53 protein-coding genes and 1 pseudogene (2 of these 54 only partly in view) are annotated in these 57,671 nt (G+C 70.1%); 8 read left to right on the top strand and 46 right to left on the bottom strand.

Annotation, left to right across the window (positions count from 1 at the left end; translation table 11 throughout):
• From H516_RS20050 to H516_RS0113010, 5 genes are all read right to left on the bottom strand, one after another.
• Nucleotides 1-747 carry the 5' portion of a ComEC/Rec2 family competence protein gene (locus H516_RS20050; RefSeq protein ID WP_022890155.1) on the bottom strand. 1,677 nt of this gene lie to the left of the window's left edge, so only the first 747 of its 2,424 coding nucleotides appear in the window; its start codon is at nt 745-747; the stop codon falls past the left edge of the window.
• Nucleotides 748-1,437, bottom strand: coding sequence for a ComEA family DNA-binding protein (locus H516_RS0113025; RefSeq protein WP_022890154.1), 690 nt, complete (start codon nt 1,435-1,437; stop codon nt 748-750). It abuts the gene before it with no gap.
• A gap of 110 nt (nt 1,438-1,547) precedes the next feature.
• Nucleotides 1,548-4,121, bottom strand: a complete 2,574-nt coding sequence (gene leuS / locus H516_RS0113020) for a leucine--tRNA ligase (RefSeq protein ID WP_022890153.1) — start codon at nt 4,119-4,121, stop codon at nt 1,548-1,550.
• Nucleotides 4,122-4,210: 89 nt separating this feature from the next.
• Nucleotides 4,211-5,674: an aminodeoxychorismate synthase component I gene (gene pabB / locus H516_RS0113015; RefSeq protein WP_022890152.1), complete on the bottom strand. Its 1,464-nt coding sequence runs from the start codon at nt 5,672-5,674 to the stop codon at nt 4,211-4,213.
• A 110-nt stretch (nt 5,675-5,784) separates the two neighbouring features.
• Entirely contained in the window at nt 5,785-6,138 is a 354-nt protein-coding gene (locus tag H516_RS0113010) for a nuclear transport factor 2 family protein (RefSeq protein ID WP_022890151.1), read from the bottom strand.
• Between the two features lie 132 nt (nt 6,139-6,270).
• On the opposite strand from H516_RS0113010, the gene H516_RS0113005 reads away from it, so the two are divergent.
• The gene (locus H516_RS0113005; protein WP_022890150.1) at nt 6,271-7,071 is read left to right on the top strand and encodes a helix-turn-helix domain-containing protein; all 801 of its coding nucleotides are present in this window, start codon (nt 6,271-6,273) and stop codon (nt 7,069-7,071) included.
• Between the two features lie 131 nt (nt 7,072-7,202).
• On the opposite strand, the gene H516_RS0113000 is transcribed toward H516_RS0113005, so the two are convergent.
• The 6 genes from H516_RS0113000 to H516_RS0112975 all read right to left on the bottom strand — a co-directional run bounded on the left by H516_RS0113000 (nt 7,203) and on the right by H516_RS0112975 (nt 13,797).
• Entirely contained in the window at nt 7,203-7,529 is a 327-nt protein-coding gene (locus tag H516_RS0113000; RefSeq protein ID WP_022890149.1) for a DHCW motif cupin fold protein, read from the bottom strand.
• Between the two features lie 166 nt (nt 7,530-7,695).
• Complete coding sequence (locus H516_RS0112995) at nt 7,696-7,899, bottom strand: hypothetical protein (RefSeq protein WP_026378749.1); 204 nt, start codon at nt 7,897-7,899, stop codon at nt 7,696-7,698.
• Nucleotides 7,900-7,961: 62 nt separating this feature from the next.
• Complete coding sequence (gene cydC, locus H516_RS0112990) at nt 7,962-9,623, bottom strand: thiol reductant ABC exporter subunit CydC (protein WP_245561813.1); 1,662 nt, start codon at nt 9,621-9,623, stop codon at nt 7,962-7,964.
• A 37-nt stretch (nt 9,624-9,660) separates the two neighbouring features.
• Nucleotides 9,661-11,355, bottom strand: coding sequence for a thiol reductant ABC exporter subunit CydD (cydD, locus tag H516_RS22740; RefSeq protein ID WP_026378747.1), 1,695 nt, complete (start codon nt 11,353-11,355; stop codon nt 9,661-9,663).
• A gap of 10 nt (nt 11,356-11,365) precedes the next feature.
• On the bottom strand, nt 11,366-12,370 hold the full coding sequence (gene cydB, locus H516_RS0112980) for a cytochrome d ubiquinol oxidase subunit II (protein ID WP_022890147.1): 1,005 nt from the start codon (nt 12,368-12,370) through the stop codon (nt 11,366-11,368).
• A gap of 14 nt (nt 12,371-12,384) precedes the next feature.
• The gene (locus H516_RS0112975) at nt 12,385-13,797 is read right to left on the bottom strand and encodes a cytochrome ubiquinol oxidase subunit I (RefSeq protein ID WP_022890146.1); all 1,413 of its coding nucleotides are present in this window, start codon (nt 13,795-13,797) and stop codon (nt 12,385-12,387) included.
• 89 nt (nt 13,798-13,886) lie between these two features.
• Between H516_RS0112975 and H516_RS0112970 the strand changes: the two genes are divergently transcribed.
• From H516_RS0112970 to H516_RS20045, 3 genes and pseudogenes are all read left to right on the top strand, one after another.
• Nucleotides 13,887-14,261 (top strand): BlaI/MecI/CopY family transcriptional regulator, encoded by a 375-nt coding sequence (locus H516_RS0112970; protein WP_022890145.1) that lies wholly within the window; start codon nt 13,887-13,889, stop codon nt 14,259-14,261.
• A gap of 2 nt (nt 14,262-14,263) precedes the next feature.
• Nucleotides 14,264-15,205 carry a M56 family metallopeptidase gene (locus tag H516_RS0112965; protein WP_022890144.1) on the top strand — a complete coding sequence of 314 codons (942 nt, stop codon included), beginning with the start codon at nt 14,264-14,266 and terminating at the stop codon, nt 15,203-15,205.
• 35 nt (nt 15,206-15,240) lie between these two features.
• Nucleotides 15,241-15,924: pseudogene (locus H516_RS20045) on the top strand (DedA family protein); the annotation flags it as partial.
• Between the two features lie 136 nt (nt 15,925-16,060).
• Here H516_RS20045 and H516_RS0112955 read toward each other — a convergent pair.
• The 5 genes from H516_RS0112955 to H516_RS20035 all read right to left on the bottom strand — a co-directional run bounded on the left by H516_RS0112955 (nt 16,061) and on the right by H516_RS20035 (nt 19,976).
• Nucleotides 16,061-16,987, bottom strand: a complete 927-nt coding sequence (locus tag H516_RS0112955; protein WP_022890142.1) for an ABC transporter substrate-binding protein — start codon at nt 16,985-16,987, stop codon at nt 16,061-16,063.
• Nucleotides 16,984-17,727, bottom strand: coding sequence for an ABC transporter permease (locus H516_RS20040; RefSeq protein WP_022890141.1), 744 nt, complete (start codon nt 17,725-17,727; stop codon nt 16,984-16,986). Before H516_RS20040 ends, H516_RS0112955 begins: the two co-directional genes overlap by 4 nt.
• A complete protein-coding gene (locus H516_RS0112945) occupies nt 17,724-18,401 on the bottom strand; it encodes an ABC transporter permease (RefSeq protein ID WP_022890140.1) in 678 nt (225 codons plus the stop codon). Before H516_RS0112945 ends, H516_RS20040 begins: the two co-directional genes overlap by 4 nt.
• On the bottom strand, nt 18,398-19,210 hold the full coding sequence (locus H516_RS0112940) for an ABC transporter ATP-binding protein (protein WP_022890139.1): 813 nt from the start codon (nt 19,208-19,210) through the stop codon (nt 18,398-18,400). Before H516_RS0112940 ends, H516_RS0112945 begins: the two co-directional genes overlap by 4 nt.
• Before the next feature lie 103 nt (nt 19,211-19,313).
• Nucleotides 19,314-19,976, bottom strand: coding sequence for a TetR/AcrR family transcriptional regulator (locus H516_RS20035; protein ID WP_022890138.1), 663 nt, complete (start codon nt 19,974-19,976; stop codon nt 19,314-19,316).
• A 105-nt stretch (nt 19,977-20,081) separates the two neighbouring features.
• Here H516_RS20035 and H516_RS0112930 point away from each other — a divergent pair, with 105 nt between their 5' ends.
• Entirely contained in the window at nt 20,082-21,140 is a 1,059-nt protein-coding gene (locus tag H516_RS0112930; RefSeq protein ID WP_022890137.1) for an App1 family protein phosphatidate phosphatase, read from the top strand.
• A 10-nt stretch (nt 21,141-21,150) separates the two neighbouring features.
• Here the strand turns inward: H516_RS0112930 and H516_RS0112925 are convergent, their stop codons facing one another.
• The 26 genes from H516_RS0112925 to H516_RS0112805 all read right to left on the bottom strand — a co-directional run bounded on the left by H516_RS0112925 (nt 21,151) and on the right by H516_RS0112805 (nt 49,545).
• Nucleotides 21,151-22,206, bottom strand: coding sequence for a quinone-dependent dihydroorotate dehydrogenase (locus H516_RS0112925; protein ID WP_022890136.1), 1,056 nt, complete (start codon nt 22,204-22,206; stop codon nt 21,151-21,153).
• Between the two features lie 37 nt (nt 22,207-22,243).
• A complete protein-coding gene (nrdR, locus tag H516_RS0112920; protein ID WP_022890135.1) occupies nt 22,244-22,717 on the bottom strand; it encodes a transcriptional regulator NrdR in 474 nt (157 codons plus the stop codon).
• A gap of 54 nt (nt 22,718-22,771) precedes the next feature.
• A complete protein-coding gene (locus tag H516_RS0112915) occupies nt 22,772-23,080 on the bottom strand; it encodes a hypothetical protein (RefSeq protein ID WP_157432255.1) in 309 nt (102 codons plus the stop codon).
• A gap of 222 nt (nt 23,081-23,302) precedes the next feature.
• Nucleotides 23,303-24,079: a zinc metalloprotease gene (locus tag H516_RS22200; RefSeq protein WP_157432254.1), complete on the bottom strand. Its 777-nt coding sequence runs from the start codon at nt 24,077-24,079 to the stop codon at nt 23,303-23,305.
• Between the two features lie 70 nt (nt 24,080-24,149).
• Nucleotides 24,150-25,457, bottom strand: coding sequence for a histidinol dehydrogenase (hisD, locus tag H516_RS0112910; protein WP_022890133.1), 1,308 nt, complete (start codon nt 25,455-25,457; stop codon nt 24,150-24,152).
• A 47-nt stretch (nt 25,458-25,504) separates the two neighbouring features.
• Nucleotides 25,505-29,026 (bottom strand): DNA polymerase III subunit alpha, encoded by a 3,522-nt coding sequence (gene dnaE, locus H516_RS0112905; RefSeq protein ID WP_022890132.1) that lies wholly within the window; start codon nt 29,024-29,026, stop codon nt 25,505-25,507.
• Nucleotides 29,027-29,129: 103 nt separating this feature from the next.
• The gene (locus H516_RS0112900; RefSeq protein WP_022890131.1) at nt 29,130-30,050 is read right to left on the bottom strand and encodes an RluA family pseudouridine synthase; all 921 of its coding nucleotides are present in this window, start codon (nt 30,048-30,050) and stop codon (nt 29,130-29,132) included.
• Nucleotides 30,050-30,673, bottom strand: coding sequence for a signal peptidase II (lspA, locus tag H516_RS20030; protein WP_022890130.1), 624 nt, complete (start codon nt 30,671-30,673; stop codon nt 30,050-30,052). The genes H516_RS0112900 and lspA overlap by 1 nt, the downstream gene beginning before the upstream one ends.
• Complete coding sequence (locus H516_RS20025; RefSeq protein ID WP_022890129.1) at nt 30,663-31,334, bottom strand: DivIVA domain-containing protein; 672 nt, start codon at nt 31,332-31,334, stop codon at nt 30,663-30,665. The genes lspA and H516_RS20025 overlap by 11 nt, the downstream gene beginning before the upstream one ends.
• A gap of 117 nt (nt 31,335-31,451) precedes the next feature.
• On the bottom strand, nt 31,452-31,766 hold the full coding sequence (locus tag H516_RS0112885; RefSeq protein WP_022890128.1) for a YggT family protein: 315 nt from the start codon (nt 31,764-31,766) through the stop codon (nt 31,452-31,454).
• Nucleotides 31,767-31,772: 6 nt separating this feature from the next.
• Nucleotides 31,773-32,261 carry a cell division protein SepF gene (locus tag H516_RS0112880; RefSeq protein WP_022890127.1) on the bottom strand — a complete coding sequence of 163 codons (489 nt, stop codon included), beginning with the start codon at nt 32,259-32,261 and terminating at the stop codon, nt 31,773-31,775.
• 33 nt (nt 32,262-32,294) lie between these two features.
• Nucleotides 32,295-32,966 (bottom strand): YggS family pyridoxal phosphate-dependent enzyme, encoded by a 672-nt coding sequence (locus tag H516_RS0112875; protein ID WP_022890126.1) that lies wholly within the window; start codon nt 32,964-32,966, stop codon nt 32,295-32,297.
• Complete coding sequence (gene ftsZ / locus H516_RS0112870; RefSeq protein ID WP_022890125.1) at nt 32,963-34,177, bottom strand: cell division protein FtsZ; 1,215 nt, start codon at nt 34,175-34,177, stop codon at nt 32,963-32,965. Before ftsZ ends, H516_RS0112875 begins: the two co-directional genes overlap by 4 nt.
• A 181-nt stretch (nt 34,178-34,358) precedes the next feature.
• Nucleotides 34,359-35,291, bottom strand: coding sequence for a cell division protein FtsQ/DivIB (locus tag H516_RS20020; RefSeq protein ID WP_022890124.1), 933 nt, complete (start codon nt 35,289-35,291; stop codon nt 34,359-34,361).
• A gap of 148 nt (nt 35,292-35,439) precedes the next feature.
• A complete protein-coding gene (murC, locus tag H516_RS0112860; RefSeq protein ID WP_022890123.1) occupies nt 35,440-36,840 on the bottom strand; it encodes a UDP-N-acetylmuramate--L-alanine ligase in 1,401 nt (466 codons plus the stop codon).
• 108 nt (nt 36,841-36,948) lie between these two features.
• The gene (murG, locus tag H516_RS0112855) at nt 36,949-38,040 is read right to left on the bottom strand and encodes an undecaprenyldiphospho-muramoylpentapeptide beta-N-acetylglucosaminyltransferase (protein ID WP_022890122.1); all 1,092 of its coding nucleotides are present in this window, start codon (nt 38,038-38,040) and stop codon (nt 36,949-36,951) included.
• Nucleotides 38,037-39,296 (bottom strand): putative lipid II flippase FtsW, encoded by a 1,260-nt coding sequence (gene ftsW / locus H516_RS20015; protein ID WP_022890121.1) that lies wholly within the window; start codon nt 39,294-39,296, stop codon nt 38,037-38,039. The genes murG and ftsW overlap by 4 nt, the downstream gene beginning before the upstream one ends.
• Nucleotides 39,256-40,812, bottom strand: coding sequence for a UDP-N-acetylmuramoyl-L-alanine--D-glutamate ligase (gene murD, locus H516_RS0112845; protein ID WP_425393480.1), 1,557 nt, complete (start codon nt 40,810-40,812; stop codon nt 39,256-39,258). Before murD ends, ftsW begins: the two co-directional genes overlap by 41 nt.
• Nucleotides 40,797-41,894, bottom strand: coding sequence for a phospho-N-acetylmuramoyl-pentapeptide-transferase (gene mraY, locus H516_RS0112840; protein WP_022890119.1), 1,098 nt, complete (start codon nt 41,892-41,894; stop codon nt 40,797-40,799). The genes murD and mraY overlap by 16 nt, the downstream gene beginning before the upstream one ends.
• A 73-nt stretch (nt 41,895-41,967) precedes the next feature.
• Nucleotides 41,968-43,380 carry a UDP-N-acetylmuramoyl-tripeptide--D-alanyl-D-alanine ligase gene (locus H516_RS0112835; RefSeq protein ID WP_022890118.1) on the bottom strand — a complete coding sequence of 471 codons (1,413 nt, stop codon included), beginning with the start codon at nt 43,378-43,380 and terminating at the stop codon, nt 41,968-41,970.
• On the bottom strand, nt 43,377-44,924 hold the full coding sequence (locus tag H516_RS0112830) for a Mur ligase family protein (protein WP_022890117.1): 1,548 nt from the start codon (nt 44,922-44,924) through the stop codon (nt 43,377-43,379). The genes H516_RS0112835 and H516_RS0112830 overlap by 4 nt, the downstream gene beginning before the upstream one ends.
• A gap of 13 nt (nt 44,925-44,937) precedes the next feature.
• Nucleotides 44,938-46,755, bottom strand: a complete 1,818-nt coding sequence (locus H516_RS0112825; protein WP_022890116.1) for a peptidoglycan D,D-transpeptidase FtsI family protein — start codon at nt 46,753-46,755, stop codon at nt 44,938-44,940.
• A 27-nt stretch (nt 46,756-46,782) separates the two neighbouring features.
• Entirely contained in the window at nt 46,783-47,376 is a 594-nt protein-coding gene (ftsL, locus tag H516_RS20010) for a cell division protein FtsL (RefSeq protein ID WP_022890115.1), read from the bottom strand.
• Nucleotides 47,373-48,326, bottom strand: coding sequence for a 16S rRNA (cytosine(1402)-N(4))-methyltransferase RsmH (gene rsmH, locus H516_RS0112815; protein ID WP_022890114.1), 954 nt, complete (start codon nt 48,324-48,326; stop codon nt 47,373-47,375). The genes ftsL and rsmH overlap by 4 nt, the downstream gene beginning before the upstream one ends.
• Nucleotides 48,327-48,430: 104 nt before the next feature.
• Nucleotides 48,431-48,862: a division/cell wall cluster transcriptional repressor MraZ gene (gene mraZ, locus H516_RS0112810; RefSeq protein ID WP_026378744.1), complete on the bottom strand. Its 432-nt coding sequence runs from the start codon at nt 48,860-48,862 to the stop codon at nt 48,431-48,433.
• Nucleotides 48,863-49,161: 299 nt separating this feature from the next.
• Complete coding sequence (locus tag H516_RS0112805; RefSeq protein WP_022890112.1) at nt 49,162-49,545, bottom strand: DUF3040 domain-containing protein; 384 nt, start codon at nt 49,543-49,545, stop codon at nt 49,162-49,164.
• Between the two features lie 74 nt (nt 49,546-49,619).
• Here H516_RS0112805 and H516_RS0112800 point away from each other — a divergent pair, with 74 nt between their 5' ends.
• Nucleotides 49,620-50,732, top strand: a complete 1,113-nt coding sequence (locus tag H516_RS0112800; protein WP_022890111.1) for a polyprenyl synthetase family protein — start codon at nt 49,620-49,622, stop codon at nt 50,730-50,732.
• Between the two features lie 55 nt (nt 50,733-50,787).
• On the opposite strand, the gene H516_RS0112795 is transcribed toward H516_RS0112800, so the two are convergent.
• Complete coding sequence (locus H516_RS0112795) at nt 50,788-51,072, bottom strand: Rv2175c family DNA-binding protein (RefSeq protein WP_211217096.1); 285 nt, start codon at nt 51,070-51,072, stop codon at nt 50,788-50,790.
• Nucleotides 51,073-51,321: 249 nt separating this feature from the next.
• Here H516_RS0112795 and H516_RS0112790 point away from each other — a divergent pair, with 249 nt between their 5' ends.
• Complete coding sequence (locus H516_RS0112790; RefSeq protein ID WP_022890109.1) at nt 51,322-52,557, top strand: muramidase family protein; 1,236 nt, start codon at nt 51,322-51,324, stop codon at nt 52,555-52,557.
• An 82-nt stretch (nt 52,558-52,639) separates the two neighbouring features.
• The gene (gene pknB / locus H516_RS0112785; RefSeq protein WP_022890108.1) at nt 52,640-54,580 is read left to right on the top strand and encodes a Stk1 family PASTA domain-containing Ser/Thr kinase; all 1,941 of its coding nucleotides are present in this window, start codon (nt 52,640-52,642) and stop codon (nt 54,578-54,580) included.
• Nucleotides 54,581-54,739: 159 nt separating this feature from the next.
• On the opposite strand, the gene H516_RS0112780 is transcribed toward pknB, so the two are convergent.
• The 3 genes from H516_RS0112780 to H516_RS0112770 all read right to left on the bottom strand — a co-directional run.
• The gene (locus H516_RS0112780; RefSeq protein WP_022890107.1) at nt 54,740-56,068 is read right to left on the bottom strand and encodes a class II 3-deoxy-7-phosphoheptulonate synthase; all 1,329 of its coding nucleotides are present in this window, start codon (nt 56,066-56,068) and stop codon (nt 54,740-54,742) included.
• A 122-nt stretch (nt 56,069-56,190) separates the two neighbouring features.
• On the bottom strand, nt 56,191-56,880 hold the full coding sequence (locus H516_RS0112775) for a lysophospholipid acyltransferase family protein (protein WP_022890106.1): 690 nt from the start codon (nt 56,878-56,880) through the stop codon (nt 56,191-56,193).
• Nucleotides 56,881-56,929: 49 nt separating this feature from the next.
• Nucleotides 56,930-57,671, bottom strand: the 3' portion of a protein-coding gene (locus H516_RS0112770) for an ROK family glucokinase (protein WP_022890105.1). The gene runs 209 nt beyond the window's last position; the window shows 742 of its 951 coding nt (coding positions 210-951); its start codon lies off the right edge, out of view; its stop codon occupies nt 56,930-56,932.

Here is a 57,671-nt window from a genome sequence, read left to right as displayed (position 1 = left end):
GAGCCCGGGCACGAGGGCGCCGCCGTCGCCGCCGAGTCGCGTGGCTGCGTCGGCGAAGCCGGTACGCAGGCCGGCGCTCCAGGCGAGCCAGGCGGGAGGCGCGGTGATCTCGACGTCGGACAGTGCACTGAGTCGGTAGGCGGAGGCCTCGACCGAGGGTTCGGGCGACGCGCGAGCCGTGAACGCGAGCAGCGCGCCGAGCTGAAGTGACGCAGGCACCGCCTCGACGGCCCCGCTGACCGGCACGGGTGCGACCGCAGCTCCGTCGACGCGCACGAGCCGCCCCTCGATCCGCATCGACGAGCGCACCGGGCCGGTCGTCGCGCCGGCGCCGTCGTCCTCCGTTGCGGGCGTCGCCGACCACGCCGGCGACACCGAGACCATCGCGCGCGGCACCGATGTGAGCTCGACGACCACCTCGACGGTCGATCGGGTCTCTGCGGCCGGCGCGATCGGCGAGGCATTCCTGGCGGCCGAGGCGAACCCGGCCGAACTCGCGACGAGCGCCGCCGAGGCGGCGGCGATCGAGGCAGTGGCGGCCACGGAGCGGAGGAGTGCTGCCCGCCGATGCAGGTTGCCGCGCCGGTGCCCGTGCGCGAGCAGCGCGGTGAGCAGCAGAATCACCGCGAGTCCCCAGAGCCCCGCGGCGACGGTCCACGGCGAAATGCCGGCGTCGGGTGCGGCCACCGCCACCCACGCCGCCGCCCAGGCGGCGACTGCGGGCGCGACCAGCCTCGCGTCACGCATTCAGGGAGCCACCAGCTCGGCGAGGCCCGAGTACACGGCGTCGCCGATGCCCGCGACATCGAGCAATTGCTCGGTGCTCGTGAACGGCCCGTTGGCCTCGCGCCAATCGATGATGCGCTGCGCGAGCGCCGGGCCGATGCGCGGCAGGGTATCGAGTTCGGCCACGTCGGCCGTGTTGAGATGCACCTTGCCGTCGGAAGGGGCGTTCCCGGCCGGGCCGGTACCTGCGGCCGGCGCCGCTCCGACGACGGGCACGACGAGTTGCTCGCCGTCGGCGACCGTGCGCGCGAGGTTCACGCCGGCGGGATCGGCCTCGGCCGTCAGCCCGCCGGCGGCGGCGATCGCGTCGACCACCCTGGCGCCCTCGCCGAGCTCGACGAGCCCGGGTTCGGCGACGGCACCGAGCACGTGGACGAGCACCGCCGGCGATGATGCGCCCGCATCGACCGCCGAGCCCGAGCCCGAGCCCGACCCCGAGCCACCGGCTCCACCGTCACCGGAGGAACCCGAGAACGACACGCTGGGCTGCGCTCCCCCACCCGAGCTCGCGAAGGACAGCATCGCGGCGACGGCGACCGCGGCGATGAACAGCGCGATGGCCGCACCGACACCCAATCGCACGCGCGCGGACGCCCGCCGTGCCGAAGGGTCGAGCGCAGCGAGCGGATCAGACGGGTCGGAGGGCGTCATCCCCGCAATCTATGAGCGCTCGGGCTGGGGCGAACCCTCCGAGGCGGGAGGGATCGGAACATCCCGGTGTCGACTCGACTGTCGAGGAGAGGTCACCCCGACCGCACGGCTCAGCCGCGCGTCGCGATGTTCACGAGACGAGGCGCACGCACGATCACGTTCACGATCTCTCGGTCGCCGACCGAACGCGTGACCGCCTCGGAGGCGCGTGCGAGCTGCTCGAGCTCGTCGCCCGAGATCTTCGGCGAGACCTGAAGGCGGTCACGCACTTTGCCGTCGACCTGCACGACCGCCGTCACCTGCTCCTCGATGAGGAGCGCGGGGTCGGCTTTGCGCCACGGCACGAGCGCGATCGTCGGCTCGTAACCCAGACGCTGCCACATGTCTTCGGCGGTGTACGGTGCGAACAGGTCGAGCAGCATCGCCGTCACCTCGGCCGCTTCGCGCACGGCCGCATCGGATGCCCCCGGCCCCGAGTCGATCGCCTTGCGGGTCGCATTCACCAGCTCCATGAGGCGCGCCACGATGACGTTGAACTTGTACGCCTCGGCGAGCCCCGGGGCATCCGCGAGCAGTCGGTGGGTGATGCGTCGGAGCGCCCGGTCACCGGTCGACCAGTCGACGTCGGGCGAGGAGGCCACTTCGCCGGCGATGCGCCAGGCGCGCGCGAGGAACTTCGCCGAGCCGACGGGCGACAGGTCGGCCCAGTCGATGTCGTCTTCAGGCGGGCCTGCGAAGGCGAGCGTCACGCGGAGCGCGTCGGTGCCGTGCGCGGCGAGCTCGGAGGCGAACTCGACGAGGTTGCCCTTCGACTTCGACATCTTCGAGCCGTCCATGAGCACCATGCCCTGGTTCAGCAGCGAGGTGAACGGCTCGGTGAAGCCGAGGTAGCCGAGGTCGAACAGCACCTTCGTGATGAAGCGCGAGTAGAGCAGGTGCAGGATCGCGTGCTCGACGCCACCGACGTACTGGTCGACGGGCGCCCACTTCTCAGCCTCGGACGGATCGAACGCCTGGCTGTCGTCGTTCGCGTTCAGGTACCGCAGGTAGTACCACGAGCTGTCGACGAAGGTGTCCATCGTGTCGGAGTCGCGCTTGGCCGCGCCGCCGCAGTTCGGGCAGGCGACGTTCACCCAGGCCCCGGCGCCGCCGAGCGGGCTCGTGCCCTTCGGGGTGAGGTCGAGACCGGCCGCATCGGGCAGGCGCACCGGCAGCTCGCTCTCGGGCACCGGAACCTCGCCGCAGTCGGCGCAGTGGATGATCGGGATCGGCGTGCCCCAGAATCGCTGCCGCGAGATCAGCCAGTCGCGCAGTCGGTAGTTCTTCGCGGCGTGGCCGGTGCCGCGCTCGTCGAGGATCTCGATCGCGCGACGGATCGCGTTCGACTTCGAGAGTCCGTCGAGCGGGCCCGAGTTGATGAGCCGGCCCTCGCCGGTCAGGGCGACGCCAGTGCCGGCCGGATCGAGCGCCGGCACGTCTTCGGGCAGGTACGGCACACCGTTCTCGTCGACCGGGATGACCGGGATGACCCCCGTGACGGGCGCGTTCGTGTCGACGACGACACGCACCGGCAGATTGAAGGCCCGCGCGAAGTCGAGGTCGCGCTGGTCGTGCGCGGGCACGGCCATGATCGCACCGTGACCGTAGTCGGCCAGCACGTAGTCGCTCGCCCAGATCGGCAGCCGCTCGCCGTTCAGCGGGTTGATGGCATAGCGCTCGAGGAAGACGCCCGTCTTCGGGCGGTCGGTCGCGAGACGCTCGATGTCGGTCTCGGCGCGCACCGAGTCGAGGTAGTCCTGGAAGTGCATGCGCACCTCGGCGGAGGCGCCGCCCGCGAGTTCGGCCGCGAGGTCGGAGTCGACCGCGACGACCATGAAGGTCGCGCCGTAGAGCGTGTCGGGGCGGGTCGTGAACACCGGCACCCGGCCCTCACGGCCTTCGATCTCGAACTCGACGTCGGCGCCGGCCGAGCGGCCGATCCAGTTGCGCTGCATCGAGACGACCTTCGAGGGCCACGTGCCCTCGAGCTGGTTGAGGTCGTCGAGCAGCCGGTCGGCGTAGTCGGTGACGCGGAAGTACCACTGCGTCAGCGCCTTCTTCGTCACGACGGCACCGCAGCGCTCGCAATGCCCGTCGACGACCTGCTCGTTCGCGAGCACGGTCTGGTCGTTGGGGCACCAGTTGACCTGACCCGCCTTGCGATAGGCGATGCCCTTCTCGTAGAGCTTCAGGAACAGCCACTGGTTCCACTTGTAGTACTCGGGGTCGGAGGTGTGCAGCTCGCGAGACCAGTCGAAGCTCGGCGCGTACTGGCGGAATGAGGCCTTCTGCTGCGCGATGTTCGCGTAGGTCCACTCGCGGGGGTCTGCGCCGCGCTTGATCGCCGCGTTCTCGGCGGGCAGGCCGAACGAGTCCCAGCCGATCGGGTGCAGGACGTCGAAGCCCTGATGGCGCCAGTAGCGCGCCGCGATGTCGCCGAAGCCGAACGCCTCGGCGTGGCCCATGTGCAGGTCGCCCGAGGGGTACGGGAACATGTCGAGGACGTACTTGCGGGGCCGCGTGTCGCCCGACGCCCCGGCGCGGAACGGCTGGAGCTCGTCCCACACGGGAAGCCACTTCGCCTGGATCGCGGCGAAGTCGTACGCGCCGGGTTCGGCGTGTGCAGGGTCGTGATCGTGTGCCACGTGACTCTCAATCGTGTGTCGCTCGGCGGGCTCCGCCGCGGGGTCTGCAGGGCGCGCCGGAGCACGGCGCACTCGGGTATCCAGCCTAGTCACTCGGCGGGGGTGGATGCCGCGTCGAGCACCGCGAGGAGGGCACGGGCCTTCACGCGGGTCTCCTCGATCTCCTCCGACGCCACCGAGAGCGCCGTGATGCCGCCGCCCGTGCCGATGCTCGCACCCGACGGGGTGAGCACGATCGATCGGATCACCATGGCGAGATCGGCGCCGCCGTCGACGCCGAGGTAGCCGAACGCGCCCGAGTAGACCCCTCGCGGCCCCTGCTCGAGCCCGTGCAGGATCGCCATCGCGCTGTGCTTCGGAGCCCCCGTCATCGAGCCGGCCGGGAAGGCGGCGCGCACGACGTCGAGCACGGAGAGCGGCGGCGCGATCCGGGCGTGCACGGTCGAGACGAGTTGGTGCACGTGCGCGTACTCCTCGACCTCGAGGAGTCCGTCGACGCCGACGCTGCCGAGCTCGGCGACGCGGCCGAGGTCGTTGCGCATGAGGTCGACGATCATGAGGTTCTCGGCGCGCTCCTTGTGGCTCGCGAGGAGCTCGGCCCGGAGGGCCGCGTCACGGAACGGATCGGCATCGCGCGGGCGCGTTCCCTTCATCGGCTTGGTCGACACCCGCCCCGACGGTTCGACGAGCAGGAACTGCTCGGGCGAGGCGCTGAGCAGCGCGAACTCGCCGAACCGCAGGTAACCGCCGTGGTGACTCGGGCTCGACGTGCGGAGCGCGAGATAGGTCTCGGCCGGGTCGGGGTGCACGTCGACATCGACCCGGTTCGTGAGGCAGAGCTGGTAGGCGTCGCCGCGCACGATCGCCGCCTGGCACTCCTCGATGAGTTCGGCGTAGCGCGCGGCATCGTGACGCCAGCGTGCGACGGGGGCTCGGGTGGGCGCTGCGGTCGGGCGGTGCGGATGGCTCGTGGTCGCCGGGTCACCGTCGCCATCGACACGACCGCCCAGCGTCTGCGCCTCATCGTCGGCCCACGCCTCGCCGTCGTCGGAGTCGAGCCAGACCAGCCGCAGTTCGCGTGCGGCGTGGTCGAAGACGAGCACCCGGTCGAGGAACAGGAACGCCGCGTCGGGCGTCTCGGCGTTCGCGACCGGCACGCGGTCGGCCGCCGCGCCGAGTTCGTAGCCGAACCAGCCGAACCAGCCGAGCGGGCCCGCGGCCCGCTCCGCTGGTGCGAGGGCGACCACGGGCAGCGCGAGCGCCTCGGCGAGCAGCTCGAACATCGAGCCCTCGCGCACCGTCGCGGTCGGGGCATCCGCGACGGGACGCACCGCTTCGACCCGGCCCGTGCCGGGCCTTGCATCTTCGTTCGCCGCGAGGACCGCGGTGACGAACTCGCTCCTCGGGTGCGCCCGTCCGAGCACGCTCATGCCGTTCGCGGCGTCGCCTCCGTCGAGCCAGACGACGTACTCGGCATCGGCGTATCGAGTCCGGAACACCTCGGCCGGGTCGCGCCAGAACCCCAGCGCACGAGACCGGATTCGACGGGGCATCCCCCAAGCCTAGGCGGGGTGCCATGCGACCGATCGACTCGGACCGCGAACCCCGGCACGCGAGAACATCTGCACGATTCCGACATCGATCGGCTCGACCGCGGCGCTCCCTATCCCGGGACCCGGTCGAGGAAGCCGAGCACGTGCTCGATGCGTCCGGCATCGTCGATCGTGACGACGTCGAATCCGATGACCACAGGCTCAGCATCGGCAGCCCCGAGACCCCACTGGAATCGGACTTGCCGGTGATGTGCGTCGGCTTCGCCGACGACCGAGAACACGAACCCGGGGAATTGTTCGCGCACGGCCGCGATCGTGGCCCCGATCGCTTCGAGGCCGGCGGCTTCGGTGAGGGGGTCGATGTACGCAGCGGATTCCGACCAGTGCTCGCGGAGCAATTGCGAGCGGATGGCATCATCTGGAGCGTTCCAGGTGGCGAGATAGCGTTCACGAACAGTGTTCATCAGACGTCCTTCCGGTGCGTTCCGCGACTTCGTGCCGCGGCGTCGAGCCCATCGTCCGCGTTCGCACGGTGGCACGTCGATTACCTCGGAGGTCATGGGCGTGATGCATGAGCGTCGCTAGAGTCGGGAGACATGACTGCCATGCATGCCGCCGACATCGGAAGCCTGCTTCGCGGGTGGCGGGAACGGCGTCGACTCAGCCAGCTCGACCTGGCGTCGCTGGCAGAGGTCTCCACGCGGCACCTCAGCTTCGTCGAGACGGGGAGATCCAACCCCACCCGCGAGATGATCCAGCGGCTTGCGAACCACCTCGACGTGCCGCTACGGGAACGGAATCACCTGCTGCTCTCCGCGGGCTTCGCCCCGCAGCATCCTGAACGCGCCCTCGACGCACCCGAACTCCTCGCGGTGAGCGCGGCGCTCGGTCGGATCCTCGACGCGCACCATCCACACCCTGCCCTCCTGCTCGACCGGTGGTGGGACATCGTCGATCGCAACGCGGCCACCGACATTCTGCTCGAGGGGTGTTCCGGCGACCTGCTCGATCCCCCGGTCAATGCCGTGCGGCTCTCGCTGCACCCCGAAGGACTCGCTCCCCGTATCCGCAACCTCGGCCAATGGCGCACACACCTGATCGGCCAGGTCACAGCTCGAGCCCAGCGCACGGGCGACCCGCGCCTCCGCTCGCTCGCCGACGAAGTGAACGCGTACCCGGCCGAAGCGCCCGGCGCGCCCGGAGCGCCCGGAGCAGGCGATGTCGTGGTCCCTCTCATCCTCTCAACGCAACTCGGCGACCTGAGCTTCTTCAGCATCTCGTCCGCCGTCGAGTCGGCGCTCGACGTGACGGTCGACGAACTTCGTATCGAGGCCTTCTACCCGGCCGACGAGGCGACCGCCCGTCACCTCGAACAGGGGCGCACTCGGACGACGTGACGAGCGTCGGACCAGCTGGCGGGAGTCAACGCCGGTCGTCATCTCAACGGCATCCACGAGGAAGCCCAGTGACCGCCCATCGGACCGGGCGAAGCCTCATCTGATCGTTTGCGGCGAACGAGGTCGCTCGATCAATCGACGATGAACAGCGTTGCGCCGGTGGTCGAGGACGACCGGTGCGCTTCTTGGTCGGTGGCGACCTCGTAGCTCTGTCCGGCTCGCAGCATGAGCACGCGACCGTCATTCAACTCGGTCCGCAATTCGCCCTTCAGGACGAGCAGCACGTGCCCGCGCGAGCACCAGTGATCAGCGACATAGCCGGGTGTGTACTCCACGACCCGCAGGCGCAGCGCGCCGATGGACTTCGTCCGCCAGCGAGCTTCTCCGGATTCGCCCGGGTGGACTACGGGCTCGATTGCACACCAGTCCGTTGTGGAGAACGAATGCCCGGCTGCCACGACGTCCGACTGCTCGTTCGCGATGGCCCGCTCCTCGACTGTTCGGTGGCTCGTGGCGATCCTATACCGCAGCCGAGCTGTTGGTCGGGGTTCTGCCGAACCGCAGGATGCTCCGCTCGTGCGGCGTCACCGCCGTGATCGCCGACGGGGTGTGCCCGGGCCCGTGCTACGCAAGCAGCGTCGACACGACGAGCAGAACCGGTATCGAGCCCAACGTGGTGATGAATATGGCGTCGCGAGCCGGAATGACCGATTGGTTGTACCGCTGTGCGTAGTTCAGCACGTTCTGTGCGACCGGCAACGCCGCCATGACGACGACAGCCTCGCCCGCGTGCTGGCCCCGATGCCGTGCCTCGCGGAATACGCGCACGAAACGTGCAAGAAGCGGTTCGGAGTACAGCGATACGGGATGGTCGCCCGCGCGAGGCGCGATCAGGGCGCAACAGTGCAGGCCCGCCCATCAGCGATCGTCACGACCCGATCGACGAGCGATGGGTCGACCGGCACGTGCGAGATGAGCACGACCGTGCGGCCCTCGCCCGCGACTGCTCCGAGGAGATCGCGCAGCAGTGCGTCGGCCCGGGCGCGGTCGACGTTCGCCGTCGGCTCGTCGAGCACCAGCACCGGGAATCGCGCGAGCATCGCCCGGGCGAGCGCGAGGCGCTGCGCCTGTCCGCCCGAGACGAGCGAGCCGCGCTCGCCGACGCGAGCGCCGAGCCCTCCGCGCTCGAGCACCCAATCGCGCAGGCCCACCCGCTCGAGTACCGCGAGCAGCTCCTCGTCGCTCGCGGTATCACGGGCGAAGACGAGGTTCTGGCGCACATCCTCATCGAAGAGCCACGGCCGCTGCTCGACCAGGCCGACGAGACGTCGCACCTCGCCGGGGTCGAGATCGGAGGCCTCGACTCCCCCGATGCGGTACGAACCGCGCGCCTCGAGGAAGCGCACGAGCACATGCGCGAGGGTCGACTTGCCCGCACCCGACTCCCCGCGCACGAGCACCCGCTCGCCGGGCGCCAGCTCGAGATCGAGGCCCGAGAGGGCGGGTGCGGTGGCTCCGGGCCAGCTCGCCGTGACGCCCCGCAGCGAGATCGCGGGGGTCGGCTCCGCTGCCGGAGCCGTCGCCGGGGTAGCCGGTGCCACCGGGATCTCGGGCTGCACCCGCCCGGGCACGGCGTTCGCGACCCGCCCGGCACTCACCCGGCCGAGCCGCCACGCGCTCGCCGCGGGAGGGATCGCGGCGGCCACCTCGGCGATCGCGAGCGGCACGAGGCAGAGCACCGCGAACGTGGGCCCGTCGATGCGCCCCGAGGCGAGGAGCGGCTCGGCGGTGACGACCGCGAGGGCGACCGCGATACCGCCGATCGCCGACATGATCGCGGCGGCGGCTCCCGCGGCGGACGCGCTCGCCCGCGTCAGCCGAGCCAGGCGCGCACCGAGCGCGTCGATGCGCGCCCGCCCGGCCGCCGCCCCATCGAAGGCGACGAGGACCTCGAGCGACTGGACCTGATCGACGACCGCCGCCTGCAATTCGCCGCGCAACGGTGCGAGCCGCGACTCGGCCCGGGCGGCGACCGCATGCTGCACGAGCACCGTCGCGCCGACGCCGAGCACGAGGCATCCGATCAGAGCGAACGCCGAGGCGGGCGCGAGCAGTGCGACCCCGACGACGGCACCGAGCAGCACGACGAGCGCGCTCACCACGGGCTGCACGGCCCGCAGGGGCACGTTCTGCAGTTCGTCGACGTCGCCGACGAATCGCGCCAGCAGCTCGCCGCGGCGGAGTGCCGCGATGCCGTCTGGAGCGACGGGGAGCATCCGTTCGAAGATGCCGCTGCGGATCGCGGCGAGTTGTCGGAACGCGGCATCGTGGCCGCTCAGCCGCTCGAGATAGCGGAACACCGCGCGGCCGAGCGCGAAGGCCCGCACCCCGACGATCGCGAGCGAGAGGTAGAGCACGGGCGGCTGCTCGGCGGCGCGGGCGATGAGCCACGCCGAACAGGCGAGGAGAGCGACGGCCGAACCGCCCGAGACGACCCCGAACAGCACCGAGGGCAGCAACCGCCCGAACCGCGGGATGCTCGTGCGGAGCACCGAACGGGTGTCTGACCCGCTCTGCGGAATGCGACGCTCAGACACGCGCCGCCGCCGGTTCGATGACCCCGTCTGCGGCCGCCACGAGCGCCGGACGGTGGGTCGCGACGAGCACCGTGACTCCCCCGTCGCAGAGTGCACGCAGGTGTTCGACGAGGGCCTGCTCGCGGCCCGCGTCCTGCGCAGAGGTGGGCTCGTCGAGAAGGAGGAGCGGCAGACGCCGCGCGAGGAGCCGGTGCACGGCGCGCGCGATGGCGACGCGCTGCGCCTGCCCGCCCGACAGGCCCGAGCCGCCCGGGCCGAGCACGAGGCCGGCGGCGACCTCGACCCCGGCGACCGCGAACGCGCGCTCGAGCAGAGCCGGATCGGCCGTCTCGTCACCCAGCCGCACGTTCTCGGCGACGCTGCCCGCGAGGAGCACCGGCGACTGGCCGGCCCACGCGACGAGTTCTCGACCCCGGTTGCCGAGCGAGCGGCCGTCCCACGAGACCTCCCCCGCCGCGATCGGCGCGAAGCCGAGAAGCGCGGCGAAGAGCGTCGACTTGCCGCTGCCGCTCGGGCCGATGACGGCGACGAGCGACCCCGGCGCGACGACGGCATCGAGATCTTCGATCACCGGGCGGTCGCCGCGGCGCACCGCGAGGCCCGCGACGACGAGACCGGTGCGCGGCGAGTCGATCGTGGCATCCTCGCGCTCGAGAACCGTGCCGAGCCGGCGTGCCGACGCGAGCGGTGCGAGGTGGGCGCTCGACCCGGGCTGAACCGTGGCGTCGTCGCCCATCTCCGTTTCATCGAGCAGCGCGAAGGCGTCATCGGCCGCCGTCACGCCGGCGGCCGAAGCGTGGAACGCCGCACCGACGTTGCGCAGCGGCAGGAACACCTCGGGCGCGAGCACGAGCACGAAGAGTCCGGGTGCGAGCGACATGTCGCCCGACACGAGCCGCAGGCCGATCGACACGGCCACGAGCGCGACCGACAGGCTCGCGGCGAACTCGAGTGCGAACCCCGAGAGGAAGGTGATGCGGAGGACCTTCATGGTGTGCCGACGGTACCCGTCGGTCACCTCGCGGATGCGCCGCGCCTGCCGCTCGGCGCGGCCGTACAGCACGAGCGTCGAGAGCCCGCCGACGACCTCGAGGAAGCCCCGTGACAGAGCCGAGAGGCTCTCCCACTGGCGCCGTTGCACCGCGTCGGTCGCCATGCCGATGAGCGCCATGAACACCGGGACGAGCGGGAGCACGATCACGAGCACGAGCCCCGAGAGCGGGTCGGCGATCCAGGCCGCGGCGATGCACGCGGGCGTCGCGACGACCGTGAGCACGAGCTGCGGCAGGTACCGGCCGAAGTAGTCGTCGAGTGCGTCGAGTCCGGGGCCGAGCAGGGTCGCGATGCGCGCCGAGGAGAAGCCGGCGATGCCGCCCGGGTGGCGCTCGAGTGCCGCGAGCAACTCGCCCCGGAGTTCGCGCTTGACGCGCTGCGCGCCCGTCGCACCGACGAGCTCCCATGCCCAGGCCGCGAGCGCCCGCACGCACGCGGCCCCGACGAGCACGGCGAGGGCCGGCCACAGCCCGTCCATCGGCATGCCGTCGATGAGGCCGACGACGAGGGTCGCGATCGACCACGCCACGGCGATGATCGCCGCCGCCTGTACGACGGCCAGCGCACCGCCCGCGAGGAGGAAGCCGCGGGCGGCGCGCGAGCGGCGCACCAGCCGGGGATCGAGGGGTTTCACGCGAGCCGGCTCAGTGCGTCGCGGCGTCGATGGTCGCCCGGCTCACGCGCTTGCGGAAGATCCAGTAGGTCCATCCCTGGTACGCGAGGATGAGCGGCAGGAAGATCAGCGCGACCCAGCTCATGAACGTGAGCGTGTACGTCGACGACGAGGCGTTCTCGATCGTGAGGCTGTTCGCCGGGTCGTTCGAGGCGGGCATCACGTCGGGGAACAGGGCGGCGAACAGCGCGAACACCGCCGCGGCGATCGTCGCAGCCATCAGCGTGAACGCGATCCCCTCCGCGCCGCGAAGGTTGGCGAGCCAGCCGCCGATGAGGGCGACCGCGGCGACCGCAGCGAGGATCCAGAACCAGAACGTGCCGAAGGCGAGCCCCGTCCACGCGAGGAACGACGCAGCGACGACGATCGTCACGAGCCCGGAGCGCGCCGCCAGCCGGCGTGCCCGCTCGCGCAGTTCGCCCTCCGTCTTCAACGACACGAAGACGACGCCGTGCGTGAAGAAGAGGAGGAGCGTCGTGAGTCCGCCGAGCAGCGCGTACGGGTTCAGCAGGTCGAACAGCGTGCCCGTGTAGTTGTGGTCGGCGTCGAGCGGGACGCCCTGCACGATGTTCGCGAAGGCGACGCCCCAGAGCAGCGCCGGCACTGCCGAGCCGATCACGATCATCAGGTCGAAGCGGCCCTTCCACTGCGACTCGGGGCGCTGGTGGCGGTACTCGAACGACACCCCGCGCGCGATGAGCGCCAGCAGGATGAGCAGCAGCGCGAGGTAGAAGCCCGAGAAGAGCGTCGCGTACCACTCGGGGAACGCCGCGAAGAGCGCGGCCCCGGCGACGATCACCCAGGTCTCGTTGAGGTCCCAGACCGGGCCGATGGTATTGATGAGCACGCGGCGGTCGGTGTCGTCCTTGCCGAGGAACGGCAACGACATGCCGACGCCGAAGTCGAAACCGTCGAGTACGAAGTAGCCGACGAAGAGGAACGCGACGATCCAGAACCAGAGCGTGGGGAGATCCACTTGTCCTCCTCCTTTCAGTAGACCGTCGTGGCGGGTTCGATGCGGCCCGACTCGGGGTCGGGCTCGCCGAGCTCGGGCGGGCCCTTCTTGATGGCTCGCAGGAGCAGCCGCACCTCGACCACCGCGAGTGCACCGTAGACGAGCGTGAAGGCGATGAGGGAGATGAGCACGTCGAGCCCGGTCACGTTCGGCGAGACGGCCGATTCGGTCGGCAACAGGCTGAACACGATCCAGGGTTGGCGCCCCATCTCGGTGAACACCCAGCCGACGCTCATGGCGGCGAGCGAGAGCGGGAAGCTCCAGATCGCGACCTTCCAGATCCAGCGCTGCTTCGGCATGCGCCCCTTGCGGGTGACCCAGAGGCCGACGACCGCGACGAGCACGTGGAGCATGCCGAGCCCGATCATCCAGCGGAAGGCCCAGTAGGTGACCCAGATGATCGGCGCGTAGTCGCCCGGGCCGTAGAGCTCGGTGTACTGCGCCTGCAAGTCGTTGATGCCCTCGACGCAGCCGTCGAAGGAGTGCGTCGAGAGGAACGAGAGCAGGTACGGCACCCGGATCGAGAAGAGTTCGCTCGACCCGTCGGGAGTGCCGAGCGTGAAGAGCGAGAACGAGGCGTCGGCGCCGCAGACCGTGTCGTAGGTCGCCTCGGCGGCCGCCATCTTCATCGGCTGCGTGGCCACCATGGCGAGGCTGAGCTGGTCGCCGAAGAGCGTCGTGAGGATGCCGGCGCCGACCATCGTCCAGAGGCCGAACTTCAGCGCGGGCCGCATCGTGTCGAGGTGCTGGTTGCGTGAGAGGTGCCAGGCGGCGGCCGAGATGATGAGGCCCGCGGTGACCATGAAGCTCGCAGCGATCGTGTGCGGGAACGCCGCGAGGACGACCGGATTCGTGAGCAGCGCGCCGATGTCGACGAGCTCGGCGCGACCCTTCTCGGCGTTCATCTCGTAGCCGACGGGATTCTGCATGAAGGCGTTCGCCGCGAGGATGAAGTACGCCGAGACGATCGTGCCGATGGCGGTGCACCAGATGGTCGCGAGATGGATGCCGCGCGGGAGCTTGTCCCAGCCGAAGATCCAGAGGCCGATGAACGTCGCCTCGAAGAAGAAGGCCAGCAGGCCCTCGAGGGCGAGCGGCGCGCCGAAGACGTCGCCCACGAAACGCGAGTACTCCGACCAGTTCATGCCGAACTGGAACTCCTGCACGATGCCGGTGACGACGCCCATGGCGAAGTTGATGAGGAAGAGGTTGCCGAAGAAGCGGGTGATCTTCAGGTACTCGACCTTGTCGGTGCGGAACCAGGCGGTCTGGAACACCGCGACGGTCGTCGCGAGTCCGATCGTGATCGGGACGAACAGGAAGTGGTAGACGGTTGTCAGGCCGAACTGCCAACGAGCGAGCAGCAGCGGGTCGAGCAACTCATTCACACGGATGCCCCTTTCACACGGGAAGAACGTCCGAGCGCGTTCTTCTACGAAGCGTAGAACAAATCGTGGATCGGCGGTAGTCTGGTGGCATGGCGAGTCTCGGAGATCTCGAGCGCTCCGTGATGGAGGTGCTCTGGTCGAGCGACGCCGCGCTCTCGGCCAACGAATTGCGCGACGCGCTCGCGATGCGCGACGGCGAGAGCGGGCGCACGGTCGCGACGACGACGGTGCTGACCGTGCTCTCCCGTCTCGAGCGCAAGGGCTTCGTGAGCCGCACGCGCGAGCACCGGCCGCACCGCTACCAGGCGCTGCTCTCCCGCGAAGAGCACACCGCCGAACTCATGCACGAGGTGCTCGACCGTTCGAGCGACCGCGACGCCGCGCTGGCCCGATTCGTGGGCACCGTGAGCGACGGCGAGGCGGCGACCCTCAGGCGCCTTCTCGACGAGCTCGTCCGACGCTGACCGTGGTCACCGTCGCCGTGGGACTCGGCGCGCTCGCGCTCGCGCTCGCGTGGCCGATCCCACTGCTCCTCTCGCGAGCGGCATGGCCCGCGCGCTCCCCCGCCGCGGCGCTCGCGCTCTGGCAGGCGATCGCCGTCGCCGGCGGCTTCTCGATGATCGGCTGCCTGCTGGTGTTCGGCGCCTCGCCGGCGGGATCGCTGCTCGGCGCCTGGCAGGCGCTCGTGCCGGCGCTGTTCACCGGACCGATCCCGCCCGAGTTCGGCATCGTGCACCTCGCCGCGATCACCCTGGCGGCAGGCCTCACCGCGCACCTCGCCCTGAACCTCGCGCTCACGGCCGTCCGCGCCGAGCGCGAGCGACGCCGCCAGCACCAGCTCGTCGCCCTCCTCGGCGACCCGATGCCGGGGCAGCCGCACACCCGCGTGCTCGCCCACCCCGCACCGCTCGCGTACTGCGTGCCCGGCCTCCGCACCGCGACGGTGCTCACCGACGGGCTCATCGATGCGCTCTCGCCCGACGAGCTCGTCGCCGTCATCGCCCACGAACGAGCCCATCTCGACCAATTGCACCACCTCGTGCTGCTCGCGTTCCGCGCCTGGCACAGTGCGCTGCCGTGGTTCCCGATCGCGAACCGCGCCGAGCGCTCGGTGATCCTCCTCGCCGAGATGCTCGCCGACGACCGCGCGCGTCGCACCGCCGGCGACGACGCCCTCCGCGGGGCACTCCTCGTCGTCGGCGGGGGCGGCCCCGGCGGCTACGGCGACGACACCGTGATCGCCGACGCCGACATGCTCGCGGCACGGCTCGATCGGCTCGGCGTCGTACCCGCGTCATCCTCGTCGTCGGCGACGCCTCGCCCGCTGGTGCTCGTCACCTCCCTCCTCCTCGTCCTCGCGCCCATCGCGGCCTGTACCGTGGTACTGGCGGATCATCCCGTGGGGTGACGCGACCGCGCCCCGCCCCCGGTTACGCTCGAACGATGAACGAGATCCTCGACTGGATCCTCAGCACCGTGCAGGCGGTCGACCCGGTCACCCGCACGCTGCTCGCCGGCCTCGGCATCATGCTCGAGACGAGCGTGCTCATCGGGCTCGTCGTGCCGGGCGACACCATCGTGCTCGTCGCCGCGACCGCCGTCGACGGCGTCGGCGAGTACCTCGCGCTCGCGTTCACCGTCATCGCCGGCGCGCTGATCGGCGAGAGCATCGGGTTCGCGCTCGGACGCTGGTTCGGCCCGCACATCCTGCACTCCCGACTCGGCCGGAGACTCGGCGAGGAGAACTGGCATCGCGCGCAGCGCTACCTCGACCGTCGCGGCGGACCCGCGATCTTCATCTCGCGCTTCCTGCCCGTGCTGCACTCGCTCATCCCGCTCACCGTCGGCATGAGCACCATGCGATACCGCAAGTTCATCGCCTGGACGGCGCCCGCCTGCGTCATCTGGGCCTTCGCCTACGTCTCGGTCGGCTGGGCCGCCGCGGGCAGCTACCGCGAGCTCAGCCGCGAGCTGCACTGGGCGGGCTACATGTTCGTCGCAGTGATCGCGTTGTTCCTCGTCGTGGTGTGGGGCGCCAAGAAGCTCATCGTGCGCTCCGAGGCCAAGCACATGGAGGCCGCAGAGGCCGCCGACGACTCGGGTGCGCTCGACACCGCCCCGAGCACGCCGGCGGACTTCACGCGCACCGCGGCGTCCGCCCCGTCTGGCCTCGCCTCCGATCTGCGAAACGACGCGGGGTCGGACGCCGAGGCACCCGACCCCGCCGAACGCGGCGCCGACCGTTAGCCGGCCGCGGCGTCGATCAGAACAGCCCCTGCTCGGAGAGCCAGTCGCTCGCGATCTGCTCGGCCGACTGCTGCTCGTCGACACTGAGGGCGTTGAGCGCGACGAGGTCTGCGGCGGTGAGCGCGGCACTCACGGTGTTGAGCACCTCGGCCGCCTCGTCGTCGACCTTCTCACTGACCACCGGCACCACGTTCGACGCGAGGAAGAGACCCTCGGGGTCGTCGAGGGTCACGAGATCGCTCGTCGAGATCGCCGGGTTCGCGCTGTAGATGTTCACCAGCTGCACCGCGCCGTCTTGGAGTGCCTTGATGGTGAGCGGACCGCCGCTGTCCTCGATCGGCGTGAACGCGACCTCGACGCCGTAGACCGACTTCAGGCCCTCGGGTCCATACGGCCGCGTCGCGAGCTCGGAGTTGCCGCCGAGCGTCAGCGAGGTCTCGACCTTCGCGAGATCGGCGAGGCTCGTCACGCCGTTCGTCTCCGAGAACTCCTTCGTGACGTTGTACGAGTCCTGGTCGGTGGCCTCGGACTGATCGAGGACGCGGAGGCCGTCGGGCAGGGCGCCCTCGAGCTCCGCATAGACGTCGTCGGCGGTCGTCGCGCTCGTGCCGGGCACGTAGAACTGGAGGAGGTTGCCGGTGTACTCGGGGAAGACGTCGATCGCGCCGCTCTCGAGTTCGGGCATGTAGACCTCGCGCTGCCCGATGCGTGGCTGGAGCTCCACCGTGAAGCCGTTCGCCTCGAGCGCCTGGGCGTAGATCTCCGCGATGATCTCGTTCGAGTAGTAGTCCTGCGAGCCGACGACGAGGGTCTCGCCGCCGCCGTCGGTCTCGCCCGATCCGTTGTCGAGCGGGTCGCCCGATGCGCACCCTGCCAGGGCCACTGTCGCCCCGACCACGACCGCCGCCAGCGCGACGAGTCGGCCTTTTCCTGCTGTGATCATTGCCTGTTCCCTTCATGGATGGGTCGCCCCACGGCCGTTCGCGGCCGGGCCGGCCGCGAACGGAGTTCACGAGTTCGGGTCGCCCGCACGCCGGCGGGCACGACGAGGCGCTGCGCGAGGGCGAATGCGCCGTCGACGAGGAGCGCGAGCAGGATCACGAGGATCGAACCGCCGAGCATCTCGCCGTAGTCACGGGTCTTGAGCCCTTGGAAGATCGGCCGCCCGAGGCCGACGTCGGCCACGTAGGCGGCGAGGGTCGCCGTCGCGATGATCTGCAGCGCCGCCGAGCGCACGCCCCCGACGATGATCGGCAACCCGAGCGGCAACTCGACGCCGCCGACGATCTCGCGCTCGCGCATGCCCATCGCACGCGCCGCGTCGATCGTGCGTCGATCGACCGCCTCGAAGCCCGCATACGCCCCGGCGAGCAGCGGCGGCACCGCGAGTATGACCAGCGAGATCACCGGCGCCGCGAGCCCGATGCCGAGCCAGAGCCCGAAGAGCGTCAGCACCCCGAGCGTCGGCAGTGCGCGCAGCCCGCCCGAGACCATGACGACGAGCTGCTTGCCCCGACCGGTGTGGCCGATCACCGCGCCGGCGGGCAGCGCGATCGCCGAGGCGATGGCGAGGACCACGAGCGAGAGGAGCAGATGCTGGCCGATGCGCACGGGGATGCTGCCCGCTCCCTGCCAGTTGGCCGGGTCGAGGATCCAGGCGATGCCGCCGGCGACGAGGTTCACGGCCGCGCCCCCTCGACGGCCGACCCGGCCCGACGGCCCGGCCCGAGTCTCGTCCAGGGCATGAGCAGCCTGCCCGCCAGCACGGCGAGCTGGTCGAGCAGGAGGGCGAGCACGATCGTCGCGACGATGCCGGTGGCGATCTCGGCCTGGATGCCGCGCTGGAACCCGTCGGTGAACAGGCTGCCGAGGCTCGGCACGCCGATCACGGCGCCGATCGTCGCGAGGCTGACCGTGCTCACGATCACCACCCGGAGCCCCGAGAGCAGCACCGGCCCCGCGAGCGGGAGCTCGACGGCCCGGAAGCGGCCGAACCCCGAGTAGCCGACGGCGGTCGCCGACTGGCGCACGTCGCGGTCGATCGCATCGAAGGCGTCAGCGGCGGTGCGCACGATCACGGCGATGCCGTAGAGGGTCAACGCGACCACGAGGTTCACGGGCGAGCGCACCCCGAGCCCCGTGAAGACCGGGAGTGCGATGAGCAGCGCGAGCGAAGGGATCGCGTAGAGCAGCCCGCAGAGCGTGAGCAGCACACCCCGCGACCACCGGTAGCGGTGCGCGAGCCAACCGATCGGAACCGAGACCACGAAACTCAGTATGATCGCGGGCACCGACAATGCCAGGTGCACGAGACTCAGCTCGCCGACCAGGTCGAGATTCGACCAGAGCCAGGTCACGAGGCGAGCACTCCCGCCGCGCGCCCGTCGTCGTCGACGACGAGCTGTCGGCCGTCGACCTCCCTGAGATGCAGCAGGCGTTTGCCCCGATCGGCGCCGACGAAGTCGGCGACGAAGTCGTCGGCCGGGTTCGCGAGGATCTCGGCGGGCGAGGCGGCCTGCGAGATCCGACCGCCTTGCTGCATGATGACGACCTGGTCGCCGAGGAGGAACGCCTCGTCGATGTCATGGGTGACGAAGACGACCGTCTTGCCCAGTTCGCCCTGGAGCCGCAGCAGTTCCTGCTGCAACTCCGAGCGGACGATCGGGTCGACCGCGCCGAACGGCTCGTCCATCAGCAGGATGTTCGGGTCGACCGCGAGACCGCGCGCGACGCCGACCCGCTGCTGCTGTCCGCCCGAGAGCTGACTCGGGTACTTGCCGGCCAGCGAACGGTCGAGCCCGACGGTGTCGAGGAGTTCCAGTGCCGCGGCGTGCGCCTCCCGCTTGCGGACGCCGCGGAGCATCGGGACGGTGGCCACGTTGTCGATCACCTTGCGGTGCGGCAGGAGCCCCGAGTTCTGCATCACGTAGCCGATGCTCCGCCGGAGCGCGACGGGTTCGAGCGTCGAGACATCCGTGCCGTCGATGAGCACCTGGCCATCGGTCGCGTCGACCATGCGGTTGATCATGCGCAGAAGGGTCGTCTTGCCGGAGCCCGAGGAGCCGACGAGGACCGTCGTCTTGCGCGGCGGGATCACGATGTCGACCCCCGACACCGCGAGGGTGCCGTCGGGGAATCGCTTGGAGACGCCGCGGAATTCGATCATGCTGGCTTCATCCCGTCGTCGGCGTTCGCTCGATGTGCAGGTTCCAGCCAAACACCGATCGCGCCTCAGGGCAACGGCAGGGCGCCGCGCGTCGCGAGCCGGCTCAGGCGGCGCTGGTGGCGGCCACCACCGCGCCGAGGTGCTCTGCGAGGTAGTCGTGCACGAGGCGCTTCGCCTCCGCGAGGTAGCGCTCATCGCCTTCGCCGCTGCGCTCGAAGGCGCGGCTGATGAGGGCGTCGCCGATCTCCATCGCCACACCAAGGCGGAACCGCAGTTCGTCCTGGTCGGCGCCGGCGCCGAACTCGGCCTCGATGAGTCGCGCCATGCGATGGGCGAACTCGGGCTCGATGTCGCCCTCGGCGAGTTCGCGCTGCGCCGCGTGCACGACCGTGAAGCCCGGCTCGTCGCGGTACATCGTCGCGCAGACCTCGAGTGCGACGTCGAGCACCGTCCACCAGGACTCGAGCTCGACCCGCTCCATCTCGTCGGCGACGCGCTCGCGGTAACGGCGGACCGACCGCTCGCGGAGCGCGTACAGCACGGCGACACGGTCGGGGAAGTAGCGGTACACCGTGCCGATCGACGCTCCGGCCCGCTCGGCGACCATCTGCGTCGTCAGCCGCTCGAAACCCGACTCGTCGACGATCTCGGCGGCGGCGTCGAGCAGCGCGTCGAGGCGCTGGCTGGAGCGACGCTGCGTCGGCTCGGTGCGTACCGAGCGCCTCCGGCTCGGATCGGCCCCGAGGATCAGGTCGATGTTCGGCACGGAACCTCCTCAGTTGCTCGGACCACTCTACCGGGCGTCGAACAACCCGCCGTACCGCTCGCGGCCGTTTCGCGACCCGGGCCGCTCGCATGACAGACTGAGTGGATGCCGGCGAGCTCCCCCACCCCGGCCGGATCTCGAGAGCGCCAGGTCCGGCATCGTGCCGCGCGCATCGAGGACTGGATCCACGACATCCGCTCCCGCTGGGCCCGTCGTCGCGGACACATCCCGACGGTGGTCCCCTACACCGGGTACGGCTCGACCGAGTGGGTCCGCGTGTTCTGCCGAGTGCTGCTCCACAGGCCGATCACCCCCGACCACGGCTCGAAGCGGCGCCGCCGTCGCGGCGACCAGGGCATTCGCGGCTGGCGCAGCTTCACCAGCGTGCCCGTCGGCGACATGCCCGTGGTCATCGAGATCGGCGGCGAACGCATCGAAGTGCTCGCCGATCGGGGCGGCGTGGTGGACACGACGGTGCCGGTGTCGCTCGAGCCGGGCTGGCACCGCGCGACGCTCAGCACCGAGGGGGCGAACCCCGTCGAGGCGCCCATCCGCATCGTCGGCCCCGACGTCGAGTTCGGCATCATCTCCGACGTCGACGACACGGTCATGGTGACCGCACTCCCCCGCCCGCTCGTCGCGGCCTGGAACACCTTCGTGCTCGACGAGCACGCCCGCATCCCGACCCCGGGCATGGCCGTGCTCTTCGAGCGCCTCGCGCGTTCGCACCCGGGCTCGCCCGTGATCTATCTCTCGACCGGCGCCTGGAACGTCGCGCCGACCCTGACGCGTTTCCTCTCGCGAAACCTCTACCCGGCCGGCCCGCTGCTCCTCACCGACTGGGGCCCCACGCACGACCGCTGGTTCCGGAGCGGCCGCGATCACAAGCACGAGAACCTGCGGCGCCTCGCCGAGGAATTCCCGAACGTGCGGTGGCTCCTCATCGGCGACGACGGGCAGCACGACGAGGAGCTCTACGCGCAGTTCGCCGCCGAGCACCCCGACCGCGTCGAGGCGGTCGCGATCAGACGCCTCTCGACCGGCGAGGCGGTGCTCGCGGGTGGTCGCACGAAGGCGGAGGAGCACGGCACCGAGGTTCCGTGGGTCTCCGCGAGCGACGGGTCGACGATCGCCGACCGGCTCGCCGAGGTCGGCGTCGTCTGAGCGGCCCCGACTACTTCGCTGCGACCGCCGCGGCACGAGTACGCCGGAACGCGGCGAGCCCGCGGTTGACCTGCCGCGCCCACAGCGGGCCGAGGTAGATGAACGCCGAGTAGCCCTGCACGAGCGTCGCCCCTGCGTCGAGACGGTCTTGCACGTCGGCCGCCGTCTCGACGCCGCCGACGGAGATCACGCAGAGCTCGGCGGGCACATGCCGCCGCACGAGCTTCAGCACCTCGAACGAGCGCTCGGCGAGCGGCGCGCCCGAGAGGCCTCCTGCGCCGATCGCTTCGACGGCGGATGCCTCGGTGCGAAGCCCGTCGCGCGAGATGGTCGTGTTCGTGGCGATGAGTCCGTCGAGACCGAGGCGCACCACCAGCTCGCAGATGCGCACGATCTCGGCGTCGTCGAGGTCGGGCGCGATCTTCACGAGCAGCGGGGTCGTGCCGCTCGCGGCGCGCACGGCCGCGAGCAGCGGCGCGAGCGCATCGAGCTCTTGCAGGCCGCGCAGGCCCGGCGTGTTCGGCGAGCTGACGTTGACCACGAGGTAGTCGGCGTACGGCGCGAGCAGCTTCGCACTGCGCTCGTAGTCGCCGACCGCGTCTTCGACGGCGGTGACCCGGCTCTTGCCGATGTTGACGCCGAGCACCGGTCGATGCGTGCGACGCGACAGCCGTGAGAGGCGTCCCGCCGCGGCATCCGCGCCGCCGTTGTTGAAGCCCATGCGGTTGATGAGCGCGCGATCCTTCACGAGGCGGAACAGGCGCGGGCGCTCGTTGCCCGGCTGCGCGATCGCCGTGATCGTGCCGACCTCGACATGACCGAAGCCGAGGTTGCCGAGGCCGAGCACCGCGAAACCGTCTTTGTCGAATCCGGCCGCGACGCCGAACGGCGAGGGGAATCTCAGTCCCAGCGCATCGACCGCGAGCGAGGGATCGGGCGCGGTGAAGCGCTCGACCAGCCGGCCGACGCCGAACGTCGGAAGCGCCGTGATCACCCGGAATGCGAGGTGGTGCGCGTCTTCGGGGTCGAGCTTGGAGAGGAACGCGGAGAAGAGGAGTCGATACATGCCGGATTCAGGGTACCGGTCGCGGCACCCCGTTGCGTCACTCGACCGGCCTGGCCGGCAGTCGACCGTGCTCCGCGCGGAGCAGCTCGATCGCCGATTCGAAGTCGTCGAGCGAGTCGAACGCCTGGTAGACGCTCGCGAAGCGCAGGTACGCGACCTCGTCGAGCTCGCGCAGCGGCGGAAGGATCGCGAGGCCGATGTCGTTCGCCTCGATCTGCGAGGCTCCCGTCGAACGGATGGTCTCCTCGACCTTCTGCGCGAGCACCGCGAGATCGGAATCGGTGACCGGGCGGCCCTGGCACGCCTTCTTCACGCCGAGCACGACCTTCTCGCGACTGAACGGCTCGACGACACCCGAGCGCTTCATGACGACGAGGCTCGCCGTCTCGGTCGTCGAGAACCGGCGCCCGCACTCGGGGCACTGCCTGCGACGGCGGATCGACAGCCCGTCGTCGCTCGTGCGGGAGTCGATGACGCGCGAATCGGGGTGACGGCAGAAGGGACAGTACATGGTGTCCCCAGCCTACCGGCGCGCGAGCGGCTCACTCCGCGGCGAAGCGCGCCGTCATTCCCCGGTCGTCGGCTCGCTATCGCACAGTCCGAGCGCGGGGTCGGTGTCGAAGAAGGTCAAATTCGTGACGACCCAACCGCCCGCGAACTTCTCCGTCGTCACGCGACCGAGCGTCACCCCGCTCGCGCTCACCGCCTCGGTTTCAAGATACCGATCCGCATATACCTCCGCGGCTTGTGCCTTCTCCGCGGCCGCGACGTCGTCGAGGGCGGACTCGAGCAACTCGACCTGAGCACCGGCGGGCACGCTTCCGGGAGGCGTTGCGACCTTCTGGGCGCTCTGCCCCCGGTTCCACTCGGCCATCGAACGGATGGCTGCCGCGCTGTTCGCTTCACCCGTGAGGCCGTCCCACTCGAGATCGATCATGAATGGGCATGACTCGGGCGCGACACTCGCACCTGCATCTCCAGCGGGCTCATCGGTTCCGACTGCGGCGCAACCGGTTGCCCCGATCGCGACCGATACGGCGACCGCCACGATCACGGTCCGCTGTGTGCCAGTACTCACGTCACACCTCCGAGACTCTCAGTAGTGGAAGGCCAGACTCGTCGTGTCCCACGTGTCTAGGGTCCGGCGATGAGTTCGATATTGCGGCGACCCCGAGTTTGCCGCCTGACACATCGTCGCTTGGTCGTTCACCACTCCACATTTTGCAATAGTGAATGCGGTGTTCCCGCCACCGAGGTGAGCATCTGTTTGCGACGGGTGCGCGAGACCGATCGAATGCCCGAGCTCATGGAGCATCACGGAACCTGCGTCAATCGTTTTCGAGCATGTGTAGGTGGGGACATAGCCGCGAGAGGGGCAGCCTTCCCAGTACGCCCGGCGCGAATTGTCCTGAGTGAACCAGTCTGAACGCACCGCGATATCGATGTAGACAGTGCCCGGGAACGCGGTCTTGATAGGCGCGTGCATCGTCGTGCAACCGGCCGCCCCCGTCGAGGCCAGTACCCCCGGAGCGAGGGTGGTCGACGTGCGAAAGGCGATGTTCGCGGTGTTGGACGAACTTGCCTGTCCAACCCATCGAAGGCCTCGACCAGTCGGGTTGTTGGCGGCCAATACGACGGATAGATGGGCGGTCGCGTCCGCGCCACGGTCGCGGAAGCTGTTCACGACGCCGTCGCCGCTACCGTCGACCGGAAGGCTGGTGAAGCCCACGCGCACCGGGGCAGACGCAAGTTTCATTGCCTGAGTGCATTGCCAATAGCCATACGGGAGGTCATGTGCTTCGGCTGGTTGTGCGAATTGCCCGCCCGCGCCCACCAACATGATCGACAGGATCGCCAGGAACCCGATCCACACCCGTCGTCTCGAATGCCCCCCCCATGCCGATGAAACTACACCTGACCCTGCTGGGGGTCAATGACGCCGCTCAGACGCTGAAGCGCGCCGTCACCGCCTCGCCGTGGGCCGGCAGGTCTTCTTCGGTCGAGAGGGCGTCGATCACCGGTGCGACCTCGCGCAGCGCGGCCTCGTCGTAGCGCACGACCTGCTGCGGCCGCAGGAACGTCGCCGCCGAGAGACCCGGCGCGAAGCGGGCCTGGCCGCCCGTCGGCAGCACGTGGTTCGAGCCCGCCGCGTAGTCGCCGAGGCTCACGGGCGAGTACGGGCCGATGAAGATCGCCCCCGCGTTCTCGATGCGGGCGAGCACGGCGTCGGCGTCGCGCACCTGGATCTCGAGGTGCTCGGGGCCGAACGCGTTCGCGAACGCGGCCGCCTGCTCGAGGTCGTCGACGAGGACGAGCGCCGACTGCGCGCCGGTGAGCGACTGGTGCACGCGGTCGCCGTGCTTCGTCGCGGCCGATCGCGCGGCGAGGCGGCCCAGCACGCGCTCGGCGAACGCGGGCGAATCGGTCACGAGCACCGCGGCGGCGAGCTCGTCGTGCTCGGCCTGGCTGATGAGGTCGGCGGCCACGAAATCGGCGTCGGCCGCGTCGTCGGCGATGACGAGGATGTCGGTCGGTCCCGCCTCCGCGTCGATGCCGGTGACCCCGTGCACGACCCGCTTGGCCGCTGCCACATAGACGTTTCCCGGGCCCGTGACGAGCTGCACCGGCTCGAGGCCGAGACCCGGCACGCCGTAGGCGAAGGCACCGATCGCACCCGCCCCACCCATCGCGTAGACCTCGGTGACGCCGAGCAGTGCGGCCACGCCCGCGATCGTCGGGTGAACCCGCCCGCCGAACTCCGCCTGCGGCGGGGAGGCGAGCGCGATCGACGCCACGCCGGCTGCCTGCGCGGGCACCACGTTCATGACGACGCTCGAGGGGTAGACGGCCTTGCCGCCGGGAACGTACAGGCCGACCCTGCCGACCGGCTGCCAGCGCTGTTCGACGACGGCACCGGCACCCAGCTCGGTGCGCCGCGGGGCGGGCACCTGGGCCGCACTCGCGGCACGGACGCGCTCGATCGTGCGTTCGGCCGCCGCCCGGACCCCCGGCGCGAGGCTGTCGCGCGCGCCGGCGAGCTCGTCGGCGGGCACCCGCACATACGGCGGAACCACCCGGTCGAAGCGCTCGGCCTGCTCCAGGAGAGCCGACTCGCCGTGCTCGCGGACGGCCTCGATGAGCGCGCGCGCCGGCTCGAGAGCGGCCGACACGTCGGTCGCAGCTCGGGGCACGAGCGCGAGCAGCTCACTCGTCGATGGGCGGGTTCCGCGGAGGTCGATCGTTCGCAGCATGGTGGCTCCAGACTACCGAGCGGTGCCCGCCGCGCTGCGGGACGGCGTCACACGAGGCAGTTCGGGCCGAGCAGGCTCTTGAGCTCGCCGTAGAAGTCGGCCGTCACCTTCACGGGGTACTGGTGCATCTCGAACACGCGGCCGACGCGCCCCCTGGTCAGGGTCAATCGGACCTCGGTCTCGCCACGATGGCGGATCAGGATCTCTTTGAGGGCTTCGGTGAGTTCGGGAGTCGCACGCTGGTCGGGCAATGAGATCCGCACCAGTCCGGCATCGTCGTCTTGGCCGAGGTCGGGGGTGAAGACGCTGTGGGCGTGGAGGTTCATGCCGTCGTCGCGCATGCTGACCCTGCCGCGCACGACGGCGATGGTGTCCGCTTGCAGCCCAGGGGCGAACTCCTGATACGCCTTGCCCATGAACATGACGGTGATCTCGCCCGAGAAGTCCTCGACCTGGATCATGCCGTACTGGTTGCCCGACGACTTCGCGATGCGGTGCTGCACGCTCGTGACGAGGCCCGCGACGGTGACGGTGTCGCCGTCTTGCGTTGAGTCGGAGGTCGTCAGGTCGAGGATCGAGGACGAGGCGTGCTTGGCCAGGGGCGCCTCGAGCCCGTCGAGCGGGTGCTCGGAGACGTACAGGCCCAGCATCTCGCGCTCGAACGCGAGCTTCTGCTTCTTCGGCCACTCGGGCCGCGGTGCGACCTGTGACGACGTCTGCGCCTGCTCGCCCTCGTCGAAGAGGTCGTCGAAGTCGAAGCCCGCCTGACCGGTCGCCTCGACGCGCTTGGTCGCGACGACGCCGTCGACGGCGGCCTCGTGCGCCTCCATGAGCGCTCGCCGAGTGTCGCCCATCGAGTCGAACGCCCCCGCCTTGACGAGTGACTCGACGGTGCGCTTGTTGGCGACCTGCAGCGGCGACTTCTTCAGGAAGTCGTGGAACGACTCGAATCGCCCCTCTTTCTCGCGCGCGCCGCGGATCGCGTCGACGACGTTGAAGCCGACGTTCCGCACCGCACCGAGGCCGAACCGGATGTCGTCGCCGACGGCGGCGAAGAAGCCGATCGACTCGTTGACGTCGGGCGGCAGCACCTTGATGCCCATGCGGCGGCACTCGTTGAGGTAGAGGGCGAGCTTGTCGCGTGCATCGCCGACACTCGTGAGCAGGGCCGCCATGTACTCGGCCGGGAAATGCGCCTTGAGGTACGCCGTCCAGTAGCTGAGCACTCCGTACGCCGCCGAGTGGGCCTTGTTGAACGCGTAGTCGGAGAACGGCAGCAGGATCTCCCAGAGCTTGCCGATCGCCTCCTCGGAGTACCCGTTCGCCTTCATTCCGTCGGAGAAGCCGGCGTACTGCTTGTCGAGCTCGGACTTCTTCTTCTTGCCCATAGCGCGCCGCAGGATGTCGGCCTGGCCGAGCGAGAACCCGGCGACGCGCTGGGCGATCGCCATGACCTGCTCCTGGTAGATGATGAGGCCGTAGCTCGTGTCGAGGATGTCTCTGAGCGACTCCGCGAACTCGGGGTGGATCGGCGTGATCTCTTGGAGACCGTTCTTGCGCAGCGCGTAGTTCGTGTGCGAGTTCGCGCCCATCGGGCCGGGCCGGTACAGCGCGATGACGGCCGAGATGTCTTCGAAGTTGTCGGGCTTCATGAGCCGCAGGAGGGCGCGCATCGGCCCGCCGTCGAGCTGGAACACGCCGAGCGTGTCGCCGCGCGAGAGCAGCGCGTACGCCTCGGGGTCGTCGAGCGCGAGGTCTTCGAGCACCGGGCGGAACCCGCGGTTCGCCTCGATGTTGTCGAGCGCGTCGTCGATGATCGTGAGGTTGCGCAGCCCCAGGAAGTCCATCTTGATGAGGCCGAGCGACTCGCACGCCGGGTAGTCGAACTGCGTGACGATCTGGCCGTCTTGCTCGCGCTTCATGATCGGGATGATGTCGATCAGCGGGTCGCTCGACATGATGACGCCGGCCGCGTGCACGCCCCACTGCCGCTTCAGGTTCTCGAGGCCGAGCGCCGTGTCGAAGACGGTACGGGCCTCGGGGTCGGTCTCGACGATCGCACGGATGTCGCCGGCCTCTTTGTAGCGCGGGTGGTTCTTGTCGAAGATGCCGGTGAGCGGGATGTCCTTGCCCATGACGGCGGGCGGCATCGCCTTCGTGAGCTTCTCACCCATCGAGAACGGGAACCCGAGCACGCGCCCGGAGTCTTTCAGCGCCTGCTTCGCCTTGATGGTGCCGTAGGTGACGATCTGCGCGACGCGCTCCTCGCCGTACTTCTCGGTCACGTACTTGATGACCTCGCCGCGACGGCGCTCGTCGAAGTCGACGTCGAAGTCGGGCATCGAGACGCGATCGGGGTTCAGGAACCGCTCGAAGATGAGCCCGTGCTGAAGCGGGTCGAGGTCGGTGATCTTCATCGCGTACGCCGCCATCGACCCGGCACCCGAGCCACGGCCTGGCCCGACGCGGATGCCGTGCTCCTTCGACCAGTTGATGAAGTCGGCGACGACGAGGAAGTACCCGGGGAAGCCCATCTGCAGGATGACGCCGACCTCGTAGTCGGCCTGCTTGCGCACCTCGGCGGGGATGCCCCCCGGGTAGCGCACCGCGAGCCCCCGGTCGACCTCCTTCACGAACCAGGTCTCTTCGCTCTCGCCGGGCGGCACCGGGAAGCGGGGCATGTAGTTGGCATTGGTGTTGAACTGCACGTCGCAGCGCTCGGCGATCAGCAGCGTGTTGTCGCACGCTTCGGGGTGATCGCGGAAGACGTGCCGCATCTCGGCCGCGGTCTTCAGGTAGAAGTCGTCGGCGTCGAACTTGAAACGGTTCGGGTCGTCGAGCGTCGAACCCGACTGCACGCACAGCAGCGCCGCGTGGCTCTTCGCATCGTCGGCATGCGTGTAATGCAGGTCGTTCGTCGCGACGAGCGGCAGACCGAGGTCTTTCGCGAGTCGATGCAGATCGTCCATGATCCGGCGTTCGATGCCGAGACCGTGGTCCATGATCTCGGCGAAGTAGTTCTCTTTGCCGAAGATGTCGCGGAAGTCGGCCGCCGCCTTCACCGCCTCGTCGTACTGGCCGAGCCTGAGGCGCGTCTGCACCTCGCCAGACGGGCAGCCCGTCGTCGCGATGAGGCCCTTCGAGTAGGTCGAGAGCAGTTCGCGGTCCATGCGCGGCTTGAAGTAGTAGCCCTCGATCGACGCACGGCTCGAGAGCCGGAAGAGGTTGTGCATGCCCTCGGTCGTCTCGGAGAGCAGGGTCATGTGCGTGTACGCGCCCGAACCCGAGACGTCGTCGCCGCCACCGTTGCCCCATCGCACCCGGGTCTTGTCGCCGCGCGCGGTACCGGGAGTGATGTAGGCCTCGGTGCCGATGATCGGCTTGATGCCGGCGTCGGTCGCCTGCTTCCAGAAATCGTAGGCGCCGAAGACGTTGCCGTGATCGGTGACCGCGACGGCCGGCATTCCCTCGCCCTGCGCGGCCTTGATCAGCTCGCCCACCCGGGCCGCTCCGTCGAGCATCGAGTACTCGGAATGCACGTGCAGGTGGACGAATGAATCGGCGGCCACGGGGCTCCTCTTCGGATGCTGCGGGGTGGTACTGGGGTGTCTTCGAGTCTAGGGCGAGCCGCCCACGTCGGAGCCGATTCGCGCCCGACCCGGGCGATCGGCCTCAGTCGCCGCGCAGCAGTTCGAGTGCGTGCGCGAGATCGTCGGGGTAGTCGGAGACGAAGGTCGTCCACTGCCCGGTGCCGGGGTGCGTGAGCGAGAGCTCGTGCGCGTGCAGCCACTGGCGGGTGAGGCCCAGCCGCTCGGACAGCGTCGGGTCGGCGCCGTACATGGCGTCGCCCGCGCACGGGTGCCGCTGCGCGGCCATGTGCACCCGGATCTGGTGCGTGCGCCCCGTCTCGAGGTGCACCTCGAGCAGCGACGCGTACGGGAACGCCTCGAGCGTCTCGTAGTGCGTGACGGCGTGCTTGCCGTCGGCCGTCACCGCGAACTTCCATTCGGAACGCGGGTGACGCCCGACGGGTGCGTCGATCGTGCCCGCGAGCGGATCAGGGTGCCCCTGCACCACCGTGTGATAGATCTTCTCGACCTCGCGGTCGTGGAACTGCCGCTTCAACTCGGTGTACGCGCGTTCGGACTTCGCGACGACCATGAGGCCGCTCGTGCCCGCGTCGAGGCGGTGCACGACGCCCTGCCGTTCGGGTGCGCCCGAGGTCGAGATGCGGAACCCCGCCGCCGCGAGGGCGCCGACGACCGTCGGTCCCGTCCAGCCGAGCGAGGGGTGCGCGGCGACCCCCGCCGGCTTGTCGACCACCACGAGGTCGTCGTCGTCGTGCACGATGCCGAGTTCGGGCACCGCGATCGGCTCGATCGCGAGGGTGCGCGGCGGCTCCCAGCTCACCTCGAGCCAGCCGCCGGCGCGCAGCCGGTCGGACTTGTCGACCGTCGCGCCGTCGACGCGGACGCCCCCGGCCGAGGCGATCTCCGCGGCGAAGGTCCGTGAGAAGCCGAGGAGTTTCGCGAGCCCTGCGTCGACCCGCACGCCGTCGAGCCCGTCGGGAACGGGGAACGAACGGTGCTCCATCAGGCTTCGTGCGCGCGCGGCGCGTCGGCGGCCGGAAGCCGGGGCGCCTCGGGGGCGTCGTCGGACGACGCCGGCGAGGCGGCATCCGTTGCGTCCTTCGGAGGGCGCACTTCGCGCGATCCGTCAAGTCCGATGCCGCGGATCGTCAGGATCATGAACAGCACCATGCTCGACACGATCGCGATGTCGGCGACGTTGTAGATCGCCGGGAGCATCCACGGCGTCGAGATGAAGTCGATCACGTGGCCCAGCCCGAAGCTCGGCTCTCGGAAGAGCCGATCGGTCAGGTTGCCGAGCACGCCCCCGAGCAGCAGCCCGAAGACGAGCGCCCACGCGACCGAGCGGATGCGCCGGGCGAACCAGATGATGAACGTGATGACGCCCGCGGCGAGGATCGTGAAGATCCACGTCATGCCGCTCGCGAGCGAGAATGCCGCGCCGGGGTTGCGCACGAACTGCCACTGGAGCACTGAGCCGAGCACCGGCACGATCTCACCTTCGGTGAGGTTCGAGACGACGAGGTACTTGCTCAACTGGTCGAGGCCGTACGCCGCGATCGCGGCGCCGGCCAGGACCAGCAGGGCGGTGGTGGTGCCGACCTTCGCGGCCGGCTCAGCCGCCAAAGCCCTGGAAGGTCGGTGTCGGCTGCTCGGCGGGAGCCGAGAAGCCCTGGTTGCCCGACACCTGCACGGGGGCGGCGGTGTCGAGGTCGCGCAGCTGGCCCTCGATGTAGCTCTTCAGCTTCGCGCGGTAGTCGCGTTCGAAGGTGCGCAGCTCGTCGACGCGCTTCTCGAGTGCGACGCGCTCCTGGTCGAGGATGCCCATCTGCTGGCGCTGCTTGGCCTCAGCCTCGGCGACGACGCGCGCGGCGGTGGCGTGACCCTCGGCGATGAGGGCATCGCGCTTCTCGATGCCCTCGCGCACGTGCTCCTCGTGGAGACGACGGGCGAGCTGCAGGAGGTTCGTGGTCGAGGTCTGCTCGTCGAGCTCGGACTGCACGACGGGTACCTGCGTCGGCACGGCGACGGTGGGGGGCGGCGCAGCCGGCTCCGTGTACACCGCAGCGGGTGCCGGCGCAGCGGCGGCCGGCGCCTGCGCGGCCTCCGAGGCACGGGCTTCGGCCGACGCCACGCGCTGGCGCAGCTCGTCGTTCTCCTGATTCAGCCGACGCAGTTCGACGACGACCTCGTCGAGGAAGTCATCGACCTCGTCCTGGTCGTAGCCCTCCCGGAACTTCGTCGCCTGGAAGCGCTTGTTGACCACATCTTCCGGAGTTAGCGCCATGGCTTTCCACCCTCAAATCTGTTCGATCGTTTCGATCACGTTCTGCTAACGGTAGCAAACACCGCCTGGGAGTCGTGAGCGCCGATCGTCTCGGCTTGTCACGATCGCAGGAGATGCTCAGCCGGCGGCGGCTGCCGCGGCCAGCCCCGACACGATGGTCATGGCGAGGATGACGACCAGCATCGCGAGGCTCCACCCGAGATCGAGTGCCACCTGCCCGATGCGGATCGGGGGGAGGATCCGCCGGAAGAACTTCACCGGAGGATCGGTGATGCTGTACACGAGCTCGACGACGATGAGCCAGAAGCCCCTCGGACGCCACGAGCGATTGAACGTCCGCACGAGATCGAGGACGAAACGCCCCCACATCACGAAGAAGTAGATGAGGAGGAGTGCGTACAGGAGGTTCCAGACGACGAGCAGCGCGCCCACGGGCGGCTACGCGTGCGTGAAGAACGACGCCTCGACGTCGCCCTCCGCATCGCCCGTCTCCCCCGAGACGACCACGTGCGCCGGCGAGAGCAGGAACACCTTGCTCGTGACCCGCTCGATCTTGCCGTAGAGCCCCTGCGAGAGGCCGCTCGCGAAGTCGATGAGACGCCGGGCGTCGGCATCGGACATCTGCGAGAGGTTGATGATCACCGGCACGCCCTCACGGAAGGACTCTGCGATGACCTGCGCGTCACGGTACTGACGCGGGTGGACGGTCAGGATCTCGTTCATCTCCGCCTGCGGGGTGCTCGGTTGGACGTGGTGCTTGCGCAGCGGGGTCACCGCGGCGCCGGTCTTCGGTGCGGGAGCCGGGGCGGCGTGGACGACCGGGGCGGGCGCCGCTGCGGCCTGGGCCGGCGCGTTGGGCGCGTCGTGCTCGAGCTCCTCATCGGCGAGTCCGAGGTAGACCATGGTCTTCTTGAGCGGGTTCGACATCGATGCCTCCGTCTGTGTTCCGTCTCTTCGAGGTTAACCGGCGGCCGGCCGATTCCCGGTGATTGCGCTGCCGATCCTGAGGTGTGTCGCACCCTCCAGAATCGCGTCGCGAAAGTCGTGGGACATCCCCATGGACAGGGCGCTCGCCTCTGGCGCGAGCCGCACGACCCGTTCCGAGAGTTCGCGCACCCGGGCGAACGCCGGCCGCGCCGGCTCGTCGAGCGGCGCGACCGCCATCAGTCCGCGGAGCGTCAAGCCGGGCGTGCCGAGCACCCGCTCGACGAGCGCGTCGAGCTCGCCGGGTGCGACACCGCCCCTGCCTGGATCGTCGGTGAGGTTCACCTGCACGAAGCAGTCGACGGATGCCTCGTCGGAACGCAGCGCGTCGACGAGGGCGGGTCGGTCGACCGAGTGGATCGCCGTGGCGTACGCCCGCACCTGCTTCGCCTTCTTGCTCTGCAACTGCCCGATGAAGTGCCAGCGGAGCCCGAGCTCGTCGAGCTCCGCGGCCTTCGCCTGCGCCTCCTGATGCCGATTCTCGCCGACATCGCGCACGCCGTGCGCGGCGAGCTCGCGCACGAGCGAGGCCGGGTGGAACTTCGTGACGACGATGGTCGTGATCTCGGATGCCTCGCGGCCGGCGTCGCTCGCGGCATCCGCGATGCCCGCCTGCACGGCCGCAAGGCGGTAGCCGAGCCCGCTCACTTCAGGAAGTCGGGGATGTCGAGGTCGTCATCGCTGTCGTCGAAGGCCGGGTCGGTGACGATCTGGTCGGCGCTCGAGCTCTGCGCCTCGCCCCAGTTCGCGGTCTCGACGAGCTCGTCGATGTCGATCTCGGCGATGACCTCGGCGACGTCGCCGCCGAGCGCATCGCCGAGCGATCCGGTGCCGCCGACGCCCGCACCCACCGCGGCGGCCGCCGCGGGGATGAAGTTCGTGCGACGCGCCTCGACCGGCTTCGCGTTGGGCTCTCCGCCGTCGAACCCTGCGGCGATGACCGTGACGCGAACCTCGTCACCCAGCGTGTCGTCGATGACGGCGCCGAAGATGATGTTCGCCTCGGGGTGCACGGCCTCCTGCACGAGCCTGGCCGCGTCGTTGATCTCGAAGATGCCGAGGTTCGATCCGCCCTGGATCGAGAGGAGCACGCCGTGGGCGCCGTCGATCGACGCCTCGAGCAGCGGACTCGCGACCGCGAGTTCGGCCGCCTTGATCGAGCGATCCGCCCCGCGCGAGGAGCCGATGCCCATGAGGGCCGAACCTGCACCCTGCATGACCGACTTCACGTCGGCGAAGTCGAGGTTGATGAGGCCGGGCGTGGTGATGAGGTCGGTGATGCCCTGCACACCGGCGAGCAGCACCTGGTCGGCGGTCGCGAACGCCTCGAGCATCGAGATGCCGCGGTCGCTGATCTCGAGAAGGCGGTCGTTCGGCACGACGATGAGGGTGTCGACCTCTTCCTTCAGGCGCGCGACGCCCTGCTCGGCCTGGGTCTGGCGGCGCTTGCCCTCGAAGCCGAAGGGTTTCGTGACGACACCGATGGTGAGCGCACCGATCGACTTCGCGATGCGGGCGACGACGGGCGCGCCGCCGGTGCCCGTGCCACCGCCCTCACCGGCGGTGACGAAGACCATGTCGGCGCCGGCGAGCGCCTCCTCGATCTCCTCGGCGTGGTCTTCGGCGGCGCGTCGACCGACCTCCGGGTCGGCGCCGGCGCCGAGCCCTCTGGTGAGGTCGCGCCCGACGTCGAGCTTGACGTCGGCATCGCTCATGAGCAGTGCCTGGGCGTCGGTGTTGATCGCGATGAATTCGACTCCGCGGAGGCCGAGCTCGATCATGCGGTTGACGGCGTTGACGCCGCCGCCGCCGATACCGACCACCTTGATGACGGCGAGGTAGTTCTGGTTTGTCGACATGTCCGGCCTTCCGTGCGAACTCTGAACCCTGAACCTCTAGTCGAAGGTTAAAGTTTTGCTGAGTATGCAATTCCTGTGATGACGGTACGAGGCGCACCGCGCGCGCCGCGCAAGGCGGGCTCGGCGTGTCGCGATCCGACGGCCGAGATAACCCGTCGCGCACCGCACGGGGCCGGGCGGGTCAGTACGTGACGGCGCTCTCGGGCGAGGAGACGTCGTACCCCGACACCGTGTCGGGCGGCGCGACCGCCATGAGGCGTGCGAGCACCGCCGCCTTCGTCGCCGAATCGCCCGCCCCGCCCCACACCACCGGCACTCCCCCGGCGAGCTCGAGCCGCACGTCGTCGGCCGTCTCGGCCGAGGCGCCGACGAGCAGCGCCCGGATCTCGGCCGGGAGGCTCCTGACGGTCGCCGCGACCGCCCTGAACCCGTCGGACGCGATGCCGCCCGGCGTCTCGATGAGCGGCTGCCCGTCGGGGCGGGCATCGAGTCGGTCGATGACGACCCCCGCACCGTCGACGAGCTCGAGACCACGGTCGGTCTCGATGACGCCGACCGGCGTCCGCTCCACGATACGCACGACGAGGGTTCCGGGCGGGATCGTCTCGGTCGAATACGTCTCGATGAGGCTGAAGTCGGCGAGAGCACGGTGCACGTCGTCACGCGTGACGAGCGGCAACGGCGTGCCGAGCTCACCCTCGAAGGCTGCGACGATCTGTTCGGCCGGAATGCGCGCGGCACCCTCGACGCGCACCTCGCGCAACGCCATCAGCGGCGAGTACGCACCGCCCACGACGACGACGACGAGGAGCGCCAGCGCTCCGCCGACCACCGACCAGACGAGTCGACGTCGGCGCGAGCGCTTCGTGAAGCGTCGCACCTCCTGCCTCTCGTAGCGGCGCCGCTCGCGCTCGGCCGCGGCCACCCCCCGGCGGGCGCTCTTCGCGTCGCCCGCATGATCGGGGCGGGCGACGAGGTCGGGCACGGCCGAGCCCTTCGATCCCCCTCCGACGAGCTCCCGGCGGAGGTCACCGAGCGGCACCGTCTCCTGAAGATCGCGCGACGCGTGCGGGGCCTCCGCCCCGCCCACGACGGCGATCGGCTCGGTGGTCACCCGATCGGCGACGCCGCCGGCCTCCCGGCCCCGTCGGCCTGGTACGGCCGCCGTCGGCGAAACCTCGGAGGAGGCCCGTCCGCCGGGCAGAATCCGCCGGGGCGGCCGTGCCTCGAAGCCCTGGGGCCGCTTCACGAACGGCCCACCGTCATCCGCGCTCCCGCTCGAGCGAGCCGAGCAGCTGGGGCACGATGCGGTACACGTCGCCGCAACCGAGTGTGATCACGAAGTCGCCCTCGCGAGCGATGCGCGCAGTGTGGTCGGCCGCCTCCTGCCAGTCGGGAACGAAGGCGACGTGCGAGGGGTCACCGAACCGCTCGCTCACGAGCTCGCCGGTGACGCCCGGCACCGGGTCCTCCCGCGCACCGTAGACGTCGAGCACGACCGTCTCGTCGGCGAACTCCTCGAGCACCTCGGCGAACTCCTTCGCGAACGCCTGCGTGCGGCTGTAGGTGTGCGGCTGGTGGACCGCGATGATGCGCCCCTCGCCCACGACCGTGCGCGCCGCCGCGAGGGCCGCAGCCACCTCGGTCGGGTGGTGCGCGTAGTCGTCGTAGACGCTCACACCGCCGACGACGCCGTGCAGCTCGAACCGGCGGCCGGTGCCTGCGAAGCGGGCGATCCCGGCGAGGGATGCCGCGGGGTCGAAGCCGAGGCCGACCAGCACGGCGAACGCACCGGCCGCGTTGATCGCGTTGTGCGTTCCCGGCACGAGCAGCTGCGCGCGGTGGTCGACGCCCTCGTAGGCGATCGTGAAGGCCACGGGACCGTCGGTCTGGATGGAGTGGACCCGCACCGTGGCATCCGCCGCCTCACCGAAGGTGACGACGTTCTGGTGCGACAGTCGCGCGGCGACCCGCTTGGCGCCCGCGTCGTCGGAGGAGACGACGACGAGCTCGCTCGCGCCGTCGGCGAAGTCGACGAAGGCCTGTTCGAAGGCCTCGCGCGAGCCGTAGTGGTCGAGGTGATCGGGGTCGACGTTCGTGATGAGCGCGATCGCGGTGTCGTAGAGCAGGAATGAGCCGTCGGATTCGTCGGCCTCGACGACGAAGAGCTCGTCGGAGCCCGCCGCGGAGGAGACGCCGAGGCCCTCGATCACCCCGCCGTTGACGAAGCTCGGGTCGGCGCCCTGGGCGAGGAGGCCGGTGACGATCATGCCCGTGGAGGTGGTCTTGCCGTGCGCGCCAGCGACGGAGACGAGGCGCTGCCCAGAGACCAGCCAGGCGAGCGCCTGCGAGCGGTGCAGCACCGGGAGGCCGCGCTCGAGCGCGAGCCGGTACTCGGGATTGTCCTGCCACAGCGCACCCGTGACCACGACCGCCTCGGCGTCGCCGAGGTGCTCGGCTGCATGGCCGAGGTGGATCTCGGCGCCGAGTTCCCGGAGGGCGGCGATGTTCGCCGAATCGCGCGCATCTGAGCCCGTCACCCGGTGTCCGGCATGGAGGAACAGCCGTGCGATGCCGCTCATGCCCGAGCCCCCGATGCCGACGAAATGCACGGCGCCGAGTTCGGCGGGGATCTGGATCGAGAGATCGGGCTTGATGGTCACGTTCGGGTGCTCTTCCTCGGTGCTGGTCGGTCGGGTCGTCGCGCGAAGTCTGCGGGGATGTTCGAGGGTCGGATGCGTGGACAATCCCCACGCTCCACGTTACGCGCCTCAGGCGGGGTGCGCGGCTCCCCCGCCGCGGGCCGCGTCGATGAGCGCGACCATGCGGGCGGTGCCGTCGCGCACGCCCGCCGTCGCTGCGGCCTCCGCCATCGCGGCGACGCGGTCGGCGTCGGCGAGGAGCGGAACGAGTTCGGCATCGACCCACTCCGGGATGAACGCAGCGTCGTCGACGAGGAGGCCGCCGCCGGCCTCGACCACGCCGGCCGCGTTGAACCGCTGCTCGCCGTTGCCGACCGGGTACGGCACGTACACCGCAGGAAGCCCGAGTGCGGCGAGCTCACTGACGGTCGCGGCGCCGGCGCGGGAGACCGCGAGGTCGGCGACCGCCAGGGCGAGGTCCATGCGGTCGGCGTACTCGATCATGCGGTAGTCGGCGATGCCCGGGTCGTCGACCTCGGACTTCGCCCCCGTGATGTGAAGCACCTGCCAACCGGCGCCCGTGATCGCTCGAGCGCTGTCGACCATCGTGCGGTTGATGCGGCGCGCACCGAGCGAACCGCCCGTCGCGAGCAGCACCGGGCGCTCGGGATCGAGGCCGAAGAACTCCGCGGCCTCGGCGCGGAGCAGCGCGCGATCGAGCGTCTCGATCTCGCGCCGGAGCGGCATGCCGACGACCTCGGCGCGCGGCAGCGGCGTGCCCTCGAAGGCGACGCCGACCGCCGCCGCCCAGCGGGCGCCGAGCCGGTTCGCCATACCGGGTTTCGCGTTCGCCTCGTGGATAACAACGGGGATGCCGGCCCGGCGCGCGGCGAGATAGGCGGGGGTGGAGACGTAGCCGCCGAAGCCGACGACGGTGTCGACGCCGCGTTCGGAGATGATACGCGTCACATCGCCGATGGAGCCGCGGAAGCGCGACGGGAAGGCCAGCGCGGCGCGGTTCGGACGCCGTGGGAACGGCACCTTCGCGATCGTCAGGAGCTCGTAGCCGCGCGCGGGCACGAGCCGCGCCTCGAGCCCCTCGGCCGTGCCCAGCACGAGCACCTCGGCGTCGGCGTCTCGTTCGCGAAGTCGATCAGCGACGGCGAGCAACGGGTTCACATGGCCGGCGGTGCCGCCGCCGGCGAGGAGGTAGACGCTCATCGCGACGCACGCTCCGACGCCCGCGCCTTGCGTGCTGCGATACGCGCCGCGGCCCGCGCGGGCGCCTCGGGGTCGCGCGCGACCGAGAGCACGACGCCGATCGCGACGAGGGTGGTCAAGAGGGCGGTGCCGCCGGCCGAGACGAGCGGCAGCGGGACACCGAGGACGGGGAAGACTCCGAGCACGACTCCGATATTGACACAGGCCTGGCCGATGACCCACACCATCACCGCCGCGGTGACGGTCTTCGCGAACATCGTGCGCGAACTGCGGAGCACCCGGGCGAACGCGACCGCGAGCAGCACGAACAGCCCGATGACGACGATCGCGCCGATGAGGCCGAGCTCCTCGCCGATGATGGCGAAGATGAAGTCGTTGTCGGCGGCCGGCAGCCACGACCACTTCGCCGCGGAGTTGCCGAGGCCGACACCGAAGACGCCGCCGTTCGCGAGCGCGTACGTGCCGTGCATCACCTGCCAGCACGAGTTCAGGGTGTCGGCCGAGCCCGTGTCGCAGTTCGAGTCGACGAACGACATGATGCGCCGCATCCGGTTCTCGCTCGAGAACGCGACGATGACGAAGCCCACGACCGCGACCACGATGGGCAGCAGGAGCAGTCGCAGCCGGACCCCGATCAGGAAGAGCGCACCGAGCAGCATCGCCCCCATGATCATGACGGTGCCGAGGTCGCCGCCGAGGAGCACCAGGCCGATCGCACCGCCGCCGACGAGCAGGATGGGCAGCACGCCGTGCGTGAAGTCGCCCAGCTTATCCTGCTTCTTCGTGACGATGAGCCCGAGCCAGATGACGAGCGCGACCTTGATGAACTCCGAGGGCTGGAACTGCACGGGGCCGATGCGCAGCCAGTTCGTGTTGCCGCCGTCCTCGATGCCGAGGTCGGTGGCGACCACGAGTAGCTGCGGGATGCACGTGATGATGAGCGCGGGCCACGCGATGCGCATCCAGAACTTCTCGGGCATGCGGCTCGCGATGAGCATCGCGGGGATGCCGATGATCGCGAAGACCCCCTGCCGGATCGCCTGGTCGAGCAGACCCCCGTCTTCGAGGAACGACTCGACGAGCGACGACGACAGCACCATGACGAGGCCGAGGACCACGAGGAAGAGCGTCGTGCCGAGCAGCAGGAAGTAGTCGGCCGACTCGACGCGGAAGACGCGTCCGAGCCGGATGCGGGCGGCTGAGACGCCCTCGGGGTCAGCCTTCTGGCGACCGGTCGAGCGGGGCGGAGTCGCCATCCGCCTCACCTCCCAGCATCGTTCTGACCGCCTCGTGGAACCGCCGGCCTCGATCGCCGTAGTCGGCGAACTGGTCCATCGACGCCGCAGCCGGCGCGAGGAGCACGGTGTCGCCCTCTGCGGCGACCGATGCGGCCAGCGCGACCGCCTCGGGCATCACCTGTTCAGTGTCGTCGGCGATCACCTCGAAGAGGGGCAGCCCGGGCGCGTGTCGGCGGAACGCCGCGACGAGGAGTTCGCGATCGACCCCGATCACGATCGCCGCGCGAAGTCGCCCGATGTGGGCCGCGACGAGCGCATCGGCGTCGACGCCCTTGAGCAGCCCGCCCACGATCCAGACGACGCGGCCGAAGGCCCTGAGCGACGCCTCGGCGGCGTGCGGGTTCGTGGCCTTCGAGTCGTCGATCCAGCGGACGCCGCCGGCGACGGCGACGGTCTCGATGCGATGCGCATCGAGCCTGAAGTCGTTCAGCGCATCGTGGATGACGCCGACCGGGACTCCGAACGAGCGCGCGAGCGCCGAGGCGGCCAGGATGTTCGCCACGACGTGCGGCGCGTCGAGCCCGCGCGGTTCGAGCTCGACCAGCGTCGTGATCTCGAGGGCGGCGTTCCGCCGGTCGTCGAGGTAGGCGCGATCGGCGAGGATGCCCTCGACCACGCCGAAGTCGCTCGGCCCGGGCACGTCGAGGCCGAAGCCGATCGCCCTGGCGCCCTCCTCGACCTCGGCGTCCTCGACCATGCGGCGCGTCGCCTCGTCGGCGCGATTGAAGACGCAGGCGTGCTGCGTGTTCTCGTACACCTTCGCCTTGGCCGCGCGGTAGGCCGCGAAGGAGCCGTGCCAGTCGAGGTGGTCGTCGGCGATGTTGAGCACGACGCTCGCCCACGGATGCAGGGCGCCGGCGCCCACGGTCGGCAGATGGTGCAGCTGGTAGCTCGAGAGCTCGACGACGAGCACGTCGAAGCCGCCCGGGTCGCGCACGGCGTCGAGCACCGGCACGCCGATGTTGCCGCACGGCGCCGCCCGCAGTCCGTTCGCCGCGAGGAAGGTCGCCGTCATCTGCACGGTCGTCGTCTTGCCGTTCGTGCCCGTGACGAGGATCCACTCGGCGGCGTTCACCTTGTCGCGCACGCGCCAGGCCAGCTCGATGTCGCCCCAGACCGCGATGCCCTCGCGCCCCGCCCACTCGAGCACCGGGTGGTCGGGGTGGAACCCCGGCGACACCACGACGACTTCGGGCGCGAAGCCCTCGAGCTCGGCGGGCACGACGTCGAGGGCGTGGCGGAGAAGCTTCGCGCCGATCAGCTCGAGGATTCGCGCGCGATCCTCATCGACCTCGGGCGCGACCACGAGCACGTCGGCGCCGAGCTCGGTGAGGGTGTCGGCCACGGCGAAGCCGGTGACGCCGACCCCGAGCACGGCGACCTTCAGCCCGCGCCAGTCGGCGTTCCAGCTCGTGAGGGCGTCGAGACGATCGGGGGCCTGCGCCGAGGCATCCGCCATCAGCTCTGCAGCCATTCGAAGTAGAACGCGCCGACGCCCGCGGCGACGAAGAGACCGGCGATGATCCAGAAGCGCACGACGATCGTGACCTCCGCCCACCCCTTCAGCTCGAAGTGGTGGTGGATCGGGCTCATCAGGAAGATGCGCTTGCCGTGCGTCACCTTGAAGTAGGCCCGCTGCAGGATGACCGAACCGGTCTCGATGACGAAGAGCCCGCCGATGATGATGACGAGGAGCTCGGTGTGGCTCACGACGGCGAGGGCGGCCAGCGCGCCGCCGAGCCCGAGCGAGCCCGTGTCGCCCATGTAGATCTTCGCCGGGTTCGTGTTCCACCAGAGGAAGCCGATGAGGCCGCCGACGATCGCCGCAGAGACGATCGCGATGTCGAGCGGGTCGCGCACGTTGTAGCAGCGGTACTCGTCGCTCGGGTTCAGCCCGATGGCACCGCACGCCTGGTTGAACTGCCAGAAGCCGATGAACACGAATGAGCCGATCGCGAGGATCGACGCACCGCCGGCGAGGCCATCGAGCCCGTCGGTCACGTTGACGCCGTTCGAGGTCGACGCGGCGATCAGGCAGATCCAGATGACGTAGAGGATGATGCCGAAGAATGTGCCGAACACCATGAAGTCGAGCGGCAGATCGCGGATGAACGAGATCTTGGTGTTCGCCGGTGTCACGCCCCGGTCGTTCGGGAACTGCAGCGCGAGCAGGGCGAACAGCGCCGCGACGATCACCTGCCCGGCGACCTTCGCCCAGCCGCCGAGCCCGAGGCTCTGCTTCTTCCGGGTCTTCAGGAAGTCGTCGACGAAGCCCACCAGACCGAGGCCGACCATCATGAACAGCACCAGCAGGCCCGAGGCCGTCGGCTTCTCGTTCGAGACGAGCAGCGTGGCGACGAAGTAGCCGAACAGGGTGCCGAGGATGAAGATGATGCCGCCCATGGTGGGCGTGCCCCGCTTGACGTGATGGCTCTGCGGCCCGTCGTCGCGGATGAACTGGCCCCAGCCGATCCGCGTGAACAGGCGGATGAACAGCGGGGTCAGGAACAGCGTGAAGGCGAGCGACAACGCTCCGGCGGTCAGCAGTGCTCTCACGCGAACCACGCTCCCGCTCGGTCACCGAGGAGGCAGGTCGGCTGCCCGGCCCCGCCGTGATGATGCACTGCGCTCACGCGAACCATTCTCCCAGTCGGTCGCCCAGTAGGCGGAGACCCGCCGAGTTCGACGATTTCACCAAAATCGTGTCACCGGGGCGGGCGCCCGCGGTGACGAGTTCGAAGGCCTCATCGGCCGTCTCGACGAATGCCGATTCGCCGTCCCACGATCCTTCGTTGATCGCGGAGATGTGCAGCCGGCGCGCGCCCCGACCCACGACGACGAGCTGCGAGACGCCGAGGCGCACCGCGAGCAGCCCGATACGATCGTGCTCCTCCCCCGAGAACTCGCCGAGCTCGCTCATCTCGCCGAGCACGGCGATCGTGCGGCTGCCCGGTTCGCGCACCTGCGCGAGCGTCTTGAGCGCGGCCGACATCGAGTCGGGGCTCGCGTTGTACGCGTCATTGATGACGGTGATGCCGTCGCGGCCGCCCATGAGCTGCATGCGCCAGCGTTCGGCGAGGGTCACCTGCTCGAGGGCGGCGACGACGTCGGCAAGGGGCACCCCGAGTTCGATGGATGCCGCGACCGCGGCCAGCGCGTTCATGACGTGATGCTCGCCGAGCACCCCGAATCGCACGCGCGCCTGTTCGCCGCCGGGCACGGTCACGGTGAAGTCGGTGCCCCGCGAGTGGGCGCGGAGTTCGGTCGCGCGCACCTCGGCGGTGTCGCCCAGCCCGAACCAGACGACGCGGGCGTTCGTGAGCCCGGCCATCGGCACCACGCGCGGGTCGTCGGCGTTGAGCACTGCGACGTCGCCCGGGAGGAGCTCGGTGACCATCTCGGACTTCGCCTCGACGGTCTTCTCGATGCCGCCGAACTCGCCGGCATGCGCGAGCCCGACCTTCAGCACGATGCCCACGTCGGGGCGGGCCATGCGGATGAGCCGCGCGATCTCGCCCACCGCCGAGGCGCCCATCTCGGCGACGAGGAACTCGGTGTCCTCCGCGAGCTCGAGCATCGTGACGGGCGCACCGACTTCGTTGTTGTAGGAGGCGCGTGCCGCGACGGTGGGCCCGACCCGCTCGAGCACTGCGCGCAGCAGGTTCTTCGTGGTGGTCTTGCCGTTCGAACCGGTGACGCCGACGATGCGCAGGCGGCCGAGCGACCGAACGCGGCGCACGACCTCGGTCGCGAGCGAGCCGAGGGCGTCGATCGAATCGGCGACGACGATCTGCGGCACCGCGAGGTCGAGGTCCTGCTCGACGATGAGCACCGCGGCGCCGCGCTCGACGGCCGATGGCGCGAAGCGGTGGCCGTCGTCGAACTCACCGCGCTTGGCGACGAAGACGTCACCGGTGCCGATCTCGCGAGAGTCGGTGGTGACCGCGCCCGTGACGACGGTCTCGGTCGTCGCGGCCGTTCCGTCGAGGCGGAGCGTGCCGCCCGCGGCCGCCGCGATCTCGGCGAGCGTGAGCGCGATCACTCGAGCCACCCCGCTTCACGGAGTGCCTGCTGGGAATCTTCGCGTGCCGAGTACGGGATCTTCACGCCTTTCACCTCGTGGTAGTCCTCGTGGCCGGGGCCGGCGTAGAGGATGGCGTCGCCGTCGCCGGCGAGGCCCAGGGCGGCACGGAACGCCGCCCTCGGGTCGGCGATCTCGTGGATCTCGCGCTCGGGCACGGCTTCGCGCGCACCGGCGATGAGCGCGGCGCGGATCGCGGCCGGGTCTTCGAATCGGGGATGGAAGTCGGTGATGACGACGACATCGGCTCCCCGCGCCGCGATCGCACCCATCTCGGCGCGCTTGGTCGTGTCGCGATCGCCGTCGGCGCCGAACACCATGACGATGCGGCCCTGGGTCGAGCGGCGGATCGCACCGAGCGTCTGGAGGAACGCATCGGGGCTGTGCCCGTAATCGATGTAGACGATCGGCCCGCGGTCGCCCGAGATGCGCTCGGCCCGCCCCGGGATGTACGCGTCGATGCCGCCGTCGCGCTCGAGGGCTGCGGAGATGCGGTCGAGGTCGTAGCCCGCTTCGGTGAGCATGACGATCGCGAGCGCGGCATTCGCCGCCATGTACCAGCCGAGGAGCGGCACGCGGGTCTCGAGACGACGGCCGTCGGGGGCGTCGAGCGCGAAGGCCGTGTACGCCGCCGCCTCGTCGAGGACCGTGAGACGCCAGTCGGCCGGCACTTCGGCGTCGGTCGTCAGCGTCGTCACGGGGATGCGTGACTCGGCGACCAGCCGGCGCCCCCACTCGGAGTCGACCGTGACGACCCCGCGCCGCGCGCGGTCGGGCGCGAAGAGCTCGCGCTTCGCCTCGAAGTACTCGCCCATGTCGGCGTAGTCGTCGAGGTGATCGTGCGTGAGGTTCGTGAAGCCCGCGACGTCGAACACGATCCCGTCGACGCGATGCCGTGACAGCGCCTGCGCCGACACCTCGATGCCGACCGCACGCACGTCGACCTCGCGCATGCGGGCCAGCAGCGCGTGCAGCTCGCTCGCCTCGGGGGTCGTCAGCGAGCTCGTGACGGCCTCGTCGCCGATGCGCCGCTCGGCGGTGGAGGTGAGCCCCGCCGTCACGCCGAGTTGGCGGAGGATCCCGTAGAGCAGGTAGACGACGCTCGTCTTGCCGTTCGTCCCCGTCACCGCGAACGTCGTCGCCGGGTTCTCGGCGGTCCGGTGGATCCAGGCGGCGACCTCGCCGAGGGCGGCGCGCGCGTCGGGGGTGACGAGGATCGGCAGGCCCGACTCGGCGGCGAAGTCTGCGCCGGCTTCGTCGGTCAGCACGGCGACGGCACCGGCGTCGCGCGCCGCGCCGGCGTACCGGGCGCCGTGGGCGTTGCGCCCGGGCACGCCGACGTAGAGGTCGCCGGGGCGCACGGCACCCGAGGCGAGGCCGGCGCCGGTGACCTCGAGGTCGCCGAGTTCGCCGCGCACGTCGAACCCGAACTCCTCGGCGAGGCCGCGGAGCGATCGGGGGCTCGGGTGCTGCGGCCGGAGGGCCGTGGGAGGCGATCCGGTCACGAACCCAACTTTCTCACCAGATGGCTGGCAGATCGGGCGCCGGGGCGCCGGATGGAACGGTCCGATACTTCTTCAGCACCTGGCTCATCACCTCTTGGAAGACGGGAGCGGATGCGGCGGACGAGTTCATCTTAACGGCATTCTGGAAGCTCACCGAAACGACGAACTCGGGATCGTCGGCGGGCGCGAAGCCCGAGACGGAGACGAGGTAGCCCGGCAGGTACTGCCCGTCTGGGCCCGCCACCTGCGCGGTGCCGGTCTTCGCCGCGACGCGGTACCCGGGGATCTCCCACTGGTCGGCGAGCCAGCCTTCGGCGTAGACGCGCTCGAGCATCGCGCTCGTGTCGTCGGCCGCCTGCTCGGAGACGACCCGGGTGCCCTGCGCGGGCGGCGAGGTGGTCTCGCCGTCGGCGGTCGTGCAGCCGTCGACGAGCGTGACGGGCATGCGCACGCCGCCGTTCGCCAGCGTCTGGTAGACGCTCGCGATCTGCACGGCGGTCGTGGTGAGACCCTGGCCGAACATCGTCGCGTACTTCGTCTGGTTGTCCCAGTCGTCGGGGTCGCCGTGCAGGTCACCGGCGGCCTCCTCGGGGAACCCGACCTCGGTCTGCTCCCCCAGGCCGAAGTCGAGCATGTCGTCGTAGCGCTGCCGATCGCTGATCCGCTCGCCGAACATCGACATGCCGGTGTTCGACGAGTCGACGAGCACGCCCGTGAGGGTCAGCCGCTCGTCGTCGTGGTACGAGCTGTCGTTGATGTTCGCCCCGTTCGGCGGCAGGTACCTGTACGGCGCGATGATCTGGTCGACCGGCGTCGCCTTGCCCGCGTCGAGCACCGAAGCGGCCGTGAGCGCCTTGAAGGTCGATCCCGGCTCGAACGGCGCCGTGAAGGCGCGCGAGCCGCGGTCCTCCGCGTCGGTCGCCGAGGGGTCGTTGGGGTCGACCGTCGGCACGTCCGCGATCGCGAGCAGGCGCCCCGTCTTCACCTCCATGACCGTCACCGTGGCCCAGTCGGCGCCGACCGCGCGGCGCTGCTCCTCGGCGACGCGCTGCACGTAGTACTGCAGGTCGGCGTCGATCGTGAGCTTCAGCGTGCCCCCGTCCTTCGCCTGCTTGTGGACCACCTCGCTGCCGGGGATCGGCACCCAGTCGGCCGCGCTGTGGAGGTAGCTCACCTCGCCGTCGGTGCCGGCGAGGCACTGGTCTTCGGCGAGCTCGAGCCCCGCGAGCGGGGTGCCGTCGTCGGCCTGCAGGAAGCCGAGCAGGTTGCCGCCGACCGCGCCGTTCGGATAGGTGCGGCTCGGGTGCTTCTCTGCGTACACCCACGCGATGTCGAGGGCCTTCACCGCTTCGTAGGCCGTCGTGTCGACCTGCTTCGCGAGGAAGGCGTAGTCGGAGTCGGGGTCTTCGGCCAGCTTCGAGGTGATGACGCCGACGACCTGGTCGCCTGTCAGGCCGACGACGGGGCCGAGTTCGGCCGCGGCGGGCGCGATCTCGGCGACGAGCTCCTCGGTCGTGACCTCGACCTTCTGCTTCGGGTGCTTCGCCTGCTTGCGCTCGAGCACCGCCAGCTCCGCCTGCTTCGGCGAGATGACGATGTCGTAACGCATGACACTGTCGGCGAGCACCGTGCCGTTGGCATCGACGATGTCGCCGCGCGCGCCCCACACCTTGACGGGCTGCGACCTCGCGTCCTGCGACTTGGCGTTCAACGCCTGTGCACGCACCACCTGGATGTCGACGAGCTTCACGACGAACACCCCGACGAGCACGACAAGCACGACCGCCGAGGCGAGTATCCTGCGCATCGGGTGGCGACTCGTCCGGTTCATCAGCTGAGATCCTCGTTCGTGCTCGTGTTAGTGGGTGGCCGGCGTCGGCAGGCCGTCGCCCGCAGGGGGCGGCGCCTGGGCCTCGACGGGGGCCTCGGCCCCCGCCTCATCGACAGCCCCTGCCGCCGTCTCGCCCTTCGGAGTCTCCCCCGCCGGCTGCTCGGTCACGAGCGGCACGCCGTCGATGAGGGCATTCGGGACGAGCGGCGCGGATGCCGCGGCTCCCCCGGTCGCCGCGGACGGATCGCCGCTCACTGTGCCGTCGGAGAGGCGGAGCAGCACGGGGTTCGAGTTCGGCACCATGCCGAGGGCCTCGGCGTTCGCCGCGAGGTACTGCGGCGACTCGACCCGATCGAGGTCCTCGCGCAGCTGCTGCTCCTGGCGGTCGAGCGTCGTCTGCTGCATGGTCGCGTGATCGATGTCGTAGGCGCCCTGCGTGATCGCGATCGAGAGCAGCAGCTGTGCGACGACGATGACCGCGACCCCGGCGACGGCGATGATCGCGTAGGCGAGGCGGGGCTTCGCGCGCCCGTTGCCGGGTTCGGGCGCGGGCCGCAGCCAGCGGGGCCGCTCGGGCGCGCGCCGCGGGGCGGGCAGGGACTGGGCCGGCACAGCGCTCATGACGGCCTCCTCACTCGTTCTGCGGCGCGCAGTCGCACCGGCTTCGCACGCGGGTTCTCCGCCTGTTCGGTCTCGCTCGCGAGTTCGGCGCCCCTGACCAGGAGTTTCCACTGCGGGCGGTGCTCGGGCAGCTCCACGGGGAGCCCCGCGGGTGCCGTGGAACTCGAGGCCCCCTGCAGCACACGCTTGACGATGCGGTCTTCGAGCGACTGGTACGCGAGCACGACGATCCGGCCGCCGACGGCGATCGAGTCGAGCGCAGCGGGCATCGCCCGCTCGAGCACCGAGAGCTCTTCGTTCACCTCGATGCGCAGCGCCTGGAACACCCGCTTCGCGGGGTGGCCCTGCCGCTGCACGGCAACCGGCGTCGCCGCCTGGATCACGGCGACGAGTTCGGCCGAACGCGTGATCGGGGCATCCTCTCTCGCCCTGACGATGGCGCGCGCGTAGCGGGCCGCCAGCTTCTCCTCGCCGTAGTCGAGGAAGATGCGCTTGAGCTCGTCTTCGCTGGACTCGGCGATGACGTCGGCGGCGGTGCGCCCCTTCGTGAAGTCCATCCGCATGTCGAGCGGGGCGTCCTTCGAGTACGCGAATCCGCGCTCGGCTCGGTCGAGCTGCAGCGAGGAGACGCCGAGGTCGAAGAGCACGCCCTGCACCTCGGTGAATCCCTCGGAGCGCACGGCCCGCGTGATGCCGTCGTAGACGGTGTGCACGAAGCGGGCGCGGTCGCCGAACTTCGCGAGCCGCTCGCGGGCGATGGCGAGCGCGTCGGTGTCGCGGTCGAGGCCGATGACCGTGAGCTCGGGGAAGCGCTCGAGGAACGCCGCGGTATGCCCGCCCATGCCGAGCGTGGCGTCGACCATCACCGCGCCGCGCCGCTCGAGCGCCGGCGCGAGCAGCTCGAGCGTGCGCTCGAGCATGACCGGAGTGTGAATGCGTTCGATGTCCATGATTCCGCCTTGCCTTCCGGGCCTTCGAGCCCTGATCCCCATCCGTTCGTCCTGATGCGGGGAAGTGCACCAGGCCCGGCCGGCTGGGAGTCGGGACCCGTGGATCAGAAGAGTCCGGGGATCACCTCCTCCGCCGTTTCCGCGAAGGCCGCCTCCTGCTCGGCGAGGTAGCTCTGCCACGCCGCCTGATCCCAGATCTCCACCCGGCTGCCGGCGCCGATGACCGTGAGGTCCCGGTCGAGCCCCGCATAGCTGCGGAGCATGGCGGGGATGGTGACCCGGTTCTGCTTGTCGGGGGTCTCCGCGGATGCCCCCGAGAGGAACACGCGCATGTAATCGCGTGCCTGCTTGCTCGTGACCGGGGCTTGGCGGATCTTCTCGCTCATGCTCTCGAACTCGCGGGCGCTGAATACATAGACGCAGCGCTCCTGCCCGCGCGTGAGCACGAGCCCGTTCGACAGCTCCTCCCGGAATTTCGCCGGAAGAATGACGCGGCCTTTCTCATCGAGCTTTGGTTCGTAACTCCCGAGGAACACCACACCACCCCCTTTCCTCCGGCCAGAATCCAGGTGCCCCCACTTTACTCCACCTCCATCCACTGATCAACGACATTCGCTCGATTTCGTTGGCATCGGGTCGTTCGAAGCCAGAATTCACGCGGGATTCAGGGGTGGAGGGGGGTGGAGGAAATCGACACGCCGGGGAGGGCAGCGACTTTCCTTCGGGCACGGATGCCCCGGCCGCTGCGCCCGGCGAACACGCTCGAGCGGCCCGGAAGCACGAAAAACGGGCCGATCAGACGATCGGCCCGTTCAGGTGGTGGGAAGTGGAGAGGCTACTCGTGCCCGTCCTGGCGGCGGTCCCAGCGGTCGTTCATGCGATCCATGAATCCGGCGCCGGAACGCGGCTTCGCCGCGCCCGCGGATCGTTCGCTCGGCGCGGGCGTCGCCGCCCCGCGCTTCGACGGGGTGATCGCGACGAGGACGCCGGCGAACATGAGCGCGAACCCCAGGATGCCGACGATCAACAGCTGCGTCGCGACGCCGACGATCAGCGCACCGACGCCGGCGACGGCGAGCAGCACACCGAGCACGATGGCGCGGTAGTTCGGCCGCCGACCCCGCACGCCGCCGACGGCGTGCACGAAATCGGCATCGTTGCGATAGAGGTTCCGCTCCATCTCCTCGAGAAGACGTTGCTCCTGCTCTGAAAGCGGCATCTCTTTCCCCTCAGGCTCGGGATCGACGCATCCGAGTCCATTCTAGCCCTGCGCTGCGTCGGTAGGCTAGGCGGGTGGCTCACAGCTCCCGACTGGTCGATATGGTGCACGAACGCATCGAGGACTTCCTCGCCGAACGCACCTCCATTCTCCGCTCGATCAGCGCCGACCTCGAACCGCTCGACGGCTTCTCTCGGCGCTTTCTCAGCGGAGGAAAGCGGTTCCGCGCGCTCTTCTGCTACTGGGGCTGGGAATCCGTGCGCACACGCGGCTTCGACCCCTTCGAAGCCGCCGCCGGCCCCGACCGGTTCCCGATCGTCTCGGCCGCGGCGGCGCTCGAACTCTTCCACGCAGCGGCGCTCGTGCATGACGACCTCATCGACCGCTCCGACACCCGACGCGGGCTCCCTGCGGCCCACCGCCTCTTCGAAGGGCTTCACGCCGATTCCGGCTGGGCCGGCGACGCCGCCGACTTCGGCGTCGACGCCGCGATCCTGCTCGGCGATCTCCTCCTCGGCTGGAGCGACGAGATCCTCGACGAGGGACTCGACGCACTCGCCGACCGCGCCTCCGCCCGTGCCGCCCGGCGCGAATTCATGAGGATGCGCACCGAGGTCACGGCGGGCCAATACCTCGACATCCTCGAGGAGCGCGCCTGGCTCGTGCAGCCCGACGACGAGCAGCGCGTCCGTGCGGAGCGGGTCATCATCTACAAGTCGGCGAAATACAGCATCGAGGCGCCACTGGCGATCGGCGCCTCCCTCGCCGGCGCGAACGAGGCGCAGCTCGGCGCACTCCGCGATTTCGGCCTGCCGCTCGGGATCGCCTATCAACTGCGCGACGACCTGCTCGGCGTCTTCGGCGACCCCGAGGTCACCGGCAAGCCGAGCGGCGACGACCTTCGCGAGGGCAAGCGCACGGTGCTCGTCGCGATCGCCCGCGAACGACTCGCTGCCGGTCAGAGACGACTCCTCGACGAACTGCTCGGCGACGCATCGCTGAGCGCCGAGCAGGTGCGGATGCTGCAGCGCACGATCACCGAATGCGGGGCCGTCGACGAGGTCGAAGAGCTGATCGCCCGGAACGCGGCACGAGCGGTCGCCGCCCTCGATGACGCACCGCTCGGAAACGAGGCGCGCATCGAGCTCGCCGCGATGGCGAAGACGGTCACCCGCCGCACGAGCTGAACGACGCAGCGGCGCCGTCGTGGCTCAGGCCAGCGCTTGGGCGATCCGTCGTGGCTCAGGCCAGCGCTTGGGCGATCCGGCGTACCTCGGCCTTCCGGCCGGCGCGCAGGGCATCGATCGGCGTGGTGCCGAGGCTGTCCTCTTCGGTGAGGAACCACTCGAGCGCTTCGCCGTCGCTGAAACCGGCATCGGCGAGCACCATCGCGGTGCCGTGGATCTCGGGCATCGGCGCATCGTTCTTGAGGAACAAAGACGGAACCCTCAACACTCCGTCGACGCGCGCGGCCAGCAGATGCCGGTCGTCGATCAGGCGGCGAACGCGGCTCGGGCTCTCGCCCATCAGCTCGACGAGGTCGGGAACAGTCAGCCAGGTGGTCTCGGCGGCATCGGTCACGGCACCAAGCCTGCCACGTCCCGGGCCATCGAGAAAGCGGGGCCGGGACCATCCGTCGCGAGGCGCACGGCGGATGCCGCTCGGGCGGCGCCGCCCACCTCGAGTCCGCGGACTCGCGGCGGGGTGTTTGACTCGCTCCGGCGCCTGTGCGACGGTGACGGGAGTCGGAGCGATCAGGCCGGCGAAGGGGGCATCATGGCGTACGACGTCGATGACGGCGGTGAACGCGAACGGCGGAGCGTCGACGGCCGCGGGTCCCGGCGCGGCATCCGCGGGCTGCTCATGATGCCGCTCGCGGTCGTCGGCGCCGTGGCCGTCACCCTCGGCATCGCGCAGCCGTCCGAGGCCGCACCGCAGCCCGTCAAACGGCAGCCGAAGGCGAAGTCGTCGACCACCGGGGCGACGACGACGCCGGCCTCCGCGACCGCCGCCGCCGTCCCCGAGGAGATCGTCGTCGTCGAGGGCGACACGGTCAGCGGCATCGCCGAGCGATTCGGACTCTCCACCGCCGAGGTGCTCGCCCACAACGGACTCGGGTGGTCGAGCATGATCTTCCCCGGCCAGCGCCTCGCGCTGCCGGGCGGTCGGGCGGCAGCCACGCCTCCGCCCGCGCGGGATGCGATCGCGAAGCACCTCGTCGCCGAGGGCGACACGATGAGCGGCATCGCCGAACGATACGGCGTCGCCCTGAACGAGCTCCTCAGGGTCAACGGGCTCGGCCGCCAGTCGCTCATCTTCCCCGGCGAGGCGATCGTGCTGCCGCCCGACGCCGATGATCGCATCGAACCGTCGCCCGTCGCCGAGGCCGCCGACCCCGACGATGCGATCGACGCGACCCCGGCCGACACGCACCTCGTCGTCGACGGCGACACCGTGTGGGACATCGCCGCCCGCAACGACGTCGAGGTCGACGCGCTCATCGCAGCGAACGGACTGGACGCGAATGCGACGATCGTGGCCGGTCGGCGACTCACCATCCCCCGTCCGGTCGCCGCCGCCGCCCCTATCGCCTCCGTCAGCGTCGTGCTCACCGAGGAGATGCGGGCCAACGCGCAGCTCATCGTCGACGTCGGCCGCGAACTCGGCGTGCCCGACTCGGGGATCGTCGTCGCCCTCGCCGCGGCGGCCCAGGAATCCGGGCTCAAGAACGTCCGGTACGGCGACCGCGACTCGCAGGGCCTCTTCCAGCAGCGACCGAGCCAGGGCTGGGGCACCGTCGAGGAGGTACTCGATCCAGCGCGGGCGGCGACGGCCTTCTACGGCGGCCCGGACAACCCCAACCCGGGTGTCACGGCGGGGTTGCTCGACATTCCCGGATGGGAATCGATGTCGCTCGCCGAGGCCGCCCAGTCGGTGCAGCGGAGCGCGCACCCCGACCACTACGCCAAATGGGAGGCGCAGGCGAGAGCCTGGCTCGCCGAACTCGGCTGAAGCTCATCACGATGGGGTTTCGATCGGCGCGCCTGCGGCGTTTGTTCGGATCGCGGCATATGCCGTTTCGTAGACTCGAACGGTGACCAACGCGCCCGCCGACCCCATGATCGGTCGTCTCGTCGACGGCCGCTATCAGGTGCGCTCCCGGATCGCTCGCGGCGGCATGGCGACCGTCTACCTCGCAACCGACCTCCGTCTCGAGCGCCGGGTCGCGATCAAGATCATGCACGGTCACCTCGCCGACGACAACACCTTCAAGACCCGCTTCGTACAAGAGGCGCGTTCGGCCGCGCGACTCGCGCATCCGAACGTCGTGAACGTCTTCGACCAGGGCCAGGACGCCGACATGGCCTACCTCGTCATGGAGTACCTGCCGGGCATCACGCTGCGCGAGCTGCTGAAGGACTACAAGAAGCTCACGCCCGAGCAGACCGTCGACATCATGGACGCGGTGCTCTCGGGCCTCGCCGCGGCGCATAAGGCCGGCATCGTGCACCGAGACCTCAAGCCCGAGAACGTGCTCCTCGCCGACGACGGTCGCATCAAGCTCGGCGACTTCGGGCTCGCACGCGCGGCCAGCGCGAACACCGCGACCGGCCAGGCGCTCCTCGGCACCATCGCCTACCTCTCCCCCGAGCTCGTGACCCGCGGGGTCGCCGACGCGCGCAGCGACATCTACGCGGTCGGCATCATGATGTTCGAGATGTTGACCGGCGAGCAGCCCTACGTCGGTGAGGCGCCGATGACGATCGCCTACCAGCACGCGAACGACGAGGTCCCGGCACCCAGCTCGAAGAATCCGGCCGTGCCGCACGAACTCGACGAGCTCGTGCTGTGGGCGACCCGTCGCGACCCCGACGAACGTCCCCGCGACGCCCGCGAACTGCTCGACCGGCTGCGCGAGGCCGAGCCCGCGCTGCGCTCCTCGCACGTGCCGATCGCGACGCAGGCGACGATGGTCCTCCCCGGTGCCGGTGAACTCCTCGGCACGGCGACCGCCGAGACCAGCGTGCTCGGCACGGCCGCGATCGGCGTGCCCTCGGGCGTTGCGACGGCCGAGGCGACCGACGGCGACGACGCCGCCGAGCTCTCGACGAGCGCGGCGCGTCGCAAGCGCCGCGGCTACTGGATCCTCGCGCTCGTCCTCCTCGTCACCGGTCTCGCGGCAGGAACCGGCTGGTACTTCGGCGCCGGGCCCGGGGCCTACGTGACGGTTCCGCAGACGGCCCCCGAAACGCCTGCGGAGGCGCTGACCCCCGAGGCGGCGCGCGAACTCCTCACCGAGGCCGGCTTCGAGGTGAAGCAGGTGAAGCGTACCGATCCCGAGATCGCCGCCGGCGCGGTCATCGACACCGATCCGGCCGGCGGCAGCTCGGCGCGCAACGGTTCGACGGTGACGCTCCTCGTCTCCAAGGGGCCCCGCATCCTCGAGGTGCCCGACGTCATCGGCGAGCCGGTCGACGCCGCCGAAGAGCAGCTCGCCGAATTCACGCTGCTCGACCCCATCGAACAGTTCTCGGGCGACGTCGAGCCCGGACTCGTCATCGGCGCCCTCGGCGCCGACGGCGAAGCGCTTCCGACGAGCTACCCCGAACGCGGCGAGGTGACCCTGATCGTCTCGGTGGGCCCTGTGCCGCCGGTCGAGGGCCTGCCCGTCGCCGACGCCGAGGCGAAGCTGAAGGACGCCGGGCTCGAGGTGGAGTTCAAAGACCCGAAGTTCTCGAACGAGGTCGAGAAGGACCACGTCATCACCGCCGAATGGCTGAACGATCCCATGCGTCCCGGTTCGACGGTCGAGTTGACGGTGTCGAAGGGGCCCGATCTGGTCGCCGTCCCGAACGTCGTCGGCAAGCCGCTCCAGGACGCGATCGACCAGCTCGAGGGTGCGGGATTCAAGGTCACCCACAGTTTCCCCGCGGCGTTCATCGCTTTCGCCACCGTGAGCGAGCAGGACCCGGTCGCCGACACGCAGGCCGTGCGCGGCAGCACGATCACGCTTGTGGCCACGCTCACCGTCTGAACCGGTCGAACGCCGTCGCGATGGCCGGGGCGGGAGCGAGCGGCAGCCGTCGCTGACCGGGCTCCAGACGAGGTCGCACGTCGCGCTCACGAGCTCGGCGCGAGGCATCCGATTCGAAACGAATGGATGCCTCGCGCGGTCGTGACGCGACCGCCGAACTCAGCGCGCCGCGAGCTCCTCGGCCACGAGGAATGCCAGCTCGAGGGACTGCATGTGGTTCAGGCGCGGATCGCAGAGCGACTCGTAGCGCGTCGCGAGGCTCGCCTCATCGATGTGCTCCGAGCCGCCGAGGCACTCGGTGACGTCGTCGCCGGTGAGTTCGACGTGGATGCCTCCGGGGTGCGTGCCCGCGGCGCGGTGCGCCTCGAAGAAACCCTTGACCTCGTCGACCACGTCGTCGAAGCGACGGGTCTTGTAGCCGGTGGGCGTCGTGATGCCGTTGCCGTGCATCGGGTCGGTCACCCACAGCGGGTTCGCGTCGCTCCGCTTGACGGCCTCGAGCAGCGGTGGCAGCGCCTCGCGGATCTTGCCGGCGCCCATTCTCGTGATGAAGGTGAGTCGGCCCGGCTCGCGCTCGGGGTCGAGCTTCTCGATGAGTTCGAGCATCGTCTCGGGGCTCGTCGTCGGCCCGAGCTTCACGCCGATCGGGTTGCGCACGCGCGAGAGGAAGTCGACGTGCGCGCCGTCGAGCTCGCGGGTGCGCTCGCCGATCCAGATGAAGTGGCCGCTCGTGACGTACGGAGTGCCCGTGCGCGAGTCGATGCGCGTCATGGGCCGTTCGTAGTCCATGAGCAGGCCTTCGTGGCCGGTGTAGAACTCGGTGTGCTTCAGCGCCTCGAAGTCGGCACCGCAGGCATCCATGAACTTCACGGCGCGATCGATCTCGCGGGCCATCGACTCGTAGCGGGAGTTCGCCGGGTTCTTCGCGAAGCCCTGATTCCACGAGTGCACCTGGCGCAGGTCGGCGAAACCGCCCTGGGTGAAGGCGCGGATGAGGTTGAGCGTCGACGCGGCCGTGTGGTAACCGCGGATGAGGCGGCCGGGATCGGCTGCACGCGACTCGGGCGTGAACTCGTAGCCGTTGACGATGTCGCCGCGGTAGGCGGGCAGGGTCACGTCGCCCCGGGTCTCGTGATCGCTGGAACGCGGCTTGGCGAACTGCCCCGCCATGCGACCCATCTTCACGACCGGCATCGAGGCGCCGTACGTGAGCACCACGGCCATCTGGAGCACCGTCTTCACGCGGTTGCGGATCTGATCGGCGGTCGCGCCGGCGAAGGTCTCGGCGCAGTCGCCGCCCTGGAGCAGGAACGCCTCGCCCCGCGACGCGGCCGCGAGTCGATCGCGCATCGTGTCGACCTCGCCCGCGAAGACGAGCGGCGGCAGCGTGGCGAGCTCGGCCGAGGCTGCGCGCGCCGACTCGAGGTCGGGCCACGTGGGCTGCTGCTTGATCGGCAGTTCACGCCAATAGTCGAGGCCCGCGATCACGGAAGGATCTGCGTTCACGAAGGGCTCGACAAGCTGTACCACGGATGTGTCCTGAGGGGTGCGGGGCGCTCGCGCGCCGTGATGCGGAACGGCGACGCAGATCGCGCCGCCGCCCGTCGAGCCTATCGCGAATGGGCGGCCCGCTGCTCCTTGACCGAGCTCGCGTAGACGTCGACGTAGTCCTGGTCGCTCAGCGCGCGGAGCCGGTAGACGAGTTCGTCGGTCACAGAACGCAACACGAAGCGATCGCCCTCGAGCCCATCGAAACGGGAGAAGTCGATCGGCTCGCCGACGATGATGCCGATGCGACGCACCTTCGGCAGCCGCTTGCCGATGGGCATGACGTGCTCGGTGCCGATCATCGCCACCGGAATGACCGGCACGCCCGACTCGAGCACCATTCGCGCGACACCCGTGCGACCCCGATAGAGCTTGCCGTCGGGGCTGCGGGTTCCCTCGGGATAGATGCCGAGGATGCTGCCCTCGGCGAGCACGCGGAGACCGGTGTTCAGGGATGCCTCGGACGCCTTGCCGCCGGAGCGGTCGATGGGCAACTGGCCGGCCGCCTGGAAGAACACGCGGGTCGCCCAGCCTTTGAGCCCCTTGCCCGTGAAGTAATCGCTCTTGGCGAGGAACACCACCGGGCGGTCGACGACGAGCGGAAGGAAGATGGAGTCGATGAATGAGAGGTGGTTCGACGCGAGCACCACGGCGCCCTCTTTGGGCACGTTCTCGAGCCCGACCACCCACGGGCGGAAGATCGAGAGGAGGATCGGCCCGATCACGAGGTTCTTCATGATCCAGTAGAACACCGCACGGCTCCCTTCTCGTGGCGCATCGATCAGCCTATCGTCGGCCCGCTCAGGCGTGCTCGGCGACCCAGACGCGGGCGAGGTCGGCGGCGCCGACGACCCCGGCGTCGTTCTGGAGCTCGGCGACGACGAAGTCGGGCTCGGGGTGGTACCCGCGCGCCGGGAGGTGCTCGAGATAGGCCTCGCGGATCGGCTCCAGCAGCAGTTCGCCCGCGATCGCGACGCCCCCGCCGAAGACGAAGCGCTGCGGGTCGAGCACCGCCGAGAGGCTCGCCGCCGCCTCGCCGAGCCAGTGCCCGAGCTGGCGCAGCGCCGCGACGGCGCCGGGATCGCCCGCGGCGATGAGCCCGCCGACGAGCGCGCCGTCGAGTTCGCCCTGCTCGGCCCGGGCGCGCGCGAGCGCCTGGCCGATCCCGCCTGCATCGGCGATCTCACCGGCCATGCGCAGGAGCGCCCGTCCGGACCCGTACTGCTCGAGGCATCCGCGCTGACCGCAACCGCACGCGAGGCCGCCGGGCACCACACGGAGATGCCCGAGCTCGGCACCGGCACCGAAGCCGCCGCGGAAGAGACGATCGCCCGCGACGATCGCACCGCCCACGCCCGTGCCGATCGTGAGCATGACCATGTCGCTGACGAGGCGCCCCGCCCCGAAGCGGAACTCGGCCCAGCCGGCTGCGTTCGCGTCGTTGTCGACGACGACGGTGCCGCCGACGCGGGCCTCGAGCTTCTCGCGGAAGGGTTCGTTGCGCCAGTCGATGTTGGGGGCGTAGTAGACGGTGGACTGCGCC

The organism is Agromyces italicus DSM 16388 (assembly GCF_000421545.1).
Taxonomy (GTDB): Bacteria; Actinomycetota; Actinomycetes; order Actinomycetales; family Microbacteriaceae; genus Agromyces; species Agromyces italicus.
The sequence above is the reverse complement of the archived record's forward strand: the minus strand, read 5'-3'. Positions and strand labels throughout refer to the sequence as shown.

Coding starts and splice junctions, on each gene's coding strand:
- H516_RS0113025 (WP_022890154.1), bottom strand. CDS start 1,437: ATGACGCCCTCCGACCCGTCTGATCCGCTCGCTGCGCTCGACCCTTCG.
- pabB (WP_022890152.1), bottom strand. CDS start 5,674: ATGCCCCGTCGAATCCGGTCTCGTGCGCTGGGGTTCTGGCGCGACCCG.
- H516_RS0113010 (WP_022890151.1), bottom strand. CDS start 6,138: ATGAACACTGTTCGTGAACGCTATCTCGCCACCTGGAACGCTCCAGAT.
- H516_RS0113005 (WP_022890150.1), top strand. CDS start 6,271: ATGACTGCCATGCATGCCGCCGACATCGGAAGCCTGCTTCGCGGGTGG.
- H516_RS0112970 (WP_022890145.1), top strand. CDS start 13,887: ATGGCGAGTCTCGGAGATCTCGAGCGCTCCGTGATGGAGGTGCTCTGG.
- H516_RS0112955 (WP_022890142.1), bottom strand. CDS start 16,987: ATGATCACAGCAGGAAAAGGCCGACTCGTCGCGCTGGCGGCGGTCGTG.
- H516_RS0112940 (WP_022890139.1), bottom strand. CDS start 19,210: ATGATCGAATTCCGCGGCGTCTCCAAGCGATTCCCCGACGGCACCCTC.
- H516_RS0112930 (WP_022890137.1), top strand. CDS start 20,082: ATGCCGGCGAGCTCCCCCACCCCGGCCGGATCTCGAGAGCGCCAGGTC.
- H516_RS0112925 (WP_022890136.1), bottom strand. CDS start 22,206: ATGTATCGACTCCTCTTCTCCGCGTTCCTCTCCAAGCTCGACCCCGAA.
- nrdR (WP_022890135.1), bottom strand. CDS start 22,717: ATGTACTGTCCCTTCTGCCGTCACCCCGATTCGCGCGTCATCGACTCC.
- H516_RS0112915 (WP_157432255.1), bottom strand. CDS start 23,080: ATGGCCGAGTGGAACCGGGGGCAGAGCGCCCAGAAGGTCGCAACGCCT.
- hisD (WP_022890133.1), bottom strand. CDS start 25,457: ATGCTGCGAACGATCGACCTCCGCGGAACCCGCCCATCGACGAGTGAG.
- H516_RS0112900 (WP_022890131.1), bottom strand. CDS start 30,050: ATGGAGCACCGTTCGTTCCCCGTTCCCGACGGGCTCGACGGCGTGCGG.
- H516_RS20025 (WP_022890129.1), bottom strand. CDS start 31,334: ATGGCGCTAACTCCGGAAGATGTGGTCAACAAGCGCTTCCAGGCGACG.
- H516_RS0112880 (WP_022890127.1), bottom strand. CDS start 32,261: ATGTCGAACCCGCTCAAGAAGACCATGGTCTACCTCGGACTCGCCGAT.
- ftsZ (WP_022890125.1), bottom strand. CDS start 34,177: ATGTCGACAAACCAGAACTACCTCGCCGTCATCAAGGTGGTCGGTATC.
- murG (WP_022890122.1), bottom strand. CDS start 38,040: ATGAGCGTCTACCTCCTCGCCGGCGGCGGCACCGCCGGCCATGTGAAC.
- ftsW (WP_022890121.1), bottom strand. CDS start 39,296: ATGGCGACTCCGCCCCGCTCGACCGGTCGCCAGAAGGCTGACCCCGAG.
- murD (WP_425393480.1), bottom strand. CDS start 40,812: ATGGCTGCAGAGCTGATGGCGGATGCCTCGGCGCAGGCCCCCGATCGT.
- H516_RS0112825 (WP_022890116.1), bottom strand. CDS start 46,755: ATGAACCGGACGAGTCGCCACCCGATGCGCAGGATACTCGCCTCGGCG.
- ftsL (WP_022890115.1), bottom strand. CDS start 47,376: ATGAGCGCTGTGCCGGCCCAGTCCCTGCCCGCCCCGCGGCGCGCGCCC.
- rsmH (WP_022890114.1), bottom strand. CDS start 48,326: ATGGACATCGAACGCATTCACACTCCGGTCATGCTCGAGCGCACGCTC.
- H516_RS0112805 (WP_022890112.1), bottom strand. CDS start 49,545: ATGCCGCTTTCAGAGCAGGAGCAACGTCTTCTCGAGGAGATGGAGCGG.
- H516_RS0112795 (WP_211217096.1), bottom strand. CDS start 51,072: ATGGGCGAGAGCCCGAGCCGCGTTCGCCGCCTGATCGACGACCGGCAT.
- H516_RS0112790 (WP_022890109.1), top strand. CDS start 51,322: ATGGCGTACGACGTCGATGACGGCGGTGAACGCGAACGGCGGAGCGTC.